The sequence below is a fragment of the Streptomyces sp. NPDC052016 genome, assembly GCF_044548445.1.
Classification (GTDB): Bacteria; Actinomycetota; Actinomycetes; order Streptomycetales; family Streptomycetaceae; genus Streptomyces.
Window position 1 is genome coordinate 57,672 of sequence record NZ_JBIUBX010000016.1, and the last position, 57,671, is coordinate 115,342.

Annotated in this window: 49 protein-coding genes, 1 tRNA gene and 1 other RNA gene (2 of these 51 cut by a window edge); 35 read left to right on the top strand and 16 right to left on the bottom strand. The window is 71.7% G+C overall.

Going from position 1 to position 57,671, the window contains the following annotated elements:
* Together prfB and ACIHAR_RS20800 are read left to right on the top strand one after the other, a co-directional pair.
* Nucleotides 1-746, top strand: partial view of a peptide chain release factor 2 gene (gene prfB / locus ACIHAR_RS20795; RefSeq protein ID WP_365462112.1) — the 3' portion only. Its footprint begins 361 nt before the window's first position; only the last 746 of its 1,107 coding nucleotides appear in the window; its start codon lies beyond the left edge, outside the window; the stop codon is at nt 744-746.
* 280 nt (nt 747-1,026) lie between these two features.
* Nucleotides 1,027-1,929 (top strand): hypothetical protein, encoded by a 903-nt coding sequence (locus ACIHAR_RS20800; protein ID WP_400020922.1) that lies wholly within the window; start codon nt 1,027-1,029, stop codon nt 1,927-1,929.
* Nucleotides 1,930-2,053: 124 nt separating this feature from the next.
* Here ACIHAR_RS20800 and ACIHAR_RS20805 read toward each other — a convergent pair whose 3' ends face one another.
* On the bottom strand, nt 2,054-2,245 hold the full coding sequence (locus ACIHAR_RS20805) for a hypothetical protein (RefSeq protein ID WP_159533375.1): 192 nt from the start codon (nt 2,243-2,245) through the stop codon (nt 2,054-2,056).
* A 237-nt stretch (nt 2,246-2,482) separates the two neighbouring features.
* Here ACIHAR_RS20805 and ftsE point away from each other — a divergent pair, with 237 nt between their 5' ends.
* The 5 genes from ftsE (at nt 2,483) to ssrA (ending at nt 6,539) form a co-directional block, all read left to right on the top strand.
* Nucleotides 2,483-3,172, top strand: a complete 690-nt coding sequence (gene ftsE, locus ACIHAR_RS20810; RefSeq protein ID WP_264930924.1) for a cell division ATP-binding protein FtsE — start codon at nt 2,483-2,485, stop codon at nt 3,170-3,172.
* Between the two features lie 37 nt (nt 3,173-3,209).
* Nucleotides 3,210-4,127 carry a permease-like cell division protein FtsX gene (ftsX, locus tag ACIHAR_RS20815; RefSeq protein ID WP_388754854.1) on the top strand — a complete coding sequence of 306 codons (918 nt, stop codon included), beginning with the start codon at nt 3,210-3,212 and terminating at the stop codon, nt 4,125-4,127.
* A gap of 68 nt (nt 4,128-4,195) precedes the next feature.
* Complete coding sequence (locus ACIHAR_RS20820) at nt 4,196-5,371, top strand: S41 family peptidase (RefSeq protein WP_400020925.1); 1,176 nt, start codon at nt 4,196-4,198, stop codon at nt 5,369-5,371.
* Nucleotides 5,372-5,451: 80 nt separating this feature from the next.
* Nucleotides 5,452-5,994 (top strand): SsrA-binding protein SmpB, encoded by a 543-nt coding sequence (gene smpB / locus ACIHAR_RS20825; protein WP_365462144.1) that lies wholly within the window; start codon nt 5,452-5,454, stop codon nt 5,992-5,994.
* A 141-nt stretch (nt 5,995-6,135) separates the two neighbouring features.
* Nucleotides 6,136-6,539: a transfer-messenger RNA gene (gene ssrA, locus ACIHAR_RS20830) on the top strand.
* A gap of 101 nt (nt 6,540-6,640) precedes the next feature.
* Here ssrA and ACIHAR_RS20835 read toward each other — a convergent pair.
* The 7 genes from ACIHAR_RS20835 to ACIHAR_RS20865 form a co-directional block, all read right to left on the bottom strand.
* A complete protein-coding gene (locus tag ACIHAR_RS20835) occupies nt 6,641-9,556 on the bottom strand; it encodes a glycoside hydrolase family 3 C-terminal domain-containing protein (RefSeq protein WP_400020927.1) in 2,916 nt (971 codons plus the stop codon).
* A 126-nt stretch (nt 9,557-9,682) separates the two neighbouring features.
* The gene (locus tag ACIHAR_RS20840) at nt 9,683-10,690 is read right to left on the bottom strand and encodes a LacI family DNA-binding transcriptional regulator (RefSeq protein WP_400020929.1); all 1,008 of its coding nucleotides are present in this window, start codon (nt 10,688-10,690) and stop codon (nt 9,683-9,685) included.
* On the bottom strand, nt 10,690-12,939 hold the full coding sequence (gene yicI / locus ACIHAR_RS20845; RefSeq protein ID WP_400020931.1) for an alpha-xylosidase: 2,250 nt from the start codon (nt 12,937-12,939) through the stop codon (nt 10,690-10,692). The genes ACIHAR_RS20840 and yicI overlap by 1 nt, the downstream gene beginning before the upstream one ends.
* A gap of 11 nt (nt 12,940-12,950) precedes the next feature.
* Nucleotides 12,951-13,772: a carbohydrate ABC transporter permease gene (locus ACIHAR_RS20850; RefSeq protein WP_365462097.1), complete on the bottom strand. Its 822-nt coding sequence runs from the start codon at nt 13,770-13,772 to the stop codon at nt 12,951-12,953.
* Nucleotides 13,769-14,734, bottom strand: coding sequence for a sugar ABC transporter permease (locus ACIHAR_RS20855; RefSeq protein ID WP_365462095.1), 966 nt, complete (start codon nt 14,732-14,734; stop codon nt 13,769-13,771). Before ACIHAR_RS20855 ends, ACIHAR_RS20850 begins: the two co-directional genes overlap by 4 nt.
* Nucleotides 14,731-16,026 (bottom strand): extracellular solute-binding protein, encoded by a 1,296-nt coding sequence (locus ACIHAR_RS20860; RefSeq protein WP_365462093.1) that lies wholly within the window; start codon nt 16,024-16,026, stop codon nt 14,731-14,733. Before ACIHAR_RS20860 ends, ACIHAR_RS20855 begins: the two co-directional genes overlap by 4 nt.
* A 128-nt stretch (nt 16,027-16,154) precedes the next feature.
* Nucleotides 16,155-17,537, bottom strand: a complete 1,383-nt coding sequence (locus ACIHAR_RS20865; protein WP_400020934.1) for an MFS transporter — start codon at nt 17,535-17,537, stop codon at nt 16,155-16,157.
* A gap of 83 nt (nt 17,538-17,620) precedes the next feature.
* Between ACIHAR_RS20865 and ACIHAR_RS20870 the strand changes: the two genes are divergently transcribed.
* The 9 genes from ACIHAR_RS20870 (at nt 17,621) to ACIHAR_RS20910 (ending at nt 29,293) form a co-directional block, all read left to right on the top strand.
* The gene (locus ACIHAR_RS20870) at nt 17,621-18,586 is read left to right on the top strand and encodes a LysR family transcriptional regulator (RefSeq protein WP_400020936.1); all 966 of its coding nucleotides are present in this window, start codon (nt 17,621-17,623) and stop codon (nt 18,584-18,586) included.
* 285 nt (nt 18,587-18,871) lie between these two features.
* On the top strand, nt 18,872-20,266 hold the full coding sequence (locus ACIHAR_RS20875) for a nitrate/nitrite transporter (protein WP_400020938.1): 1,395 nt from the start codon (nt 18,872-18,874) through the stop codon (nt 20,264-20,266).
* Nucleotides 20,267-20,386: 120 nt separating this feature from the next.
* Entirely contained in the window at nt 20,387-21,571 is a 1,185-nt protein-coding gene (locus ACIHAR_RS20880; RefSeq protein ID WP_400020940.1) for a uroporphyrinogen-III synthase, read from the top strand.
* Between the two features lie 332 nt (nt 21,572-21,903).
* The gene (locus ACIHAR_RS20885; RefSeq protein WP_400020942.1) at nt 21,904-22,497 is read left to right on the top strand and encodes a CGNR zinc finger domain-containing protein; all 594 of its coding nucleotides are present in this window, start codon (nt 21,904-21,906) and stop codon (nt 22,495-22,497) included.
* 538 nt (nt 22,498-23,035) lie between these two features.
* Complete coding sequence (locus ACIHAR_RS20890; protein ID WP_010039908.1) at nt 23,036-23,557, top strand: sigma-70 family RNA polymerase sigma factor; 522 nt, start codon at nt 23,036-23,038, stop codon at nt 23,555-23,557.
* 50 nt (nt 23,558-23,607) lie between these two features.
* Nucleotides 23,608-24,381: a zf-HC2 domain-containing protein gene (locus tag ACIHAR_RS20895; protein ID WP_365462081.1), complete on the top strand. Its 774-nt coding sequence runs from the start codon at nt 23,608-23,610 to the stop codon at nt 24,379-24,381.
* Between the two features lie 151 nt (nt 24,382-24,532).
* Entirely contained in the window at nt 24,533-26,941 is a 2,409-nt protein-coding gene (locus ACIHAR_RS20900; RefSeq protein ID WP_400020944.1) for a HelD family protein, read from the top strand.
* A 339-nt stretch (nt 26,942-27,280) separates the two neighbouring features.
* The gene (locus ACIHAR_RS20905) at nt 27,281-28,696 is read left to right on the top strand and encodes an NAD-dependent malic enzyme (RefSeq protein WP_365462077.1); all 1,416 of its coding nucleotides are present in this window, start codon (nt 27,281-27,283) and stop codon (nt 28,694-28,696) included.
* Nucleotides 28,697-29,011: 315 nt separating this feature from the next.
* Entirely contained in the window at nt 29,012-29,293 is a 282-nt protein-coding gene (locus tag ACIHAR_RS20910) for an HU family DNA-binding protein (protein WP_004000874.1), read from the top strand.
* 191 nt (nt 29,294-29,484) lie between these two features.
* Here ACIHAR_RS20910 and murA read toward each other — a convergent pair whose 3' ends face one another.
* Nucleotides 29,485-30,831, bottom strand: coding sequence for a UDP-N-acetylglucosamine 1-carboxyvinyltransferase (gene murA / locus ACIHAR_RS20915; protein ID WP_365462075.1), 1,347 nt, complete (start codon nt 30,829-30,831; stop codon nt 29,485-29,487).
* Nucleotides 30,832-31,101: 270 nt separating this feature from the next.
* On the opposite strand from murA, the gene ACIHAR_RS20920 reads away from it, so the two are divergent.
* The 12 genes from ACIHAR_RS20920 (at nt 31,102) to ACIHAR_RS20975 (ending at nt 44,701) form a co-directional block, all read left to right on the top strand.
* A complete protein-coding gene (locus ACIHAR_RS20920; RefSeq protein ID WP_384657344.1) occupies nt 31,102-31,674 on the top strand; it encodes a YqgE/AlgH family protein in 573 nt (190 codons plus the stop codon).
* A 29-nt stretch (nt 31,675-31,703) separates the two neighbouring features.
* The gene (locus ACIHAR_RS20925) at nt 31,704-31,994 is read left to right on the top strand and encodes a DUF3039 domain-containing protein (protein ID WP_365462072.1); all 291 of its coding nucleotides are present in this window, start codon (nt 31,704-31,706) and stop codon (nt 31,992-31,994) included.
* A 316-nt stretch (nt 31,995-32,310) separates the two neighbouring features.
* A complete protein-coding gene (locus ACIHAR_RS20930) occupies nt 32,311-33,603 on the top strand; it encodes an extracellular solute-binding protein (protein ID WP_400020948.1) in 1,293 nt (430 codons plus the stop codon).
* A 4-nt stretch (nt 33,604-33,607) separates the two neighbouring features.
* Nucleotides 33,608-34,558, top strand: a complete 951-nt coding sequence (locus tag ACIHAR_RS20935) for a sugar ABC transporter permease (protein WP_365462068.1) — start codon at nt 33,608-33,610, stop codon at nt 34,556-34,558.
* Nucleotides 34,555-35,412 carry a carbohydrate ABC transporter permease gene (locus tag ACIHAR_RS20940; protein WP_365462066.1) on the top strand — a complete coding sequence of 286 codons (858 nt, stop codon included), beginning with the start codon at nt 34,555-34,557 and terminating at the stop codon, nt 35,410-35,412. Before ACIHAR_RS20935 ends, ACIHAR_RS20940 begins: the two co-directional genes overlap by 4 nt.
* A 1-nt stretch (nt 35,413) precedes the next feature.
* A complete protein-coding gene (locus ACIHAR_RS20945) occupies nt 35,414-37,060 on the top strand; it encodes a beta-N-acetylhexosaminidase (protein WP_400020951.1) in 1,647 nt (548 codons plus the stop codon).
* 251 nt (nt 37,061-37,311) lie between these two features.
* Nucleotides 37,312-38,205, top strand: coding sequence for an FAD binding domain-containing protein (locus tag ACIHAR_RS20950; RefSeq protein ID WP_365462062.1), 894 nt, complete (start codon nt 37,312-37,314; stop codon nt 38,203-38,205).
* On the top strand, nt 38,202-39,854 hold the full coding sequence (locus ACIHAR_RS20955) for a 2Fe-2S iron-sulfur cluster-binding protein (protein ID WP_400020953.1): 1,653 nt from the start codon (nt 38,202-38,204) through the stop codon (nt 39,852-39,854). The genes ACIHAR_RS20950 and ACIHAR_RS20955 overlap by 4 nt, the downstream gene beginning before the upstream one ends.
* Nucleotides 39,851-42,160 (top strand): xanthine dehydrogenase family protein molybdopterin-binding subunit, encoded by a 2,310-nt coding sequence (locus ACIHAR_RS20960; protein WP_400020955.1) that lies wholly within the window; start codon nt 39,851-39,853, stop codon nt 42,158-42,160. Before ACIHAR_RS20955 ends, ACIHAR_RS20960 begins: the two co-directional genes overlap by 4 nt.
* Nucleotides 42,161-42,182: 22 nt before the next feature.
* The gene (locus ACIHAR_RS20965; protein ID WP_365462056.1) at nt 42,183-42,713 is read left to right on the top strand and encodes an AAA family ATPase; all 531 of its coding nucleotides are present in this window, start codon (nt 42,183-42,185) and stop codon (nt 42,711-42,713) included.
* Nucleotides 42,714-42,823: 110 nt separating this feature from the next.
* Nucleotides 42,824-44,005, top strand: a complete 1,182-nt coding sequence (locus ACIHAR_RS20970; protein ID WP_400020958.1) for an SUKH-4 family immunity protein — start codon at nt 42,824-42,826, stop codon at nt 44,003-44,005.
* 150 nt (nt 44,006-44,155) lie between these two features.
* Nucleotides 44,156-44,701, top strand: a complete 546-nt coding sequence (locus ACIHAR_RS20975) for a hypothetical protein (RefSeq protein ID WP_400020960.1) — start codon at nt 44,156-44,158, stop codon at nt 44,699-44,701.
* A gap of 129 nt (nt 44,702-44,830) precedes the next feature.
* Here ACIHAR_RS20975 and ACIHAR_RS20980 read toward each other — a convergent pair.
* Nucleotides 44,831-44,902, bottom strand: a tRNA-Cys gene (locus ACIHAR_RS20980).
* 222 nt (nt 44,903-45,124) lie between these two features.
* On the opposite strand from ACIHAR_RS20980, the gene ACIHAR_RS20985 reads away from it, so the two are divergent.
* The 6 genes from ACIHAR_RS20985 (at nt 45,125) to ACIHAR_RS21010 (ending at nt 51,085) form a co-directional block, all read left to right on the top strand.
* Nucleotides 45,125-46,570, top strand: a complete 1,446-nt coding sequence (locus ACIHAR_RS20985; protein WP_400020962.1) for an MFS transporter — start codon at nt 45,125-45,127, stop codon at nt 46,568-46,570.
* A 40-nt stretch (nt 46,571-46,610) separates the two neighbouring features.
* Nucleotides 46,611-46,811: a hypothetical protein gene (locus tag ACIHAR_RS20990; RefSeq protein WP_400020964.1), complete on the top strand. Its 201-nt coding sequence runs from the start codon at nt 46,611-46,613 to the stop codon at nt 46,809-46,811.
* Nucleotides 46,808-47,182 (top strand): type II toxin-antitoxin system death-on-curing family toxin, encoded by a 375-nt coding sequence (locus ACIHAR_RS20995; RefSeq protein ID WP_365462048.1) that lies wholly within the window; start codon nt 46,808-46,810, stop codon nt 47,180-47,182. The genes ACIHAR_RS20990 and ACIHAR_RS20995 overlap by 4 nt, the downstream gene beginning before the upstream one ends.
* A gap of 120 nt (nt 47,183-47,302) precedes the next feature.
* Entirely contained in the window at nt 47,303-49,099 is a 1,797-nt protein-coding gene (locus tag ACIHAR_RS21000) for a DEAD/DEAH box helicase (protein ID WP_365462046.1), read from the top strand.
* A gap of 384 nt (nt 49,100-49,483) precedes the next feature.
* Nucleotides 49,484-50,125: a helix-turn-helix domain-containing protein gene (locus ACIHAR_RS21005; protein WP_365462044.1), complete on the top strand. Its 642-nt coding sequence runs from the start codon at nt 49,484-49,486 to the stop codon at nt 50,123-50,125.
* A 168-nt stretch (nt 50,126-50,293) separates the two neighbouring features.
* The gene (locus tag ACIHAR_RS21010; RefSeq protein ID WP_365462042.1) at nt 50,294-51,085 is read left to right on the top strand and encodes a S16 family serine protease; all 792 of its coding nucleotides are present in this window, start codon (nt 50,294-50,296) and stop codon (nt 51,083-51,085) included.
* Nucleotides 51,086-51,230: 145 nt separating this feature from the next.
* On the opposite strand, the gene ACIHAR_RS21015 is transcribed toward ACIHAR_RS21010, so the two are convergent.
* The 5 genes from ACIHAR_RS21015 to ACIHAR_RS21035 are packed head-to-tail and all read right to left on the bottom strand — an operon-like array spanning nt 51,231 to nt 55,366.
* The gene (locus tag ACIHAR_RS21015) at nt 51,231-52,184 is read right to left on the bottom strand and encodes a glycine betaine ABC transporter substrate-binding protein (RefSeq protein WP_400020968.1); all 954 of its coding nucleotides are present in this window, start codon (nt 52,182-52,184) and stop codon (nt 51,231-51,233) included.
* Nucleotides 52,181-52,996, bottom strand: a complete 816-nt coding sequence (locus ACIHAR_RS21020; protein WP_365462038.1) for an ABC transporter permease — start codon at nt 52,994-52,996, stop codon at nt 52,181-52,183. Before ACIHAR_RS21020 ends, ACIHAR_RS21015 begins: the two co-directional genes overlap by 4 nt.
* Complete coding sequence (locus ACIHAR_RS21025; RefSeq protein ID WP_365462036.1) at nt 52,993-54,225, bottom strand: betaine/proline/choline family ABC transporter ATP-binding protein; 1,233 nt, start codon at nt 54,223-54,225, stop codon at nt 52,993-52,995. Before ACIHAR_RS21025 ends, ACIHAR_RS21020 begins: the two co-directional genes overlap by 4 nt.
* On the bottom strand, nt 54,218-54,865 hold the full coding sequence (locus tag ACIHAR_RS21030) for an ABC transporter permease (RefSeq protein ID WP_365462034.1): 648 nt from the start codon (nt 54,863-54,865) through the stop codon (nt 54,218-54,220). The genes ACIHAR_RS21025 and ACIHAR_RS21030 overlap by 8 nt, the downstream gene beginning before the upstream one ends.
* Before the next feature lie 6 nt (nt 54,866-54,871).
* Nucleotides 54,872-55,366, bottom strand: coding sequence for an Lrp/AsnC family transcriptional regulator (locus ACIHAR_RS21035; protein ID WP_365462032.1), 495 nt, complete (start codon nt 55,364-55,366; stop codon nt 54,872-54,874).
* Between the two features lie 197 nt (nt 55,367-55,563).
* On the opposite strand from ACIHAR_RS21035, the gene hppD reads away from it, so the two are divergent.
* The gene (gene hppD / locus ACIHAR_RS21040; protein WP_388754760.1) at nt 55,564-56,709 is read left to right on the top strand and encodes a 4-hydroxyphenylpyruvate dioxygenase; all 1,146 of its coding nucleotides are present in this window, start codon (nt 55,564-55,566) and stop codon (nt 56,707-56,709) included.
* A 40-nt stretch (nt 56,710-56,749) separates the two neighbouring features.
* Here hppD and ACIHAR_RS21045 read toward each other — a convergent pair whose 3' ends face one another.
* Nucleotides 56,750-57,671, bottom strand: partial view of a tetratricopeptide repeat protein gene (locus ACIHAR_RS21045; RefSeq protein WP_400020972.1) — the 3' portion only. It continues 770 nt past the right edge of the window; 922 of the gene's 1,692 nt are visible here — the last part of the coding sequence; its start codon lies off the right edge, out of view; its stop codon occupies nt 56,750-56,752.

Sequence of the window (57,671 nt, forward strand, 5' to 3'; positions counted from 1 at the left end):
AGTACGACGCCCGTGAGGCGCTCGTGAACATCCGCGCCGAGGCCGGTGGCGTCGACGCCGCCGACTTCGCCGAGAAGCTCCAGCGCATGTACCTGCGCTGGGCGGAGCAGAAGGGCTACAAGACCGAGGTCTACGAAACCTCGTACGCGGAAGAGGCCGGCATCAAGTCGACCACCTTCGCCGTGCAGGTGCCGTACGCCTACGGCACCCTCTCCGTCGAGCAGGGCACGCACCGGCTGGTCCGCATCTCGCCCTTCGACAACCAGGGGCGCCGGCAGACCTCCTTCGCGGGCGTCGAGGTCCTCCCCGTCGTCGAGCAGTCCGACCACGTCGACATCGACGAGAGCGAGCTGCGCATCGACGTCTACCGGTCCTCCGGGCCCGGTGGTCAGGGTGTGAACACCACCGACTCCGCCGTGCGCATCACGCACCTCCCCACCGGCATCGTGGTCTCCTGCCAGAACGAGCGGTCGCAGATCCAGAACAAGGCCACGGCCATGAACGTTCTGCAGGCCAAGCTGCTCGAGCGGCGCCGGCAGGAGGAGCAGGCCAAGATGGACGCCCTCAAGGGCGACGGCGGCAACTCCTGGGGCAACCAGATGCGTTCGTACGTCCTGCACCCGTACCAGATGGTCAAGGACCTGCGCACCGAGTTCGAAGTCGGCAATCCCGAGGCCGTGTTCAACGGTGAGCTCGACGGCTTCCTGGAAGCCGGAATTCGCTGGCGCAAGCAGCAGGAGAAGTAGGTTTGTCGATAAGGCAACCGCCCCCGATCCGGGGGCGGTTGCCTTTTTTCCGGGTTCTACATCACACTCACATATTCAACGCCCGGCAAAGCGCGGCGATTTGGACATTGCGCACGCAATGACCTTGACGTTGCTTTGAAAAATCGGAAGGGTGAAGTGTGGCATGCGTATCTCTGGGGCGCATGTGAACCGGGGGCCTTGCTGGATCTGAGCTACCTCCGTCGATCACGGCCCCGAGCGCGGCCTCATCGACGATTCGGCTACTGGGGGTAGCAACCATATGACCAAGAAGACGCGCGTTCGGATCGCGCGCATAGCCGCGGGCGCCGTGATCGCCGCGGGCGCCTCGCTGACGGTGGCGGGCGTGGCTTCGGCCGACACGAACGACGGGGGCCTCAGCGGGCTCGTCGAGACGCTCGACGGTGAGGACGGTGGAACCTCGGGCGGTAACGACGACTGCTCCATCGTCGTCTGCACCGACGGCGGCAACGAGAACGGCGGCAACGCGGCGGCGGGCAACGAGAGCAGCGGCAACGTGGCCGCCGGCAACGAGAGCAGCGGCAACGTGGCCGCCGGCAACGAGGCTGGCGGCAACGCGGCGGCCGGCAACGAGAGCAGCGGCAACGTGGCCGCCGGCAACGAGGCCGGCGGCAACGTTGCGGCGGGCAACGAGAGCAGCGGCAACGCGGCGGCGGGCAACGAGAGCAGCGGCTCGGGCAACAACGGCGGTTCCGGCAACAACGGCGGTTCCGGTAACAACGGTGGCTCGGGCAACAGCGGCGGCTCCGGTAACAATGGTGGCTCGGGCAACAGCGGTGGCTCGGGCAACAACGGCGGTTCCGGCAACAGCGGCGGTTCCTCCAGCACCGGTGGCAGCTCCACGACCGGCGGCGACTCCACCGGCGGCAGCACCAGCTCCACCGGCGGCAGCACCAGCTCCACCGGCGGTTCCGGTCCCGACACCGACGGCACCTCCACCCAGGAGGTCGGCAGCTCCGCGCTGACCGATACCTCGGACTCCACCTCCGACGCGGCCGCCCAGGGCGGTGGCAAGGAGCTGGCCGAGACCGGTGCCGGTCAGACCACGTTCCTGATCATCGGCGCTGCCACGATGATCGCCGGCGGCATCGGCTTCCGTGTGCTGCCGCGCCTCGTCGAGGGCCGCGGCGCGGCCGCTGCCTGAGGGTAGCGGTACCCGTACGCCCGTACGTGAGCATGCACAAGGGCCCGGAGCTCCCCGCTCCGGGCCCTTCGGCGTCGTCAGCCCGTACCGTCCCGCGTCCGTCGTACGACTGCGCGGTGTACGGCTATGCGGTCTGGTGCGCGAGCAGCGCCACCGCCGCCACCAGCACCGCCAGCAGCGCGATCAGTGCCGTCGGGTTGAGTCCCGCGAAGAAGTTCTCCTGCTGCAGCCGCTCGCGGTTCGCGCGGCACACGGGGCACCGGCCCTCGCTCACGGGCGCCGCGCAGTTAGCGCACACCAGCCGGTCGTACGTCATGCGCTCGCCCTCCTTGCACCGGTTCCACGTACACAACGCTCGCGGAGGCGCGAACGTTCCCCCTCCCACTGTGCCAGGTTCACCCGGAGCTTGCGCGGGCGCTTTCCGCAGCCCCCTTCACAGCCCGCTCGGTACAAATGGGCACAACCTCCGCGCAACCGCAACCGGTGACTGCGGATGCGTGCCCGGTTCGCGTATGGTCACGCTCATCTACCCCCGGCTACCCGTGGTGCATCCGTGATCCGATTCGACAACGTCTCCAAGGTCTACCCCAAGCAGAGCCGCCCCGCACTCAGGGATGTGTCCCTCGAGGTGGAGAAGGGCGAGTTCGTCTTCCTCGTGGGGTCCTCCGGCTCCGGAAAGTCCACCTTCCTGCGGCTGATCCTCCGCGAGGAGCGGTGCAGCCACGGTCAGGTGCACGTCCTGGGCAAGGACCTCGCACGCCTCTCCAACTGGAAGGTGCCTCAGATGCGCCGCCAGCTGGGGACCGTCTTCCAGGACTTCCGGCTCCTGCCGAACAAGACGGTCGCCGAGAACGTGGCCTTCGCGCAGGAGGTCATCGGCAAGTCGCGCGGCGAGATCCGCAAGTCCGTGCCGCAGGTGCTCGATCTCGTCGGGCTCGGCGGGAAGGAGGACCGGATGCCCGGTGAGCTGTCCGGCGGTGAGCAGCAGCGCGTGGCCATCGCGCGGGCCTTCGTGAACCGGCCCAAGCTGCTGATCGCCGACGAGCCCACCGGCAACCTCGACCCGCAGACCTCCGTCGGCATCATGAAGCTGCTCGACCGGATCAACCGGACCGGTACGACCGTGGTGATGGCGACGCACGACCAGAACATCGTGGACCAGATGCGCAAGCGCGTCATCGAGCTGGAGAAGGGCCGCCTCGTCCGCGACCAGGCGCGCGGCGTCTACGGCTACCAGCACTGACCGCACCGAGATCCACGGAAAGGCACAACAAGCCGCCATGCGCGCCCAGTTCGTTCTGTCGGAGATCGGTGTCGGTCTCCGCCGCAACCTGACGATGACGTTCGCGGTCATCGTCTCCGTCGCCCTGTCGCTGGCCTTGTTCGGCGGTTCGCTGCTGATGAGCGACCAGGTCAGCAACATGAAGGGCTACTGGTACGACAAGGTCAACGTCTCGATCTTCCTCTGCAACAAGAGTGACGCCGAGTCGGACCCCAACTGCGCCAAGGGCGCGGTCACCACGGACCAGAAGAAGGACATCCTCACCGACCTCAAGAAGATGTCGGTCGTCGACACGGTCACGCACGAGTCGCAGGACGAGGCGTACAAGCACTACAAGGAGCAGTTCGGGGACTCCCCGCTGGCCAGCTCGCTGACGCCGGACCAGATGCAGGAGTCGTACCGCATCAAGCTGAAGGACCCGGAGAAGTACCAGGTCATCGCGACCGCCTTCGACGGGCGTGACGGTGTGCAGTCGGTGCAGGACCAGAAGGGCATCCTGGACAACCTCTTCGGGCTGCTGAACCTGATGAACCGCGCCGCGCTCGGCGTGATGGCGCTCATGCTGATCGTCGCGCTGCTGCTGATCGTCAACACGGTGCGGGTCTCCGCGTTCAGCCGTCGGCGGGAGACCGGGATCATGCGTCTGGTGGGCGCCTCCGGCTTCTACATCCAGGCGCCGTTCATCGCGGAGGCCGCGGTCGCAGGGCTGATCGGAGGTGCGCTGGCGTGCACGTTCCTGGTCATCGGGCGATACTTCACCATCGACCACGGCATGGCGCTGTCCGAGAAGCTGAACCTCATCAACTTCGTGGGCTGGGACGCCGTGTTCACGAAGCTGCCGCTCATCCTGGCCGCGAGCGTTCTGATGCCCGCGTTGGCCGCGTTCTTCGCGTTGCGCAAGTACTTGAAGGTGTGACGCATGCCAAGGGGGGCGTACGGTCAAGCGGCCGTGCGCCCCCTTCGCATTCCCCTAGACTCACCGCCATGTCAGGCAGTGACCCGTTCTGTCCGTCCCGCCGCTTCGGCCGCGGGGCCGCCCTGACCTTGGTGTTCGCGAGCGTGCTCGTCGCGGGCGCGGCGACCGGAGCGCTGCCGGGGGACGGCGGCGGCCGCAGGGCGACGTCCGAGCGGGCCCGCGCGACCGCCCCCACCAGCAACCCCGAGGCGGTGAGGAAGGCGGCCGAGGAGGCGATGGCCGCCGGGAAGTCACCCCTGGAGGCCGCCGAGCGCGCCGTCAGCCGCAGCGGGGACCGCTGGGCCGCGGTGTACTCCGAGGGCGAGTACGAGGAGTTCGCGGAGTCCCTCGACGGGCAGTACACCGGCGTCGGCCTTCAGGCGCGGCGCGAGCGGGACGGCCGGATCGAGGTCACCGAGGTACGGTCCGGGTCGCCGGCCGCCGCCGCCGGGATCCGCGCGGGCGACCGGCTGCGCAGCGTCGACGGGCGGGCGGTCGACGGCCGCCCGGTCACCGAGGTGGTCTCCTTACTGCGCGGTGACGCCACGGACGCGCCCGCCGGCACCACCGTCCGGCTCGGCCTGGAGCGCGGCACGCGCGCGTGGAGCGAGACCCTGCGCAGGGCGCGCCTGTCCACCGACTCGGTGACCGTGCGCACCCTCGCCCCGGACGTCACCGTCGTTGCCGTCGCCGCCTTCACCAAGGGCGTCGGCGACAGCGTCCGCACCGCCGTGCGCGACGCCCCGGCCGGCGCCGGGATCGTCCTCGACCTGCGCGGCAACTCCGGCGGCCTGGTCACCGAGGCCGTCTCCACCGCCTCCGTCTTCCTCGACGGCGGCCTCGTCGCCACCTACGACGTCGACGGCGAGCAGCGTGCCCTGCACGCGGAGCCGGGCGGCGACACCGACAGACCCCTGGTCACGCTCGTCGACGGGGGCACCATGAGCGCGGCCGAGCTGCTCACCGGCGCCCTGCAGGACCGCAGCCGCGCGGTCGTGGTGGGGTCCCGCACCTTCGGCAAGGGCTCCGTCCAGATGCCGAGCCGGCTGCCCGACGGTTCCGTCGCGGAGCTGACCGTCGGGCACTACCGCACCCCGTCCGGCCGCGCCGTCGACGGCACCGGCATCACCCCGGACGTGGAAGCCGGCGACAGCGCGCTCCAGCAGGCCGAGACCGTGCTGAGCGGGCTCGGCGACGCCTCCTGAGCGCCCTCCCGGTCACGGCGTAATCGGCTTTCCCTCCGGCCCCCTCCAGGTGCGAAAATGGCGGGACTATGAGCAAGGGAATGTACGTACCGAAGGAGTCCCAGCCCAAGAAGGGCGGGACGGCCGCCAAAGCCAAGGACGGCGAGAAGGGCGGCAAGCGCAGGATGATCGCGCAGAACAAGAAGGCGCGGCACGACTACGCGATCATCGACACCTACGAGGCCGGTCTCGTGCTCACCGGCACCGAGGTGAAGTCGCTGCGGCAGGGCCGTGCCTCGCTGGTCGACGGCTTCGTCCAGGTCGACCGGGGCGAGGCCTGGCTGCACAACGCCCACATCCCCGAGTACAGCCAGGGCAGCTGGACCAACCACTCGGCGCGGCGCAAGCGCAAGCTGCTGCTGCACCGGGAGGAGATCGACAAGCTGGCCGTGAAGTCGGAGGAGACGGGTCACACGATCGTGCCCCTCGCCCTGTACTTCAAGGACGGCCGCGCGAAGGCCGAGATCGCGCTGGCACGCGGCAAGAAGGAGTACGACAAGCGCCAGACCCTGCGGGAGAAGCAGGACCGCCGGGACACCGATCGGGCGATCGCGGCGGCGAAGCGCCGGCAGCGGGGCGCGTAGCCGGCCGTTCACCGGCGGCTCGCCGGCCGCTCACCGCCCGGCGGGAATAGGCTGGCACCGATGTGCGTTGGTCACGTACGATGGCAGCCGTGCCCCACAGCGGGCACAGGCCCCTCTCCGGAGGGATTGAAAAATCAACATGGGGATGATCGGTTTCGACAGCGGCTGTCGAAGCAGGGGAAGCGTGTCGAGGAAGCGGCCATGATCTCGTAAACCACAGGCCGAAAAAAATAATCGCCACTGTTAAGAGCGATTCTCCCAAGGCGACGCAGTTCGCCCTCGCTGCCTGATCAGGTAGCTAGGCAACTGCCCCTTACTTAAGGGAGTGTCAGCCCGGGCTCGTTCCCGACCCGGATCCTGGCATCAGCTAGGGAACTAAACCTTGATCCCGGTCACGGGGTGAAGAGGGAAACCACACAGTGACTGGGCCCGTCGGCGACTTGTTCGCGTGATCGCCGGGGCCGAGAAAAGCACAGCGAACTGCACACGGAGAAGCCCTGGTTCCGCACCGTTGGACGCGGGTTCGATTCCCGCCATCTCCACCAGATGGAGGTACTTCTGGGGGTATGCCCCCAGGCCCCCTCATCCCATGTGGGCGAAGCCCCGCTGCTTGCGAGCAGCGGGGCTTCTGTCGTGACGGGGCCTCTCACCCCAGGGTGAACGTCGACAGGCGCAGGCCCTTGCTCACCACCAGGTACACGTCCGTGCGGCCCTTCGCCGCCGGTGACAGGTTCGCGGTGACCGTGTCGTAGGTGTACGGCGATCCCGTCCCCTCCGTGCGGGCCGTGCCGGCGAGCGGGCCGGTGGGGGAGCCGAGGCGGACTTCGAGCGTGCCGGGGACCGTGCCGGCGACACGGGCGGTGAGACGGCCGGCGCCCGGCGACAGACGGGCGTCCTTGAAGCGGAGCCAGGCCCCGTCGGCCGTCGACTCCACCGCCGTGCCGCGCGCCTTGGACTCGTCGACGAGGCGGATTGCCTCGTAGTCGTCGAAGTTCTCGGCGCGGGTCGGTTTCGACAGGTCGCGGGGCGGGATGGTCTCGCCCCTGACCTGCCGGGTCGTGGCGGCGCGGACGTCCGAGGAGGAGGCGCCGACCATGATGTCGTACGTGCCCGTCTCCACCACCCACTTCGAACGGGTGACGTCCCAGTGGGCGAGGTCGGACGTGGACAGCTTCAGGCGGACCGGCTTCGTCTCGCCCGGCCTCAGCGACACCCGCTGGAACGCCTTCAGCTGCTTCAGCGGCTGCTCGTCGCGGGAGACGCGCTGGTGGACGTAGAGCTGGACCACCTCGTCGCCGGCCCGGCTGCCCGTGTTGGTGACCTGCACCTCGTAGCCGTCGGTCACGCGCCGCAGCTCGCCGTAGCGGAAGGTCGTGTACGACAGGCCGTGGCCGAAGGGGTAGAGGGGACGGCCCCGGAAGTACTGGTAGGTGCGGTCCGACTTGATGATGTCGTAGTCGAGGATGGACGGGAGGTCCGCCTCCGAGCGGTACCAGGTCTGGGTGAGGCGGCCGGCGGGGTTGGCGTCGCCGTAGAGGAGGTCGGCCAGGGCGTTGCCCGTCTCCTGGCCGGCGTGGGAGGTCCACAGGAGGGCCGGGACCCGCTGCTGCAGCTTCCCCAGGGTGGTCGGATAGCTGTTCTCGACGATCACCACGGTGTTCGGGTTGGCCTTGCGGACCGCTTCGACGAGGGCTTCCTGAGCGGGGGCCAGGGACATGTCGGTGCGGTCGTGGGCCTCACGGCCGTTGATGGAGGGGTTGGAGCCGACCACGACGACCGCCGTGTCCCTGCCCTTCACCGCGGCGACGGCCTCCTGAAGGCCGCTGCGCACCACGTCCTTCGCGTAGTGCGCGGCCTGCTCCCTCGGTACGAGGCCGAGGGTGCCGTCCGCGCCGGTCGGGCCGAGGTAGACGGGGTTCGACCACCAGGGCTCCTCCGTCTCGTAGCCCGCGTACCGCAGGAGGTGCGTGCCGTCCGGCTGCTCCTCCAGCCGGAAGAGCTGCTGGACGAACCAGCCGCCCGGCTGCACCTGGTCGTTGACGAAGTTCGACCAGTTGTAGCCGACGAAGCGGCCGTTGGCCGCCGAGCGCAGCGTGAGCAAGCCCTGTCCCCAGTCGAACACGTCGAACTGGGCCTCCGTGGTCGGCGCTTGGGCGCTCTCCTTCAGTGCCGCGCCCGCCGTGCCGGTGCCCGCCGTGACGTACCTGCCCGTCGCCGTGTCCTTCAGCGTGACGCGGTCCACGCCCTCGCTGGTGGTGACGTCGGTGCCGAGCTTGGCGGCGATGCCGTCGGCCGGGGTGACGGCGTAGGGGAGGGTGCCCGAGTACCAGTCGGTGTAGAGGGTGTCGGCGAGGGGGCCGACGACGGCGACGTCCTTGTGCGAGGCGTTCAGCGGGAGGGCGTTCCGGTGGTTCTTGAGGAGGACCGCGCCCTCGGTCGCGGCCTCGCGGGCCAGCCTGCGGTGCTCGGGACTGTCGATCACCGACTTGTCGATCGCCCCGTACCTGCCGCCGCCCGGGTCGAACTCGCCGAGGCGGACCCGCACGGAGAGGATGTGGGAGACGGCCGTGTCGATGTCCGACTCGGCCAGCAGACCCTGCTCCAGGGCGGAGGTGATCGCGCCGACGGTCGGGCCGGGGTCCGCGCCGTTGTCCGTGAAGCTGTCGATGCCGGCCTTCAACGCGGCCGCGTCGCCCTCGGCGAGGGTGGGGTGGTAGCGCTGGTCGCCGGGGAGGTTGCCGGGGGCGAAGGCGTCGGTGACGTTCAGCAGATCACGGTCGGTCCAGCTCCGCACGACGTCGTTCAGGTCCGGGTTCACCGTCGCGGGCCGGCCGTTGACCAGGTTGTACGAGGACATCACCCCCGTGGCCGCGTCCGCCGCGATCGCCGGTCTGAAGGCCGCCTCGTCGTACTCCTTGGCCACGCGCGGGCGCAGCTCGGAGGAGGTGGTCGTGCGGTGCCACTCGTTGTTGTTGGCGAGGTAGTGCTTGAGGGTGGGCGCGGTCTTGAGGTGGTCGGGGTCGCCGCCCGTCAGGCCCTTCCCGTACGCCGTCGACAGGGCGCCCGTCAGTGTCGGGTCCTCGCTGTAGCCCTCCTCGTTGCGGCCCCAGCGCGGGTCGCGCAGGAGGTTCACCACCGGGGCCCAGAGGTTGAGGCCCCAGCCGTCGGGGCGTTCCTGCTGGAAGCCGCGGGCCTCGTCGCCGACCGCCGAGCCGACCCGCTCCATCAGCTCCGGGTCCCAGGTCGAGGCGAGACCGACGGCCTGCGGGAAGACGGTGGTCTCGCCGAGCCAGGCGACGCCGTGCAGGGCCTCGGTGCCGGTGCGGAAGGACTGGATGCCCAGGCGGGGGATGGCGGGCTGGTGCTGGTGGAGGAGGGAGATCTTCTCGCTGAGGGTGAGCCGGGAGAGGAGGTCGTCGACGCGGCGGTCGACGGAGAGGGCGGGGTTACGGAAGGGGGGCGGGGCCGGGTCGGCCGCCGCGGGGACGGCGGCTCCCAGACCGGCGATGAGGGCGAACGCCAGGACGAGCGGGGTTCTGCGGCTTCTTCGTCTGCCTTTCACGTCACGGCTCCTTCGACGTCTCGTTGCGACAGGGCCTTGCACACAGGGCGGATCACACAGGGCGGTGCGGGACGGGGAGGTGCGGGTCAGGGCGGTGCAGGCAAGGGCGGTTCACCGCCGGATGGTTCAGGAGGGGCGCGGGGCCGTGCTCGCCCGCTGCGTCAGCCGGGGCGGCAACAAGGTCGCCTCGGGCACCTCGTCACCGGCCAGCTTGGCCATCAGCAGCTCGACCGCACGCGTGCCCACCTCCGCGGCCGGCAGCGCGATCGAGGTGACGGGCACGCGCAAACTCTCGGCGAGCTCGTCGGGGCAGATCGCCGTGACCGACAGATCGCCGGGCACCCGGAGCCCCAGCTGTTCGAAGGCGTCGATCAGCGGCTCCAGCACCGCCTCGTTGTGGACGACGACACCGGTCAGCGCCGGCTGCTCGCGCAGCAGCCGCTCCGCCACCCGGCGGGCGGCGGCGGGCGTGGCCTCGCAGGGGTGGACGGCGGTGGCGAGACCGGCGCGGTCGGCGGCCTCGGTGAACCCCTGCACCACTTGCTGCGCGAACGCCGTCCCCCGCACGTACACCTCCGGCGGCGAGCCGACCAGGGCCACCACCCGGTGCCCGAACCGTGCCAGGTGCTCCACGCAGGCCTCGCCCGCCGCCCGGAAGTCGAGGTCGATGCAGGTCAGGCCGGCGGCCTCGTGCGGGAAGCCGATCATCACGGACGGTCGGTCGAGGGAGCGCAGCAGCGTCAGCCGGGGGTCGCGGAGCTGGACGTCCATCAGGATCAGGGCGTCCACCAGCGCGGTGTCGGCGACCCTGCGCAGGCCTTCCTCGCCCTCCTCCTGCGTGAGCAGGAGGACGTCGTGGTCGTGGCGGCGGGCGGCCACCGCCACCGACACCGCGAACTGCATCACGACCGGGACGTGGATGCCGGCCCGCAGCGGCACCACCAGCGCCAGCACGTTGGAGCGGCTGCTGGCGAGGGCGCGGGCGCCCGCGTGCGGACGGTAGCCCAGCTCGCGGATGGCGTCCTCGACGCGGCGCCGGGTCTCCTCGGAGATCGGGCGCTTGCCGCTGAGCGCGTAGGACACGGTGCTGGGGGAGACCCCGGCGCGCCGGGCCACGTCGGTGATCTTCACCATCAGTCCAGCTCCAGGGTCAGGAATCCGGTGCCGGCCCGGGCCCGCGCCACCCGGTCCCCGGCCGCCAGTGCCCACGGAGCCGAGGGATCGCCCGCGGAGGCCCGCAGGGTGTCGCCCTCCCGGACGACCGTGAAGACGGCCTCCCCGACCCGCACGGTCACCCGTCCGCCGCGCCGGAGGCCGTAGGCGCGCAGGGTGACCCCGTCGGCGTGCGCGTAGTCGGGCCGGTCGGCGTGCGCGCCCACCGGGAGGACCGTGCCGGGCCGGACCAGCAGCGGCACGCTGAGGAAGTCGTGCCGTTCGCGCACCCAGCGCGGGCCGGTGACCGTGCGCCCGGTGAGGTAGTGGGTCCAGGTGCCCTCGGGGACGTAGTAGGTGACGTCTCCCTCGTCGTCGAAGACGGGCGCGACCAGCAGATCCGGTCCGAGCATGTACTGCCGCTCCAGGTGGGCGCAGCCGGGGTCGTCGGGGAACTCCAGGACCATCGCCCGCATGAGCGGCGTCCCCTCCTCGTGGGCGACGCGCGCGGCCTCGTACAGGTAGGGCATGAGCCGCAGCTTCAGCCGGGTGAAGTGGCGCAGCACGTCCACCGACTCCTCGTCGAACAGCCACGGCACCCGGTACGAGGAGGAGCCGTGCAGCCGGCTGTGCGACGACAGCAGCCCGAAGGCCAGCCACCGCTTGAACAGCGCGGGCGTCGGCGTGCCCTCGAAGCCGCCGATGTCGTGGCTCCAGAAGCCGAACCCGGACAGGCCCAGCGAGAGCCCGCCGCGCAGCGACTCGGCCATCGACTCGTACGTCGCCTCGCAGTCGCCGCCCCAGTGCACCGGGAACTTCTGGCTCCCGGCCGTCGCCGACCGCCCGAAGACGACCGCCTCGCCCTCACCGCGCTGCTTGCGCAGCACGTCGAAGACCGTGCGGTTGTAGAGGTAGGTGTAGTAGTTGTGCATCCGCTCCGGGTCGGAGCCGTCGGACCAGACCACGTCGACCGGGACCCGTTCGCCGAAGTCGGTCTTGAAGCAGTCGACGCCCTGCGCGAGCAGCGCCTCCAGCTTCGCCGCGTACCAGTCGCGGGCGGCCGGGCTGGTGAAGTCGACGAGCGCCATGCCGGGCTGCCACATGTCCCACTGCCAGACGCTGCCGTCGGGCCGTTTCAGCAGGTGCCCGAGCGCCTTGCCCTCCGCGAACAGCGGCGACCGCTGGGCGATGTACGGGTTGATCCACACGCACACGTGCAGCCCCTTGGCCTTCAGCCGGGCCAGCATCCCCTCCGGATCGGGGAACACCCGGGGGTCCCACCGGAAGTCGCACCACTGGAACTCCCGCATCCAGAAGCAGTCGAAGTGGAAGACGGACAGCGGGAGTTCGCGCTCCCGCATGCCCTCGATGAAGGAGGTCACCGTCTCCTCGTCGTACGACGTCGTGAAGGACGTCGACAGCCACAGGCCGAACGACCAGACCGGCGGGAGCGCCGGGCGGCCGGTGAGGGCCGTGTACCTGCGCAGGATGTCCTTCGGGGTCGGGCCGTGAATGACGTAGTACGTCAACTCCTGCGTCTCGGCGCTGAACTGCACCCGCGACACGGTCTCCGAGCCGACCTCGAAGGAGACCTTGCCCGGATGGTCGACGAAGACGCCGTAGCCCGCGTCCGTCAGGTAGAAGGGGACGTTCTTGTAGGCCTGTTCGGTGGCGGTGCCGCCGTCGGCGTTCCAGATGTCGACGACCTGGCCGTTCTTCACCAGCGGGCCGAAGCGTTCGCCGAGGCCGTAGACGCTGGTGCCGACGCCGAGGTTGAGCTGTTCGCGCAGGTGGTGGGCGCCGGTCGCGTCCCGCATGATGCCCATGCTCCGGTGACCGCTGGAGGTGAGGGTACGGCCGTGCGCGAGGAACTCGACGTGCCAGGGGCCTCCTCGGGTCACCCGTACCGACAGCGCGCCGGAGGTGAGGGTCGCGTGCCCGTCGTCGTAGGAGATCTGGGGAGCGGCATCACCCGCGGTGAGGTCGAAGGAGGGCTCGCGCGGCTGCTCGCCGGTGAGGTGGGTCAGGGTGAGGCCGATGACGTCGGGCATCGGGGTGTGGGCGGTGATCGTCATGACCGGTCCCGTCATCAGGTCGCCGCGCGAGCGGATGGGCCGGGTGGGCGCGTGGATCTCCAGTACGCCGTCCGACTCGCTCACGTCGAGCACCTCGGCCGGGTAGGAGGCCGTGACGCCCTCGCGCAGCAGCCAGTAACCGTCGGTGAACTTCATGTGGGGGGTCCTTACTTCACGGCTCCCACCGCGATGCCGCGGGTGAGCGTCCGCTGGAAGACGAGGAAGAAGACGAGGGCCGGGAGCACGCCGAGCAGCGCGGCCGCGTTGGTCATCGTGGCGTCCATCAGGCGTTGTCCCTGCAGGACGCCGAGGGCCACCGACACCGTCTGGTTGTCGTTGGAGATCAGCATGACCAGCGGGAGCAGGAACTCGTTCCAGGTCCAGACGAAGAAGAAGACCAGGAGGACGCCGAGGGTGGGGCGGCTGACCGGGACGACGATCCGCCACAGGACCTGCCACGTGCTCGCGCCGTCGATCCGCGCGGCCTCGATGATCTCCCGGGGGAACTGCCCCAGCACCGAGGAGAGCAGGTACGTGCCGAAGGCGGCCTGGATCACCGTGAAGACGATGATCACACTGAGCCGGGTGTCGTACAGGCCGGCCTGCTTGCTCAGGTAGTAGACGGGGTAGACCAGCGCCTCCTGCGGCAGCATGTTCGCCAGGACGAAGAAGGCCAGCACCCAGGCGCGTCCCCTGATCCTCCCGATGCCGATCGCGTACGCGTTCAGCACCGACAGGACGACCGCGAGGAGGGCCACGGAGCCGCTGATCAGGACCGAGTTGACGAGCTTCTGGCTGTAGTCGACGCGCTCCCAGAAGTCCTTCAGGCCGTCCAGGTAGAGGCCGTCGGGGAGGCTGAGCGGGCCGTTCTGGGCGTACTCGGCCGGGGACTTGACCGCGTTCACCGCCACGATCAGGAACGGGACGACCATGAAGAGGGCGGCGAGACAGAGGGCCACGAGGACCGGGTAGCGACGGACGGCGGTCATGTGCGCGCCCCTTCCTCCGCGTCCTCCGCGCGGGTCTGCAGCTTCAGCCCGAGCAGCGACAGGGCGAGGATGATCACGGTCAGCACGGTGGAGATCGCGGCGCCGTAGCCGGCCTGGGTCTTCTCGAAGAACGTGGTGAAGGAGAAGTAGGACGGCACGTTCGTCGCCCCGCCGGGACCCCCCTTGGTCAGGACGTACACCGCGCCGAACACCTTGAGCGCGGCGATCGTGCACCAGGTCAGCACGACGTAGATCTCCGGACGGATCTGCGGCAGCGTGATGTGCAGGAAGCGGCGCCACCAGCCGGCGCCGTCCAGCTCCGCCGCCTCGTGGAGCTGCGGGTCGACGCGTTGCAGGCCCGCCATGAAGACGACCAGCGGGAAGCCGATCTGCACCCACACCATCACGCCCATGACGCTGTACAGCGCGAGGTCGGGGTCGCCGAGCCAGTCCTGCTGCCAGGAGCCCAGGCCGATCGCCTCGAGGACCTCGTTGAGGGAGCCGTTCTCCGGGGCGAGGATCCAGCTCCAGACGATGCCGGCGACCGCGATCGGCAGGACCTGGGGGAGGTAGAAGCAGGCGCGCAGGACGGCGGTGATCGTGGTGCCGAAGTGCCGGCCCACGTAGTCGAACAGGGCGGCCGCCAGCACCAGCCCGATCGCCGTGGGGACCACCGCCATCGCGACGACCATGAAGAGGCTGTGCCGGAAGGACGCCCAGAACTCGGAGTCGTCCATCAGCTCGCGGTAGTTGGCGAGCCCGGACCAGTCCGGGCTGCCCACGCCCTGCCAGTCGGTGAAGCTCACGCCCGTGTTCATCAGGAACGGGACGACGACGACCGCGAGGAAGGCGAGGGCGCCCGGGAGCAGGAACAGCGCGTAGGAGTCACGGGGGCGGCGCGGGGGAACGGCCCGGTCCTGCTTTCCGGTCACCCGCCCGCCCCGCTCGAGGGTCGTCGTCACCGCTTCGGGGCGCCCTTGTCGTACGCCTCCTGCAACGCGTCCAGGTAGGCGTCCGGTTGCGCGCTGCCGGTGATCAGCTTCTGCGTCTCGGAGACGAGGACGTCGTAGAAGCCGGGGACCGGCCAGTCGGGGTAGAAGGCCAGGCCGTCGCGGTCGGAGAGGGTGTTGAAGTGGGTGATGAGCTCCTTGGCCCTGGGGTCGGTGATGGCGGTGGCGTCCGCCGCGACCGGGACGCCGCCCTTGTTGCCGAGCAGGTTCTGGATCTTCTTCGACATGGTGATGTCGATGAAGTCGTACGCGAGGTCCTTGTTCCCGGCGCTCTTGGGGACGACCCACAGGTTGCCGCCGGAGCCCAGGGTGAGGTTCGAGCCGGGCCACAGGGTGGTGCCCCAGTCGAACGTCGCCTCGTCCTGGAAGCGGCCGTACCACCAGCTCCCGGAGAACAGGATCGGCGCCTCGCCCTGGATGAAGGAGACGCCGGCCTGCTCGGCCTTGGTGCCGCTGGAGGTCTTGGCGATGTAGCCCTTCTTCACCCAGTCGGCGAAGGTCTCCGCCGCGTGCGTCCAGGCCGCGTCGTGGAAGTCGGTCTTTCCCTTGTACAGCTCGAAGGAGTCGACCCAGGAGCGGTCGGCCTTGGAGAGGGCGAGCTGGTAGACGTACTGCTGGGCGAGGTACTCGGCGCCGGAGTTGGCGAGCGGGGTGACGTCGTTGTCGACGAAGGTGTCCATCGCCGAGATCAGGTCGTCGAACGTCTTCGGCTCGGGGATCCCGTACTTCGCGAACAGGTCCCTGTTGAAGTAGATCATCGTGTACTCGGCGTAGTTGGGCACGCCGTACCACTTGCCGGAGCCCATCACGCCGTCGGTGTCGTACTGGCTGGTGGTGCGCACGCCCGCGCTGAGCAGCTTGTCCCAGCCGCGCTTCGTCGCCTCCGCCGAAAGATCGGTCAGCAGGCCCTGCTTGGAGAGCAGGCCCGCCGTCGCGTTGCCCTTGTTGTACTCCATGAGGTCGGGGGCGTCGGAGGAGTTCAGGACCATCGGGGCGGTCTTCTGGATCTGCTCGAAGCTCTTCTCCTCGAACTTCACCTTCACCCCCGGGTGCGTGGCCTCGAACTCCTTGATCGCCTCCGCCCAGGCGACACCCATCGCGCTGTTCGGAGCCTCGTAGTGCCACAGTCGCAGGGTCTTGGCGTCGGAGGAGCCGCCGCCGTCCGAGTCACCGCAGGAGGCCAGGAACAGGGCCCCCGCGAGGGCCGCCGCCGCACTCGCCACCACACGCCTTCGTGCCGTCAACCTTGCCTCCACGGGAGCCGGATGGTTCTTCGGGCAGGAACGGTCGTCACGCGGTGTCGATCGAATCGATTCGATGCGTGACGTCGAAGCGCTTCGACGGGCGAAGGTAGGTGGCCGGCGTGCGGCCGTCAATGGGGCGTGCGTGAATCGGCCCGCGGCCGGGAGCGGAGGTGGTGGTCGTGTCCGGTGGGATGCGGGTGGCCGTCGCCCGGTCGGTCGGAGGTGGCGAGGGAGAGCAGCAGCGCGAGCGCGGCCGCTGTGACGGGTACGGCGTATCCGGCCGTCGGGGAGACGTGCTCGGCCGTCCAGCCGCCGGCCGCGCTGCCGCAGGCGATGCCGCCGAGGAGGCCCGTCACGGCCAGGGTCATGCCCTCGTTGAGGCGGCCCTCGGGGGTGCGTTCCTGGACGAGGGCCATGGTGGTGACCATGGTCGGGGCGGTGGCCATCCCGGCGACGAGCAGTGCGGCCGCCAGCAGCGGGAGCGAGCCGGCGGTGGTGGCCGCCAGCAGCGGGAGGGTGAGCAGCGCGGTCATCGCCGCCACGGTCCACGGATGGCGCCGCGCGGTCGGCCCGGACGGCCGCACCGCCCCGTACACCAGGCCGGCCGCGAACGAACCGGCCGCCTGGAGCGCCAGCACGACCCCGGCCGCGGCGGCGTGCCCGCGCCCGTCCGCGAACGCGATCGTGACGACCTCCGTCGCCCCGAACACCGCCCCCAGCGCGAGACAGACGACGAGCAGGGCGGGTATGCCCGGGGAGCGGAGGGGCGACGCGGCCCTCGTGCGGGGGTGCGGGGGCGGCTCGGTCGAGCGCTGGGCGGCGAACAGCAGGATGCCCACCACCAGCAGCACCGCGCCCACCAGCGTGCCCGCCTCGGGGAAGAACGCGCCGCACAGGAAGGCCGCGAGGACCGGCCCCAGCATGAAGCACAGCTCGTCCACGGCCTGCTCGAAGGAGTTCGCGGTGTGCAGGGCGGCCGCGCCCGAGGGGTCGTCCCTGAGCAGGTGGGCCCAGCGGGCGCGGGACATGCCGCCGGTGTTGGGCGTCGTCGCGGTGGCCGCGTAGGCGGCGAACAGGGTCCAGTCCGGGGCGCCGTACCGCACGCACAGCACCAGGGCGAGGCTCGCGAGGGCCGCGAACAGCGTGGCCGGGACGGCGACCCGGGCCTGTCCGTACCGGTCGACGAGCCGCGCGGTCCACGGGGCGACCAGCGCGGTCGCGGCGAGTCCGACGGCGGTGACGGCGCCGGCGAGGGCGTACGAGCCGCGCGTACCGGCGATCATCACGACCGCGCTCACGCTGAACATGCCCATGGGCAGGCGGGCGAGGAGGTTCCCCGCGGTGAAGGCGCGGGCTCCGGGGATGGCGAGCAGTCGCCGGTACGGGCCGGGGGACCGGGTGCGGGTTCGGGTCCGGGGATCGGTGCGTGTTCTGGGGGTGAAGTCGACGGCCACGAGGGTGTCGGCGGTGAGCGTGAGCAGCGGGGCCCGGTCGGGCGGTGACGGCGGCATGTCCCTACGGTCACCCGCCGGTGATCAAGGGGTCCAACACCTTCTCCGCGCCGATTCACGCACCTGTGATGTAAGTTCGCCGGATGTCCGCTCACCTCGATCCCCGGCTCCTGCGCGCCTTCCTCGCCGTCGCCGAGGAACTGCACTTCACCCGCGCCGCCGCCCGCCTCTACGTGGCCCAGCAGGCGCTCAGCCGGGACGTACGGCGGCTGGAGCGCGAGCTGGGCGCCGAGCTGTTCGTGCGGACCACCCGGCAGGTGACGCTCACCCCGGACGGCGACCGGCTGGTGCCCCACGCGCGCAGGGTGCTCCAGGCGCAGGACGACCTGCTCGCCGCGTTCCGCCAGGCCCGCCCGCTGCTGGTCGACCTGAACTCCCCGGGCCTGGAGACCGGCCGCCGCGTGCTGTACCGGGCCCGTGAACTCGCTCCAGAGCTGGAGCTGATGGCCCGCTACGAGAGCGGTCTGACGGGCGCCGCCGGGGAGATCGTCGCGGGCCGGCTGGACGCGTCGTTCGGCCGGTACGCGGGCCTGGACCCCGCCCTGCGGGCCGGGTTGGACCACCAGCTCGTGCGCTGCGAGCCGATGGCGGTCCTGCTGCCCGAGGGGCACCGGCTGGCGGCGTCGGCGCAGGTGCCGCTGGGCGCGCTGGTGGGGGAGAGCGTGTACGCGGGCGCCGGCAATCCACGGACGCCGGAGTGGACCGACCTGGGCCGTCTGCTGTTCGAGGGGCGCGGCATCGAGGTCGCCCCGCCCGCGCCGCTGGCCGTCGGGATCGAGGAGTTCCAGCGCATCATGGCCAAGGAGCCCCATCCGATCCTCGTGGTGGTGGGTTTTCCGGCCATGCCCGGGACGGTGCTGCGGCCGCTCGTCGACCCGGTCCCCCTCTCCCCGGTCTCGCTGGTGTGGCGCAAGGGGCTGGTCCATCCGGCCCTCGACGCGCTGCGCCGGGCGGCGGCCGAACTCGCTTCGGCCGAGTCGTGGCTCGAGCGGCCTGCCGGGGCATGGATACCCGCCATAGACATGAACCTGACCTCCACGGATACGTAGGACATCGTCCACGTGGGGGAGCGTCTACGCTGGAGCCGACCTGCGGGGCGTCGCCCGCTGCCGTGCGGCGCCCGCGGATTCCCACCGGGTCCCGGACCCCCGCGACGGCCCGCCCGGGCCGCCGGCCCCACCCGGAACCTCTCACCCCGCCCCCGCCCGACGTGAGAGCAACGTTCCCTTCCGGTCACTCACAGGCACAGTCCGGAAACGCGCCCTCCCTACCTTCGGGACTCATCACCGCTCATCACCGCGAACCACCCGAGCCCCGGAGCACGTGGAGGCGTCATGACAGCCCCTGGTACAGCCGCCGCACCCCCGACCGCCCCGAAGCGGGGGAGCCGCTGGATCGAGGAGTGGGATCCGGAGAACGAGACCTTCTGGAACGAGAAGGGCGAGAAGATCGCCCGCCGCAACCTCCTCTTCTCCGTCCTCTCCGAGCACATCGGCTTCTCGATCTGGACGATGTGGTCCGTGCTGGTGCTCTTCATGGGCCCGGAGTACGGCCTCACGCCGGCCGACAAGTTCCTGCTCACGTCGATCGTGACGCTGGTCGGGGCCGTCGTCCGGGTGCCGTACACCTTCGCCGTCGCGATCTTCGGCGGCCGGAACTGGACGATCGTCTCCGCCGGTCTGCTGCTGATCCCGACGGTCGCCGCGTTCACGGTGATGGAGCCGGGCACCTCCTTCAACACCTTCCTCCTGATCGGCCTGCTGGCGGGCATCGGCGGCGGCAACTTCGCCTCCTCCATGACCAACATCAACGCCTTCTTCCCGCTCCGCAAGAAGGGCTGGGCGCTCGGCCTGAACGCGGGCGGCGGCAACATCGGCGTACCGGTCCTCCAGCTCGCCGGCCTCGCCGTCATCGGCGCCGGCGGCGGCCCGCGCGTGCTGCTCGGGATCTACATCCCGCTGATCCTGATCGCCGCGACCCTCGCCGCGCTGTACATGGACAACCTGTCCTCCGTGAAGAACGACACCGGCGCCGCGATCGACTCCGCGAAGGACGCCCACACCTGGATCATGTCCTTCCTCTACATCGGCACCTTCGGCTCGTTCATCGGCTACAGCTTCGCCTTCGGCCAGGTGCTGACCACCCAGTTCGGCCGTACGCCCCTCCAGGCGGCCTACCTCACCTTCATCGGCCCGCTCCTCGGCTCCCTGATCCGCCCCCTCGGCGGCTGGCTGGCCGACCGCTACGGCGGCGCCCGCATCAGCCTCTACAACTACGTCGGCATGGCCGTCGCCACCGGCATCCTGATCTTCGCCAGCATGCAGAAGTCGCTGCCGCTCTTCGTCGCCGTCTTCGTGGTGCTGTTCGTGCTCAGCGGCCTCGGCAACGGGTCGACGTTCAAGATGATCCCCGGCATCTTCCACGCGAAGGCCCTCGCCAAGGGGCTGGAGGGCGAGGCGGCCGCCGCCCACGGCCGGCGGTTGTCCGGCGCCTCCATGGGACTCATCGGCGCGGTGGGCGCGCTCGGCGGGGTCGGCATCAACATGGCCTTCCGCCAGTCCTTCCTCTCCTACGGCTCCGGCACCGGCGCGTTCGTCGCCTTCCTCGCCTTCTACGCGGCCTGCTTCGCGGTCACCTGGGCCGTATACCTTCGCCGCCCGGCGGGCCGGATCACCGCCTCCGGCGCCACCTCCGAGGCGAAGCCGCAGCTCAGCTACGCCGAGGTGTGACGTAACACTGGTGACATGAAGCCGAACCGAGCCTGTCACGCACCGTTGACAGGCTCGATCGGCATGCAGGTGAAACACCACCTCATGTAGGTGTCACGACTCGAGTGCGGGACGAGAGTTATGCAAGAGGAACAGCAGGTACCGGACCAGAGCACGGCCGCGGTCCAGGACGCCGAGCGACACGGGCCCCTCGCCGGGTTCACCGTGGGCGTGACCGCCGCGCGCCGGGCCGACGAGCTCGGCGCGCTGCTCCAGCGGCGTGGGGCGGCGGTGCTGCACGCGCCCGCCCTGCGGATCGTGCCGCTCGCGGACGACAGCGAACTGCTCGCCGCCACCAAGGACCTCCTCGACCAGGCGCCGGACGTCGTCGTGGCCACCACGGCCATCGGCTTCCGCGGCTGGGTGGAGGCGGCCGACGGCTGGGGGCTCGGCGAGCAACTGCTCGCCCGCCTGCGGAACGTGGAGCTCCTCGCGCGCGGGCCCAAGGTGAAGGGCGCCATCCGCGCGGCGGGCCTGACGGAGGACTGGTCACCGTCGAGCGAGTCCATGGCGGAGGTGCTCGACCGGCTGCTGGAGGAGGGCGTCGACGGCCGTCGTGTCGCCGTCCAGCTGCACGGGGAGCCGCTGCCCGGCTTCGTCGAGGCGCTGCGGGCCGGGGGAGCGGAGGTCGTGGGCGTGCCCGTGTACCGGTGGATGCCACCGGAGGACGTCTCGCCCCTCGACCGGCTCCTCGACGCCGCCGTCTCGCGCGGGGTGGACGCCGTCACCTTCACCAGCGCGCCGGCCGCCGCCTCGCTGCTGTCGCGGGCGGAGCAGCGGGGGCTGCTGCCCGACCTGCTCTCCGCCTTCCACCACGACGTGCTGCCGGCCTGCGTCGGCCCGGTGACCGCGCTGCCGCTCCAGGCGCGGGGCGTGGAGACCGTCCAGCCCGAGCGGTTCCGGCTGGGGCCGCTCGTGCAGCTGCTGTGCAAGGAGCTGCCCGCACGGGCCCGTTCGCTGCCGATCGCCGGGCACACGGTGGAGATCCGGGGGCACGCGGTCCTGGTCGACGGCTGCCTGAAGCCCGTACCGCCGGCCGGGATGTCCCTGCTGCGGGCTCTGTCCCGGCGGCCGGGGTGGGTGGTGCCGCGGGCCGACCTGCTGCGGGCGCTGCCGGGGGCGGGGCGCGACGAGCACGCCGTCGAGACGGCGATGGCGCGGCTGCGGACGGCACTGGGGGCGCCGAAGCTGATCCAGACGGTGGTGAAGCGGGGGTACCGGCTGGCGCTGGATCCGGCGGCCGACGCGAAGTACGCGGACGCGTAGGGCGCGGACGGGCAGGGCGCGGACGGGCAGGGCGCGGACGCGTAGCGGGTTGGCCAGGGGTTGCCCGGCGCTGCCGCCTGGACGGGTGCCTCACCGGGGGTCTGCTGCCGGGATGGGCCGCGAGTCCGGTGCCGCTGCCGGGGGGTGGGCCGCGCAGCCCGGCGTTCGCGGGGTGCCGCCCGCGCCCACCCGTGCCGCCCTTGGCGGCACGATTGCCCGCGGTTGGACGGCTGGACGGCTGGGCGAGGCTTGGGGGGTTCCGCCCCCGGGCCGCACCCGGCACTGTGAAGGGAACGCTTCCCGAGGAGCCTTCCCTAGGTGGTGACAGGCACATGGCACTGGGTACGCCCCCGTCCACCTACGACCTGCGGTTCGATGCCGGACGGATCTGCCTGGACCTCCTCGCCACCACCCACCCCCTGGAACGGCTGGACGCGCTTCCGCCGCTGTGCGCGTGGATCGCCGGCTCGGGCCTCGTCCCGCCGGGCACCCCGTTGTCCCACGCCGATCCGTCCTGGCCGATCGCCTTCAGGGAACTGCGGGGCAGCGTCGGCCGGCTGGTGCACGCGTGGCTGTCCGGCGACGTGCGCCCGCACGATCTCGCCCTCGCCCACGTCAACGACGTCGCCCGCGCCGCACCCCCGGCCCCCCGTGCCGTACGAGGCGAAGACGGCACGCTCGTGCGGAGGTTGGACGGGCCCCCGCAGTGCGCCGCGCTGCTCGCCGCGGTCGCCCGGGACGCGGTGGAACTGCTCACCGACCCCGCCGCGCGGGCGGGGCTGCGGCAGTGCGCGGGGGACAACTGCCCCATCGTGTACGTCGACACGTCCCGCGGGCGCCGACGGCGCTGGTGCTCCAGCGAGGTCTGCGGCAACCGGGAGCGGGTCGCCCGGCACCGCAAAAGGGCCGCCCTCACCCGCGCTTGACACACCCTCCGCTCGTCTCGACGAGCCCTCGGCTCTTCCCGGCGGAGTCCGTCCGCCTTGCCGGCGGGACCTGTTCGTCTTCCCGCGGGGGTCTGTGAGCCTTCCCCACGGGTGGTTCGTCCACCGCCCGACTGGGCGTCAGTTCGACTCTCCGACACGTGGTCGAAGGCCATCAACGCGCGTCCACCCGCGGTTCCTTCTCCCGTCGGCGCCCAACTCGCCGTCCGGTATGCCGTGTTCGTGACGGCGGTGTCGAAGTGATTTCGATTACACGCCGTTTACCTTCCCGGCTCGCCGGGCAGCGCGCGCGCCTTGACTATGTGGCGGATATGTAAAGGAAGAGGGGCGGGAATGTGCTCTCTTGTCCCCCTCGTCACGACACCCGGAAGAAATCTGTCGGCTCGGTTTGAACACTCAACGGGCCGCTTCCGTACCGGTGGTGGAGCGACCGACTCGGGGGAACCCCCGGACACCGGAGGTGGGCGTGCGCAAGGATGCGGCCGTGGCCAATGAACGTGGATCGAGGGCCCGACATCGCATGTCCCAGCCCTCGGAGCCTGATGAGGAGCTGATGCGTGCTCTGTATCGGGAGCATGCCGGACCCCTCCTTGCGTATGTCCTGCGTCTGGTTGCCGGAGACCGGCAGCGCGCCGAGGACGTCGTGCAGGAGACACTCATCCGTGCCTGGAAGAACGCCGGACAGCTCAATCGAGCGACCGGATCGGTACGCCCCTGGCTGGTGACGGTCGCACGCCGCATCGTCATCGACGGCCACCGCAGCCGGCAGGCCCGGCCGCAGGAGGTCGACCCGTCGCCGCTGGAGGTCATCCCCGCGGAGGACGAGATCGACAAGGCGCTGTGGCTGATGACGCTGTCGGACGCGCTCGACGACCTGACCCCGGCGCACCGGGAGGTGCTCGTCGAGACGTACTTCAAGGGGCGTACCGTCAATGAGGCGGCCGAGACGCTGGGTATACCCAGCGGCACCGTTCGCTCACGGGTTTTCTATGCCCTGCGGTCGATGAAGCTGGCTCTGGAAGAGCGGGGGGTGACGGCGTGATGAGCATTTACGGGGGGTTCGGAGCAGGTGGGCCGGGTATGTCTGGCCCCATGCAGGGATCTGTGGGATCTCCGAGCCCGAGCGAACACGAGACCGTCGGCGCCTACGCCCTCGGCATCCTCGACGACGCCGAGGCGACCGCCTTCGAAGCGCACCTCGCCGGCTGCGAGTGGTGCGCGCAGCAGCTCGACGAGCTCGCCGGGATGGAGCCGATGCTGGCCGCGCTCGCGGACCTGCCGGGCTCCGGGACGCCCGCGATCGGTGAGTCCCTGTCCGCGAAGCCGGGCCCACGGCTCGTGGAGAAGCTCGTCGACGAGGTCGCGGACCGCCGCGCCCAGAAGCGCCGGCGCAGCTTCTACATGATCGCCGCCGCGGCCGCGCTGATCATCGGAGGCCCGCTCGTGGCGGTGGCCACCAGCGGCGGCGACAGCGGCGAGGCCCCCAGAGTCCTGGCGGACGGCAACCCCGCCAAGACCGCCTTCGAGACGTTCTCCGACAAGGTCACCGCCACCGACCCGGGCACCAAGGTCACGGCGACCGTCGCCACGCAGGAGAAGGCCTGGGGCACCGAGGCCGTCGTCGAGCTGAAGAACGTGGCGGGTCCCAACAAGTGCTCGCTCATCGCCGTGGGCAAGAACGGCGAGCGCGAGACCGTCTCGTCCTGGTCCGTCCCGGAGTGGGGCTACGGCCTTCCCGGCGCCAAGACCGACCAGGCCAAGAACCCGCTCTACGTCCAGGGCGGCGCGGCCCTCAGCCCGAACGACATCGACCACTTCGAGGTCATGACCTTCGACGGCAAGAAGCTCGTCGAGATCGCCAAGTAGGACGACGGATCGCGCGCGCGAAGGACGCACGACCGACGCGCGACACGCGCGACCGGGCCTGCCCCGCGGTACCCGCCGGGCAGGCCCCTCGCATCCCGGGGCCCCCTTCGCGTACGGTTGACGGCTGCCCAGCACGTCAGAAGGGGGCCCGGTGGCCGCTCAGGCTCAGCAGGAAACCGCGGTCGGCCCGGTCGAGGACTCAGCTCAGGACTCAGTCCGCGACCGGGAGATCAGCGTCGAACAGGCACACCTGGACCGGGTGTACCGGCGCCTCGAGGAGAAGATCCACGAGGCGGAGTTCCTCATGCGCGACGCGGCCCGCCGCGGCCAGGTCGGCACGCCCGGCGCCCTGGCCGAGCGGGACGCGCAGGTCTTCCGCGCGGGTGTCCACCTCAACCGGCTCAACAACGAGTTCGAGGACTTCCTCTTCGGCCGGATCGACCTGCTGCTCGGCAAGGACGGCAAGAAGGGGCCCGACGGCGCCTACACCGCCGTGGAGCCGGCGGAGGGGGCCGTGCGCGACGACAACACCGCCGACATCGCCGAGACCCTGCACATCGGCCGTATCGGCGTCCTCGACGAGGACTACGCCCCCCTGGTGATCGACTGGCGGGCCCCCGCGGCCGCCCCCTTCTACCGCTCCACCCCGGTCGACCCCGGCCGGGTCGTGCGGCGCCGGGTGATCCGCTCCAAGGGGCGCAGGGTGCTCGGCGTCGAGGACGACCTGATGCGCCCCGAGCTGAAGGCCTCCCTGGACGGCCGCGAGCTGCCCGTCATCGGCGACGGCGCCCTCATGGCCGCCCTCGGCCAGGCCCGCAGCCACACCATGCGCGACATCGTCGCCTCCATCCAGGCCGAGCAGGACCTGGTCATCCGCGCCCCCGCCGCCTCCGTCACGTACGTCGAGGGCGGCCCCGGCACCGGGAAGACGGCCGTCGCCCTGCACCGGGCCGCCTACCTCCTCTACCAGGACCGGCGCCGGTACGCGGGCGGCATCCTGATCGTCTCCCCGACCCCGCTCCTCGTCGCGTACACCGAGGGCGTCCTGCCCTCCCTCGGCGAGGAGGGCCAGGTCGCCATCCGTGCCATCGGCTCCCTCGTCGACGGCGTGGAGGCCACCCTGTACGACTCCCCGGCGGTGGCCCGGGCGAAGGGGTCGTACCGCATGCTGAAGGTGCTGCGGAAGGCGGCGCGGGGCGCTCTGGAGCTGGGCCGCCCGGGCGTCCCCGCGGCCGGTCAGCTCACCTTCGACGACACCGGCGCGACGGCGGTCGACGCCACGGCGACCGATCCGGCGGCCCGGACGCCCTCCGGCCCGCCCACCCGCCTCCGCGTGGTCGCGTTCGGCCGCCGCCTGGAGCTGGAGGCCGAGGAACTCGACCGCATCCGCCGGACCGCCCTCGGCGGCACCGCCCCCGTGAACCTGCTGCGCCCCCGTGCCCGCAAGCTCCTCCTGGACGCACTCTGGGAGCGCTCCGGCGCCGCCGGCCGGCACACCGACCCCGAGCTGGCGGCCGAACTGCGTTCCTCCTTCGACGAGGACGTCACCAGCGAGGACAGCTTCATCGGGTTCCTCGACGCCTGGTGGCCGGAACTCACCCCGAAGGCCGTCCTCGACGCCATGGCCGACGAGCGGCGGCTCGGCCGCTGGGCCCGCCGGATCCTCAACCCCGGCGAGGTCCGCAAGGTCGCCCGCTCCCTGAAGCGCGACGGCCACTCCGTGCACGACATCGCCATGCTCGACGAGCTCCAGGCGATCCTCGGCGCCCCGGCCCGCCCGAGGAAGAAGCGCGAGCTCGACCCGCTGGACCAGCTCACCGGCCTGGAGGAGCTGATGCCCGTCCGCGAGGAGTCGCAGCGCGAGCGGGCCGAGCGTCTCGCCCAGGAGCGCACCGAGTACGCGCACGTCATCGTCGACGAGGCCCAGGACCTCACCCCGCTCCAGTGGCGCATGGTCGGCCGCCGCGGCCGGCACGCCACCTGGACGGTCGTCGGCGACCCGGCCCAGTCCTCCTGGTCGGACCCCGACGAGGCCGCCGAGGCCCGCGACGAGGCCCTCGGCACCCGCCCGCGCCGCCGCTTCCGGCTCACGGTGAACTACCGCAACCCGGCCGAGATCGCCGCACTGGCCGCGAAGGTCCTGGCCCTGGCCATGCCCGGCACCGAGTCCCCGTCCGCGGTCCGCTCCACGGGCGTCGTCCCCCGCTTCACGGCGGTGACCGACACCCTCGCCGCGACCGTCCGCGCGGAGGCCGAACGCCTCCTGGAGCGGGTCGACGGCACCGTCGGCGTCGTGGTCGCCATGAACCGCCGTGAGGAGGCCCGCCGCTGGCTCGCCGGACTCGGCGACCGGGTCGTCGCCCTGGGCAGCCTCGAGGCCAAGGGCCTGGAGTACGACGCGACGGTCGTCGTCTCGCCCGCGGAGATCGCCGACGAGTCCCCGGCCGGCCTGCGGGTGCTGTACGTCGCCCTGACCCGGGCCACCCAGCAGCTGACGGTCGTCTCGGGAGAGCGGGACGAACCGGACGCCGACGGGGTTCCGGACCTGCTGCGGGACTGATCCGCAGGGGCCGTTCCTGTGAACCCCGCGGACGGGAATGGCCTTCGGGGATCTGTTTGTTAGCCTGGGTGATGGCACCGGCTCGATCCAAGCCCCCGGGCCCAACCTTCGTCGCTACGAGCGACCACTTGCCGCGAGGCGAGCATGGCGGGTCGGTGCCATCAAGCCAGTGAGAGGCCCACATCCCATGTGATGTGGGCCTCTTTCTCATGGATTCCGCCCTGGAATTCCCTGTGAACACAACGTTCGCAATCGGAGGCGGCTAACGCCTACTCGGTAGTAGGTGCGACGATCGGACGGCATACCCAGCGTCACAGGTGAAAGCAGAGGAAGTCGGCCATGGCAACGGCGCCCAGCGTCTCCTACTCGATGACGGTCCGGCTGGAGGTGCCCGCGAGCGGAACCGCGGTCTCACAGCTCACCACGGCCGTCGAGTCCCACGGAGGCTCGGTCACCGGCCTCGACGTCACCGCCTCCGGCCACGAGAAGCTGCGTATCGACGTCACCATCGCGGCCACCTCGACCGCGCACGCCGAGGAGATCGTCGAGCAGCTGCGCGGCATCGAGGGCGTCACGCTCGGCAAGGTCTCCGACCGTACGTTCCTCATGCACCTCGGCGGCAAGATCGAGATGGCGTCGAAGCATCCCATCCGCAACCGTGACGACCTGTCCATGGTCTACACGCCGGGCGTGGCCCGCGTCTGCATGGCGATCGCCGAGAACCCCGAGGACGCGCGCCGCCTCACCATCAAGCGCAACTCCGTTGCGGTCGTGACGGACGGCTCCGCCGTGCTGGGCCTGGGCAACATCGGCCCCAAGGCCGCGCTGCCCGTCATGGAGGGCAAGGCGGCCCTGTTCAAGCGGTTCGCCGGCATCGACGCCTGGCCGATCTGCCTGGACACCCAGGACACCGACGCGATCGTCGAGATCGTCAAGGCGATCGCCCCCGGGTTCGCCGGCATCAACCTCGAGGACATCTCCGCGCCCCGCTGCTTCGAGATCGAGGCCCGGCTGCGCGAGGCCCTCGACATCCCCGTCTTCCACGACGACCAGCACGGCACCGCGATCGTGGTCCTCGCCGCCCTCACCAACGCGCTGCGCGTGGCGGGCAAGGGGATCGAGAACATCCGCGTGGTCATGTCCGGCGCCGGCGCGGCCGGCACCGCCATCCTCAAACTGCTGATCGCCGCGGGCGTGAAGAACGCCGTGGTCGCCGACATCCACGGTGTCGTCCACGCCGGCCGCGAGGACCTGGTGGACGCCGCCCCGGACTCCGCCCTGCGCTGGATCGCCGACAACACCAACCCCGAAGGCCTCACCGGCACGCTGAAGGAGGCCGTGCGCGACGCCGACGTCTTCATCGGCGTCTCCGCCCCGAACGTCCTCGACGGCGACGACGTGGCCGCCATGGCGGACGACGCGATCGTGTTCGCGCTCGCGAACCCGGACCCCGAGGTGGACCCGGCAATCGCCCGTCAGACGGCGGCCGTTGTGGCCACCGGGCGCTCCGACTTCCCGAACCAGATCAACAACGTGCTGGTGTTCCCGGGCGTCTTCCGCGGCCTGCTGGACGCGCAGTCCCGCACGGTCAACACCGAGATGATGCTCGCGGCCGCGAAGGCGCTGGCGGACGTGGTGACCGAGGACGAGCTGAACCCGAACTACATCATCCCCAGCGTCTTCAACGACAAGGTCGCGGGCGCCGTGGCCGGCGCGGTGCGCGAGGCGGCGAAGGCGGCGGGGGCCACGGTCTGAGGTCCGTACCCGAAGGGGGCCCCGCGCGCGCAGCTGCGCGGGGCCTGTGAGGATGGCCACGGCGGGCCCGGCATCCGGCGCGTCGTGGAACCTGGGGCACCTGGCCGCCCTCTATGGTGGGCGGCCGGTCAGTGGCGCTCTTCGTGTGACTCCCAAGGGTGTTCTCACGACTCCTGCGGGTGCCGGATTGGCGTTCCCGCCGCAGGTAGGGGCAGGATGCGTCCCTGGGCGCGAGCGCATTGGCCTCTCAGCGCCCGACATGCGGCTCCGCCGCGTGGCACGCCTCAACGGCAAGAAGAACACGGGAGTAAGAACATGAACCGCAGTGAGCTGGTGGCCGCGCTGGCCGACCGCGCCGAGGTGACCCGCAAGGACGCCGACGCCGTGCTGGCCGCGTTCGCCGAGGTCGTCGGCGACATCGTCTCCAAGGGCGACGAGAAGGTCACCATCCCCGGCTTCCTGACCTTCGAGCGCACCCACCGTGCCGCTCGCACCGCGCGCAACCCGCAGACCGGCGACCCGATCCAGATCCCGGCCGGCTACAGCGTGAAGGTTTCCGCGGGCTCGAAGCTCAAGGAAGCGGCCAAGGGCAAGTAAGCACTCTGCAGAGAGGGCTGTGGGCAACTGCGGGCCGGCCGCGGCCGGGCGGCGCCCACGCGGCGGAGCCGCAGTGCGACACAGCCCCGCGCCCCCTTCGGGGCGCGTTTGCCGAGGGCGAGTACACGCCGATGGGGCGGCCACCCGGTTCCGGGCGGCCGCCCCATCGGCGTCCGTGCGATGCGCGCGTGCTATCCGAGCGCCTTGCCGGGCAGCTCCACCTTCGCGCCGAGCTCCACGAGCTTCTCCATGAAGTTCTCGTAGCCGCGGTTGATCAGGTCGATGCCGTGGACGCGGGACGTGCCCTGGGCCGCGAGGGCGGCGATCAGGTAGGAGAAGCCGCCGCGCAGGTCGGGGATGACCAGGTCGGCGCCCTGCAGCTTGGTGGGGCCGGACACGACCGCCGAGTGCAGGAAGTTGCGCTGGCCGAAGCGGCAGTCGGAGCCGCCGAGGCACTCGCGGTAGAGCTGGATGTGGGCGCCCATCTGGTTCAGCGCGGAGGTGAAGCCGAGGCGGGACTCGTAGACCGTCTCGTGGATGATGGACAGGCCCGTGGCCTGCGTCAGGGCCACGACGAGCGGCTGCTGCCAGTCGGTCTGGAAGCCCGGGTGGACGTCCGTCTCCAGCGCGATGGACTTCAACTGGCCGCCGGGGTGCCAGAAGCGGATGCCCTCGTCGTCGATGCGGAAGGCGCCGCCGACCTTACGGTAGGTGTTCAGGAACGTCATCATCGAGCGCTGCTGGGCGCCGCGGACGTAGATGTTGCCCTCGGTCGCCAGCGCGGCGGACGCCCAGGAGGCGGCCTCCAGGCGGTCCGGGAGGGCGCGGTGGTCGTAGCCGCCGAGGGTGTCCACACCGGTGATGCGGATGGTGCGGTCGGTGTCCATCGCGATGATGGCGCCCATCTTCTGCAGGACGCAGATCAGGTCCTCGATCTCCGGCTCGACGGCCGCGTTCGAGAGTTCCGTGACGCCCTCGGCGAGGACGGCCGTCAGCAGCACCTGCTCGGTCGCGCCGACGGACGGGTACGGCAGCCGGATCTTGGTGCCGCGCAGCCGCTGCGGAGCCTCCAGGTACTGGCCGTCCGCCCGCTTCTCGATCTTGGCGCCGAACTGGCGCAGCACGTCGAAGTGGAAGTCGATGGGCCGGCCGCCGATGTCGCAGCCGCCGAGGCCGGGGATGAAGGCGTGCCCGAGGCGGTGCAGCAGCGGTCCGCAGAACAGGATCGGGATACGGCTGGAGCCGGCGTGCGCGTCGATGTCGGCGACGTTCGCGCTCTCGACGTAGGTCGGGTCCATCACCAGCTCGCCCGGTTCCTCACCCGGACGGACCGTCACCCCGTGCAGTTGCAGCAGGCCGCGTACGACCCGCACGTCACGGATGTCCGGAACGTTGCGCAGCCGACTCGGCTCACTGCCCAGCAGGGCGGCGACCATGGCCTTGGGAACGAGGTTCTTCGCACCGCGGACACGGATCTCGCCCTCCAGCGGGGTTCCGCCGTGGACAAGCAGTACGTCGTCAGAGCCGTTGACGGTCATGTATCTCGCGTTCCATGGAGTGTGGATGGGGGCAGGGCCGGAGAGGACAGAGTAATCGCCGCGCGCCCCCCTCCTGTAAGCCCAAGTACCGCCCAGCTACGTCATAGCTGTGTCACAACACGAACCGTTTCCCACCCGGTACGAGCGGTCACCACGAGCCGTCCGTGATGTTCGTCCGGCCGGACCGTGTCCGGGGAGTCGACCTTCCTCCTTACCCCGCTCGCCGCATTGCCTCCCCATGCGGCGGGAAGATGGGGGATCATGTCTGGCATGACCGAGGTGTCCTCGCTCACAGGGCGGCTGCTCGTGGCAACGCCCGCCCTGGCGGACCCGAACTTCGACCGTGCGGTGGTGCTCCTTCTCGACCACGACGAGGAGGGCTCGCTCGGTGTCGTCCTCAACCGTCCGACGCCGGTGGGCGTGGGCGACATCCTCGAGGACTGGGCGGACCTCACCGGTGAACCAGGGGTCGTCTTCCAGGGCGGCCCGGTGTCCCTCGACTCGGCGCTGGGCGTCGCCGTGATCCCCGGCGGCTCCGCGATCGACGGCGCCCCCCTGGGCTGGCGCAGGGTGCACGGCGCGATCGGCCTCGTCGACCTGGAGGCCCCGCCGGAACTGCTCGCCTCCGCCCTCGGCTCCCTGAGGATCTTCGCCGGGTACGCCGGCTGGGGTCCCGGGCAGCTGGAGGACGAGCTGGTGGACGGCGCCTGGTACGTGGTGGAGTCCGAACCCGGTGACGTGTCCTCGCCGTCCCCGGAGAGACTCTGGCGCGAGGTGCTGCGCCGCCAGCGCAACGAGCTGGCGATGGTGGCGACGTACCCGGACGACCCTTCGCTCAACTGATGTCCGGGCGCTTCAGTACCCTTGGCGGTATGAGCACTCTCGAGCCCGAGCGCGGGACCGGTACGGGGACCCTCGTAGAGCCGACGCCGCAGGTGTCGCACGGTGACGGCGACCACGAGCGCTTCGCGCACTACGTCCAGAAGGACAAGATCATGGCGAGCGCCCTCGACGGGACGCCCGTCGTCGCGCTCTGCGGCAAGGTGTGGGTGCCCGGCCGCGACCCGAAGAAGTACCCCGTGTGCCCGATGTGCAAGGAGATCTACGAGTCCATGGGCTCCGGAGGCGACGACCAGGGCAAGGGCGGCAAGGGCGACAAGTGACCGCACGGGCGGCGAGGGCGACAGGGTGACCGCATGAGTCGGCCCGGGTCCGTCCGGACCCGCCGGCTCCGTCCCGACCCCGCCTGATTCGGTTCGACTCCGTCCGACGACGCGAAGGCCCCCAGGGAGCGTATGTGCGCTCCGTGGGGGCCTTCGCGTCGTTTTGTCGTCCCACCCGTTGCACGGAGCGCCTCGGCCGGTCACAGAGTGGTTGAGACCTCTTGTGGTCGTGTTCATGAAGTCCTTAGCCTCCCGAGTGTTGTACGTAGCGAAACTGTCATTGCGCATGTTGCAACACCTCTCGGAGGAACGCTCCATGAAGCCGTCCGTCCGCACAGCCGCCCTGCTGACCGTCCTGGTCACCGCCGCCTGCGCCCCCCAGACCTCCGCCAACTCCTCCTCGGACAAGGACGAGAAGACCGGCACGCTGCGCGTGTGGCTCTTCCGGGAAGTCGGCAACGACCCCAAGCAGAAGGTCGTCGACTCCGTCGTCGGCGCCTTCGAGAAGGCCCACGAGGGCACGGAAGTCGAGGTCGAGTACATCCCGGTCGACACCCGCGCCCAGCGCGTCAAGGCCGCCTTCAACGACCCGGAGTCCGCCCCCGACGTGATGGAGTACGGCAACACCGACACCGCGGGCTACGTGAAGGACGGCGGACTCCTCGACGTCACCAGGGAGTTCACCGCCTGGAAGGAGGCCGGCAGCACCGACCCCACCGCCCGGCAGTCCGTGACCGTCGACGGCAAGGTCTACGGCGCCCCCTTCTACGTCGGCGTCCGCGCCCTGTACTACCGCACGGACGTCTTCGACGAACTCGGCCTGAAGGTTCCGAAGACCATGGCCGAACTGGCCACAACGGCCCGCGCGATCCGCGCCGCCGAGCCCGGCCTGTACGGCCTGGTCGTCGGTGGCGCCTACACCTACGGCGCGATGCCGTTCGTCTGGGCCCACGGCGGTGAGATCGCCACCGGCAAGAACGGCTCGTACGCCTCCGCCATCGACAGCGCGGCCGCCCAGAAGGGCATCAAGGCGTACACCTCCCTCTTCGGCGACGACAACTGTCCCGCCGCCAAGTGCGCCGGCATGGGCGGCAACGACACGATCACCGCGTTCGCCGCGGGCAAGGCGGGCATGGCGATCGGCGGCGACTTCAGCCACACCGCCGTGGAGGCGGGCAAGGTGAAGGGCAGGTACGCGGTCGTCCCGCTGCCGGGCGTCACCCCCGGCTCGATCGCGCCGGCCTTCGCGGGCGGCAACAACATCGGCGTCCTGAAGAGCACCTCGCACCGCACCCTCGCCGTCGAGCTCATGGAGGCGCTGGCCTCCAAGCGGACCCAGGCACAGCTCTTCGACGCGATGGGCTTCCTGCCGACCTTCACCGACGTGCGCGAGGCGGCGGCGGCGCGGGAGCCGTTCGTGAAGCCGTTCGTCCAGACCCTGGCGGCCGGCACCAGATTCGTGCCGGCCTCGCCCGCCTGGTCGCAGATCGACTCCCGGCTGGTCCTGCCGACGATGTTCCAGGAGGTCGTCAGCGGCCGGAAGGACGTGGCCGCCGCCTCGTCCGAGGCGGCGCGCGCGATGGACGACGCGTTCGCCGACGCGGGCTGACCCCGTGGCAACGCACGACACGGTGGCCGTGGAGCGGCGCCCCGCGCCCTCCCCGGCCCCGGTCCCCCGCAAAAGGCGCGGCCGGGACGCCTGGACGCCCTGGCTCTACCTCGCCCCCGCTCTCGTCGTCCTCATCGCGCTGCTCGGCTACCCGATCTACCAGCTCGGCCTCATCTCCCTCTTCCGCTACACCCAGGCCCAGGTCAGCGGAGGCGAACCGACCGCCTTCCGGGGCCTGGGGAACTACGCCGACGTCATCGCCGACGACCGGTTCTGGCAGGTGCTGCTCGCGACCGTGGTCTTCGCGGCGGCCTGCGTGGTCTCCACGCTCGCCGTCGGCTGCGCGCTCGCCGTGCTCCTCACGCGCGCGCGTGCCCTGCCCCGGCTCGCGCTGATGCTGGCCGCGCTGGGCGCCTGGGCCACCCCGGCGGTCACCGGCTCGACGGTCTGGCTGTTCCTGTTCGACCCCGACTTCGGTCCCGTCAACCGGGTGCTCGGCCTCGGTGACCACTCCTGGACGTACGGCCGTTACAGCGCCTTCCTCCTGGTCCTGCTCGAAGTCGTCTGGTGCTCCTTCCCGTTCGTGATGGTGACCGTGTACGCGGGCATCCGCGCCGTACCGGCCGAGGTGCTGGAGGCCGCCGCGCTCGACGGCGCCTCCCCGTGGCGGATCTGGCGGTCCGTCCTCGCGCCGATGCTGCGGCCGATCCTGGTGGTCGTCACCATCCAGTCGGTCATTTGGGACTTCAAGGTGTTCACCCAGATCTACGTCATGACGAACGGCGGCGGCATCGCGGGCCAGAACCTCGTCCTGAACGTCTACGCCTACCAGGAGGCCTTCGCGTCCTCGCAGTACGGCCTCGGCGCGGCGATCGGCGTGGTGATGCTGCTGATCCTGCTCGCCGTCACCCTGGTCTACCTGCGGCTGCTGCGCCGCCAGGGGGAGGAGCTGTGAAACTTCCACGACCTCTTTCGGGCGGTCTCGTGCGGCACCCGTGGCGGACGGCCGCCGACGCGTGCGCCCTGCTGGTCGCCGCCGTCGTCGCCTTCCCCCTCTACTGGATGGTGCTCGGCGCCTTCAAACCGGCCGGGGAGATCGAGTCGAGCGAGCCGCGGCCGTGGACGCTGTCACCGTCCCTGGATTCCTTCCGGCGCGTCTTCCAACAGCAGGAATTCGGCCGGTACTTCTTCAACAGCCTGGTCGTCGCGGTGACCGTGGTGATCGCCTCGGCGGTGATCGCGTTTCTCGCCGCCACCGCCGTGACGCGATTCCGGTTCCGCTTCCGGACCACCTTGCTGATCATGTTCCTGGTGGCCCAGATGGTGCCCGTGGAAGCGCTGACGATCCCCCTGTTCTTCCTCATGCGGGACTTCGGTCAGTTGAACACCCTGGGAGCGCTGATCCTGCCCCACATCGCCTTCTCGCTGCCGTTCGCGATCTGGATGCTGAGGGGTTTCGTGAAAGCCGTCCCGGAGGCCCTGGAGGAGGCCGCGTACCTCGACGGGGCGAGCCGCGCGCGATTCCTGTGGCAGATCCTTTTCCCGCTCGTGCTGCCGGGGTTGGTGGCCACCAGCGTGTTTTCCTTCATCTCCGCCTGGAACGACTTCCTGTTCGCCAAGTCGTTCATCATCAGTGACACATCCCGGTCGACGCTGCCGATGGCCCTGCTGGTGTTCTACAAGCCCGACGACCCCGACTGGGGCGGCGTGATGGCGGGTTCCACGGTGATGACGATTCCGGTGCTGATCTTCTTCGTCCTCGTACAGCGACGGCTGGTGTCCGGGCTGGGCGGGGCGGTAAAGGACTGACGTGACTAAACTGATTCCATGGCCCCGCAGCGTTGCCGCCGGTTCGGGCGGCGAGGTGCGGCTGACGGCGCACTCGCGGCTGTACGCCGACACCGCGACGGAGGGGGTCGGTCACTGGCTGCGCACCGTCCTGCGGCAGGCCACCGGCCTGCCCCTGCACGAGGCGCGTGAACTCGACGACACCGACGGCGACGGCATCGGCCTCCAGATCGGTCCCGGGCTGGGCCCCGAGGAGTACCGCCTCGTCAGCGACGGGGACGGCGTCCTCGTCCAGGGCGGCGGCGCGGCCGGTGTCTTCTGGGGCGCCCAGACGCTGAGGCAGCTCCTCGGCCCCGACGCGTACCGCAGGGCGCCGATCGGCCGTGACCGCCGCTGGGCCGTGCCGCACGTCACGATCGAGGACGGCCCCCGCTTCCGCTGGCGCGGACTCCTGCTCGACGTCGCCCGGCACTTCATGCCCAAGGAAGGCGTCCTGCGCTACCTCGATCTGATGGCCGCGCACAAACTCAACGTCCTCCACTTCCACCTGACCGACGACCAGGGCTGGCGCGTCGAGATCCGCAGGTACCCGCGGCTGACCGGGATCGGCTCATGGCGCTCCCGGACGAAATTCGGCCACCGCGCCTCACCGCTGTGGGACGAGAAGCCGCACGGGGGCTTCTACACGCAGGACGACATCCGCGAGATCGTCGCCTACGCCGCCGAGCGGCATATCACCGTCGTCCCCGAAATCGACGTGCCCGGCCACTCGCAGGCGGCCATCGCCGCGTATCCGGAACTCGGCAACACCGACGTCATCGACACCACCGCCCTCTCCGTATGGGACACCTGGGGGATCAATCCCAACGTACTCGCCCCCACCGACAACACCCTGCGCTTCTACGAGGGGGTGTTCGAGGAAGTGCTGGATCTCTTCCCCGTGGACGCCGCCGAGTTCTCCGCGTTCGTTCACGTCGGGGGCGACGAATGTCCCAAGGACCAGTGGCGTCGGTCGCCCGCCGCGCAGGCCCGCATGAAGGAACTCGGCCTCGCCGACGAGGACGAACTCCAGGCGTGGTTCGTCTCCCACTTCGACAAGTGGCTCACCGCGCGCGGGCGTCGGCTCGTCGGCTGGGACGAAATCCTCCAGGGCGGTCTCGCCGAGGGAGCGGCCGTGTCGTCCTGGCGGGGTTACGCGGGCGGGATCGCCGCCGCGCGCGCGGGCCACGACGTCGTCATGTGTCCCGAGCAGCAGGTGTACCTGGACCACCGGCAGGACGGCGGCCCGGACGAGCCCGTGCCGATCGGCTACGTGCGCACCCTGGAGGACGTGTACCGGTTCGAGCCCGTTCCGCCGGAGTTGACGCCCGGCGAGGCCGCCCGCGTGCTGGGCACGCAGGCCAACGTGTGGACCGAGGTGATGGAGGACCAGGCACGCGTGGACTACCAGACCTTCCCCCGCCTCGCCGCCTTCGCCGAGGTGGCCTGGAGCGCCCTGCCCGCCCCGCGGGAACGGGACTTCGCCGACTTCGAACGGCGCATGGAGGCCCATTACGGCCGCCTCGACGCCCTGGGCGTCGCCTACCGGCCACCGCAGGGTCCCCGTCCGTGGCAGCAGCGGCCCGGGGTCCTCGGGCGCCCGGTCGACGGCCCGGCCCCGCGCCGGTAGCCCCGGCGGCGACGGCCGCGCACGTCGCGGCGGAATCACGGCAGGATCACCGAAGAGTGGCAATTCGCGCACACCGGTGAAGATGTGCGAAAACGGACCATCTCCCAGGTGAGGTGGGCGAATGCCTCCTAGCGGACCCCCGCGTTCGGGCCTTGCGAAGATGTGCCAGAGTTGCCACGTCCGCCCTGTCAGCACGTACCGTACGGCAACACAGGTGGGACCAGGTGGGGCAGCGGGAAGGGGCAGCCGGTTTGACCACGCACGCACCGCAGGCGGCGCAGGCCGTGACGCTGCCGACGACGCTGGACGAGGCCGTGGCGGCCCTGGCGGCCATGCCCGCCGCCGTGCCCGTGGCGGGCGGAACCGACCTCATGGCCGCCGTCAACTCCGGGCAGCTGCGGCCCGCCGCCCTGGTGGGCCTCGGCCGGATCAGCGAGATCCGCGGCTGGCAGTACCAGGACGGTCACGCCCTGCTCGGCGCCGGACTCACGCACGCGCGCATGGGCCGCCCCGACTTCGCCGCCCTCATCCCGGCGCTCGCGGCCGCCGCGCGCGCCGCCGGCCCGCCGCACATCCGCAACGCGGGCACCCTGGGCGGCAACATCGCCTCGGCGTCCCCCACGGGCGACGCGCTGCCCGTGCTGGCCGCCCTGGAGGCGACGCTGGTCATCGCGGGCCCGGGCGGGGCCCGCCGGGAGATCCCGGTGTCGCACCTGCTCGCCGGCATGGAGATGCTGCGCGGCGGCGAGCTCATCGGGTACGTGCGCGTGCCGCTGCTGCACGCCCCGCAGGTCTTCCTGAAGGCGACCGGCCGCACCGGCCCCGGACGCGCCGTCGCGTCCGTCGCACTCGTCCTCGACCCCGCCCGGCGCGGAGTCCGGTGCGCGGTCGGCGCCATAGCGCCGATGCCGCTGCGCCCCCTGGAGGCCGAGCAGTGGGTCGCCCGGCTCATCGACTGGGACAACAACCGCGCGATCGTCCCCGAGGCGCTCAACGCCTTCGGCGAGTACGTCGCCGCCGCCTGCATCCCCGACCCGGTCCCCGCCGAGGACGGATCCGTGCAACCGCTTCCGCCCGCCGTACTGCACCTGCGGCGCACCGTCGCCGCGCTGGCCCGACGAGCACTGGGGAGGGCGCTGTCGTGACCGACGACCAGCACGGACAGGGCACGCCGCCGGGCGGCGGCCGCTGGGACCCGCTGCCCCAGGGCGACTACGACGACGGCGCCACCGCCTTCGTGAAGCTCCCCGAGGGCGGCATCGACGCCCTCCTCGCCGGACGCGGCGACAGCCCCCTCGCGGCCCCCGGCCACGGGTACGTGCCGCCGCGGATAACGGCGGCGCACGAGGGAACCGACCCCGCGGCCACCGGCGAGGGCGCCTGGGGGAACCCGGCCGGCGGCGCCGAGTGGCCCGCCCCCGCGACGGGAGGGACGGCCGGCGACGACCGGTTCACGTACAACCCCGGCGCGACCGGACAGTGGACCTTCGACGAGGCCCCCGCTGAGCCCGCCCCCGCTCCCGGCCACGACGTGACCGGGCAGTGGTCGATCCCCGTCGCCGGCGGCGATCTCCCCGACGAGTCGGGCGAGTTCACCACGTCGGCCCTGGTCGAGCAGTGGGGCGGCACACCTCCGGCGACCCTGCCGGGGGGCGCGCCCGCGCCCTGGGCCACCGGTCCGGGACCGGACACGGCGGCCACGCCGGGCCACCCGTGGGACCAGGAGCCGGACGGGGCCGCCGGGCAGCCGTCCGGCGGCGCACCGGGGCAGGCGGAGGCGGACGCGTCCGCCTACGGGCAGGCCCCCGAGCCCATGACGCCGCCGGCGGGGCAGCCGTACGCCTCAGCGGCCCCCGAGCCGGGCGCACCGCAGGCCTCACAGGCCGCTCCTGAGGCCGGTGAGGCGCACGGGGACACCCAGGGCGCCCAGGAGGCCGCGGAGCCCGCCGAGGCCGCTCAGGGACCCGTGGAGCCGCCGTCCGCCGGGGCCGACCCGGCCGTGGCCGGTGAGACCCCGGAGGGCGCCGAGCCGGCCGCCCCGCACGACGACCGCGAGGACGCGCCCGCCGCCGACGCCACGGCCGCTTCCCCGCGCGCGGACGGCGCCGAGGCCGACGCCCCGCCCTTCCACGAGGAACACCCGCTCGCCTCCTACGTCCTGCGCGTCAACGGCTCCGACCGCCCGGTCACCGACGCCTGGATCGGCGAGTCGCTGCTCTACGTCCTGCGCGAGCGGCTCGGGCTCGCCGGCGCCAAGGACGGCTGCTCGCAGGGCGAGTGCGGGGCCTGCAACGTGCAGGTGGACGGGCGGCTCGTCGCCTCCTGCCTGGTGCCGGCCGTCACCACCGCCGGCAGCGAGATCCGCACCGTCGAGGGCCTCGCCGTCGACGGACAGCCCTCGGACGTGCAGCGGGCGCTCGCCCGGTGCGGAGCCGTGCAGTGCGGCTTCTGCGTACCGGGCATGGCGATGACCGTGCACGACCTGCTGGAGGGCAACCCGGCGCCCACCGAGCTGGAGACCCGCCAGGCGCTGTGCGGCAACCTGTGCCGCTGCTCCGGCTACCGGGGCGTCCTCCAGGCCGTCAAGGACGTCGTCGCCGAACGCGAGGCGCACGCCGCCGCGGAGGCCGGGACGGACGGCGACGAGCCCCGCATCCCCCATCAGGCGGGTCCGGGCGCGGGCGGGGTCAACCCGTCGGCGTTCGAGAACCCGGCGCAGCCGCATCCGCACGACCCGGCGTACGGGCAGGGCGGACATGACCCGGCGTACGGCCAGGACGGAGGCCAGGCGTGAGCAACGAAGCAGCCACCGCGACGACCCCCGCGGAGGCCGCCCCGGCCCCCGAGCCGATCCCGCACGGCCTCGGTGCCTCCCTGCCGCCCGCCGACGCCCGCGCCAAGACCGAGGGCACCTTCCCGTACGCGGCCGACCTGTGGGCCGAGGGCCTGCTGTGGGCGGCCGTGCTGCGCTCCCCGCACGCGCACGCGCGCATCGTCTCCATCGACACCTCCCACGCGCGCGAGATGCCCGGTGTACGGGCCGTCGTCACCCATGAGGACGTGCCCGGCAGCCCCGTGCACGGGCGCGGCACGGCCGACCGCCCGGTCTTCGCCTCCGAGGTCGTGCGCCACCACGGCGAGCCCATCGCGGCCGTCGCCGCCGACCACCCGGACACCGCGCGGATGGCCGCCGCGGCCGTCATCGTCGAGTACGACGTGCTCGACCCGGTGACCGACCCGGAGCAGGCCTTCGAGGCGGAGCCGCTCCACCCCGACGGCAACCTGATCCGGCACATCCCGCTCCACCACGGCGACCCGGCCGCCTCCGGCGAGGTCGTCGTCGAGGGCCAGTACCGCATCGGCCGCGCCGACCCGGCCCCCATCGGAGCCGAGGCCGGCCTCGCCGTGCCCCGCCCCGACGGCGGCGTCGAGCTCTACCTGGCCTCCACCGACCCGCACACCGACCGCGACACCGCCGCGGCCTGCTACGGCCTGGCACCCGATCGGGTGAAGATCGTCGTCACCGGCGTCCCCGGCGCCACCGCCGACCGCGAGGACCAGGGCTTCCAGCTCCCGCTCGGCCTGCTGGCGCTGAAGACCGGCTGCCCGGTGAAGCTGACGGCGACCCGCGAGGAGTCCTTCCTCGGCCACGCCCACCGGCATCCCACCCTGCTGCGCTACCGCCACCACGCGGACGCCGAGGGCAGGCTCGTCAAGGTCGAGGCGCAGATCCTGCTCGACGCGGGCGCCTACGCCGACACCTCCGCCGAGGCCCTCGCCGCCGCCGTCTCCTTCGCCTGCGGCCCCTACGTCGTCCCGAACGCCTTCATCGAGGGCTGGGCCGTACGCACCAACAACCCGCCCTCCGGCCACGTCAGGGGCGAGGGCGCCATGCAGGTGTGCGCCGCGTACGAGGCACAGATGGACAAGCTGGCGAAGAAGCTGGGCGTCGACCCGGCGGAACTGCGCCTGCGCAACGTCATGGCGACCGGTGACGTACTGCCGACCGGCCAGACGGTGACCTGTCCGGCGCCGGTCGCCGAACTCCTCCAGGCCGTGCAGGAGTTCCCGCTCCCGCCGCTCCCCAAGGACACCCCGGAGGAGGACTGGCTGCTGCCGGGCGGCCCCGAGGGCGCGGGCGAGCCGGGCGCGGTGCGCCGGGGCGTGGGATACGGCCTGGGCATGGTGCACATGCTCGGCGCGGAGGGCGCGGACGAGGTGTCCACGGCCACGGTCAAGGTCCAGGACGGCGTCGCCACCGTCCTGTGCGCGGCGGTGGAGACCGGCCAGGGCTTCACCACGCTGGCCCGCCAGATCGTCCAGGAGACCCTCGGCGTCGACGAGGTGCACGTCGCACCCGTGGACACCGACCAGCCCCCGGCCGGCGCGGGCTGCCGCGGCCGCCACACCTGGGTCTCGGGCGGCGCGGTGGAGCGCGCGGCGAAGATGGTCCGCACCCAGCTCCTGCAGCCCCTGGCCCACAAGTTCGGCATGTCCACCGAGCTGCTGCAGATCACCGACGGCAAGATCACCTCGTACGACGGCGTCCTGTCGACCACCGTCACCGAGGAACTGCACGGCAAGGAACTGTGGGCGACGGCCCAGTGCCGCCCGCACCCGACCGAGCCGCTGGACGCCTCCGGCCAGGGCGACGCCTTCGTCGGTCTCGCCTTCTGCGCGATCCGCGCGGTCGTCGACGTCGACATCGAGCTCGGCTCGGTCCGGGTGGTCGAGCTCGCGGTCGCCCAGGACGTCGGCCGCGTCCTCAACCCCGCCCAGCTCGCCGCCCGGATCGAGGCGGGCGTCACCCAGGGCGTCGGCATCGCCCTCACCGAGAACCTCCGCACCCCGCGCGGCCTGCTCCGCCACCCCGACCTGACGGGGTACGCGCTCCCGACGGCCCTGGACGCCCCCGACATCCACATCGTCAAACTGGTCGAGGAGCGGGACGTGGTCGCCCCCTTCGGTGCGAAGGCGGTCAGCGCGGTCCCGGTCGTGACCTCCCCGGCGGCCATCGCCTCCGCCGTGCGCGCCGCGACGGGCCGGCCGGTGAACCGGCTGCCGATAAGGCCGCAGGCGGCCGTGGTGACGGGCCAGTGAACGGGCCGGACGCCCACCCCCGGTGAACGGGGTCGTGCTCGTCACCGGCGTGATGGCGTCGGGCAAGTCGACGGTCGCCCAGGCCCTGGCCGAGCGGCTGCCGCGTGCGGCACACGTGCGCGGAGACGTCTTCCGCCGGATGATCGTGTCGGGGAGGCGGGAGTACGTCCCCGGCGCCGGCGGCGAGGCCGAGGCCCAGCTCCGGCTGCGGTACCGGCTGTCGGCGGCGACGGCGGACGAGTACGCGCGCGCCGGCTTCACGGCGGTCGTGCAGGACGTCGTCCTCGGCCCGTCCCTGACCGCGTACGTGGAGACGGTCCGCACCCGCCCCCTGTACGTGGTCGTCCTGGCACCGGACGCGGAGGCGGTGGCGGCGCGCGAGGCCGGCCGGGAGAAGACGGGCTACGGCGCCGCCTGGACGGTCGCGGCCCTGGACGCGGAGCTGCGCACCCGCACCCCGCGCATCGGACTGTGGCTGGACACCACGGCGTTGACGGTGCGACAGACGATCGAGGCGATCCTGGCGGGTCGGGAACGGGCGAGGGTCGCCTGACGTCTTCTCGTGAGGGGCCCGTTGTCAGTGGTGCCGCGTAGTGTTCGAGGGAGTGGAACCGGCGGGCGGGCCTGCCGCCGGAGACGGCACACTTCACGCACGGGGGACCAATGCGCACGACCGGGACCGCCGCCGGCACGGCGGTGATCACCTTCACCGAGTCCGAGCTGGCCGCGTACGTCACGCACGCGCCGACGCGCCGCTGGCTGACGGGCCCCGGACTGCCGGGCGTCGGCGGGCTGCTGACCTTCGACGCGCTGCGCACGGACGGCCTGCGCACGGTGGGGGACTCGACGGGCGACCCGGAGGGCCGTCTGGCGGCGGACCTGCGTGAACAGCTGGTCATAGGCGGACTCGCCGGCCTGGAGGGCCCGGAGACGGAGTCGGTGCTGCTCGACGGCGCCACCGGCGAGGTCACCACGACGTACTTCTTCCACGACCGCCCCGACCTGATGGACCGCCGGCCGCTCGCGCCGTCCCTGGAGACCCTCGTGCGGTTCGCGACGGCGGCGGACGAACTGGCCGCGCTGCGCGGCCAGTTCGCGGCCTACGCCGGCCGGTACGGCCCCGAGGCGGTGGCGGAGGCGTCGGCCCAGCTCCTCGCGCTGTACGAAGCCGGGGCGGACGGCGAGGTGCCGCCGTTCTGGCGGCTGGCCGCGGTGGTCCGTCCCCTCGCCCTCATCGCCGGCCCCGGCACCCGCTCGGGACTGGCGCTGGACCTTCCGCCCCGCCTTCTGGACGACGAGTTCGGCGCCCGCGCCGTCGTCCGCTTCGAGGACGTCGACTTCCCGTCCGCGCTCACCCACGAGCCGACCCGCCGCTTCCTGCGGGAGGTGGGCCTGCCCGAGGAATGCGTCTGGTTCTCCCTCGACACCGACCCCCCGCTGCCCACCCTCGCCGAACACCGGGCGGACGACCCGCACGCCGAACTCCCCGCCTCGGCCGACCGTTTGATCCGGATCGGCCACCTGCTCGAGGACACCAGCCTGGTCGTCGACGGCACGACGGGCGCGGTCCTGTCCTGGAGCGAGCCCGATGCGAGACTGCGCCCGCTGAACGCCGACGTGTCGACCCTCGCCTTCACCCTCTGGCTGATCCACCGCGCGAAGACCCTCGACGCCGACCACGACCTGACGGCGGCCTACGACCAGCTGGCCGCCACCATGACCCGCACCCTGGCCGCCCTGGACCCCCTGGCCTGCGACCCGATCCCGTCGACGCCGGGGGACGACGGATGGCGCTACTGGCCAGGGGTGTTCGAGGACGAGGCGGGCGGCGGGTTGTACGCGTAGGGCGACGATCGCGTGGGGGCGCGACGCGTAGGGCACCGGCGGGTGGGGCGCGACGCGTAGGGCACCGGCGGGTGGGGCGCGACGCGTAGGGCACCGGCGGGTGGGGCGCGACGCGTAGGGCGACGATCGGGCGAGGGAGAGGGACGGCGCATGACCGACGAGGCTACGGCGTGGCGCACCCTGGCAGCTCTCCTTCCTCCCGTCCAGGCGCAGGAAGTCACCGACCTGCGCTCCATCGGGGAACAGGAGGCCGCACTCGATCTGATCGTCTCGGGGCTCCTCGCCCTGGACATCCCCATCCGCGAGGACACCCGCGCGCTGCTGGCGGTGACCGCCGAGGAGTGGGGGGAGCGTGCATTCCTCGAGCAACGGATCAGCCAGTGCCGTTCCCTCCACCCCGACGACTCCGGCGTGCGCGTGATCGCCACCACGGACGCCGAGCCCCTGGCCGGGTCCTCGCTGACCACCGGGTCCTCGCTGGCCGACCTGCTCGTGGTCCCCTGGCTCACCTGCGTCCACTGCGGGACCGTCCTCGGCCGAGCCCACCGCCGCGAACCCTGGGGCGACCTGTCCTACCTGGCCCGCCACTACGTCCTCTTCCGCCCCGCAGAAGCCGCACAGCCCACACTCTTCGGCCCCGAGGCGGCGTGGGAGGCCTACACGGCTGTCGCTTCGTGCGGCAGGCGAAGACGGTGAGGGCGCGTCGCGCGAGGCGTACGCCTGAGAGCGATCGACCGCCGCCGGCCGCACCCACGTCCTGCCCGGCTCCCGCAGGACGAGCACGGAAGCCCGACGCGGAGCACGGCGCACAGGAGGACGCCGTAGAGGCCATGGCGGGAATCGAACCCGCGTAACTCGCTTTGCAGGCGAGCCCCTGAGCCACTCGGGCACACGGCCGTTCATCGGTTCGGTCGGGCCGCTCGCCGTTTCCGAACCGCGTGAGACGACCGTAGGGCGAGGCGGGAGCGGGGCTCAAGGGCGGCGGGTGGGGCTGCAACGGGACTGCCACACGCTGTTCATGAACGGGGCGCGGGGCGGGTGGGAGTACGACCAACGGACCAGGGCCGGCCCGTCTCCCGACAGGGGTCAATGTCAGTTGCGGGCCTTACTCTGGCGGGCATGGCCGTCCTCGAACCCCGCGACACCGGTGTCGCAGACGCATCCGGAAACTCCCGCTCACTGCCCGACGAGACCGTGCTCGGGCGGTCGTACCGCGCGCTCAGTGTCGGGATCGTCTCCGTCGTGCTGCTGATCGCCTTCGAGGCGACCGCGGTGGGGACGGCGATGCCGGTGGCGGCGCGGGAGCTGGACGGGGTGCCGCTGTACGCCTTCGCCTTCTCCGGGTACTTCACCACCAGCCTCTTCGGCATGGTGTGGGCGGGGCAGTGGTCGGACCGGCGCGGGCCGCTCGGCCCGCTGACCTGCGGGATCGGCGCCTTTGCCGCCGGGTTGCTGCTGTCCGGGACCGCCGGGGCCATGTGGCTGTTCATCCTCGGGCGGGCCGTGCAGGGGCTCGGCGGTGGCCTGGTGATCGTCGCCCTGTACGTCGTCGTGGGGCGGGCCTACCCGGAGCGGTTGCGGCCGGCGATCATGGCGGCGTTCGCGGCGAGCTGGGTCGTGCCGTCCGTCGTCGGGCCGCTCGCGGCGGGTGCGGTGACCGAGCACCTGGGATGGCGCTGGGTGTTCGTGGGCATACCGGTCCTCGTCGTGCTGCCGCTCGCGCTCGCGCTGCCGCAGATACGGCAGCGGGCGGGGGGTCCGGTCGACGGGGGAGAGGGCGGCTCGTCGGACGGGCGCCGGATCCGGCTCGCGCTCGGTATCTCCTTCGGCGCCGGCCTGCTCCAGTACGCCGCGCAGGACCTGCGGCCGCTGTCCGTCCTGCCCGCCGCCGCGGGCGTCGCGCTGCTCGTACCGGCCGTGCTCGGGCTCCTGCCGCGGGGAACCTACCGGGCCGCCCGCGGGCTGCCGTCGGTCGTGCTGTTGCGCGGTGTCGCCGCGGGATCCTTCATCGCCGCCGAGTCCTTCGTGCCGTTGATGCTGGTCACCCAGCGCGGCCTCAGCCCGACCCTGGCCGGGTTCTCGCTGGCGGCCGGCGGGGCGACCTGGGCCCTGGGCTCGTGGGTGCAGTCCCGGCCGCGGGTCGAGCCGTACCGGGAGCGGCTGATGACCGCCGGCATGGTGCTCGTGGCGGCCGCCATCGCCGCCGCGCCCAGCGTCCTGATTCACTCCGTCCCCGCCTGGACCGTCGCCGTCGCCTGGGGCTTCGGCTGCTTCGGCATGGGGCTGGTCATCTCCTCCACCAGCGTGCTGCTGCTCCAGCTCTCCGCACCCGAGGAGGCCGGCTCGAACTCCGCCGCCCTCCAGATCTCGGACGGCCTGTCCAATGTGCTGCTGCTGGCTGCGGGCGGCGCAGCGTTCGCCGCGCTCGGCGGCGGAACCCTCACCCACGCGGCCACGGAGGGCACCGGCTCCCATCCGGCCGCCTTCGCCGCGGTCTTCCTGCCGATGGCGGCCGTCGCACTGGTGGGAGCGTGGGTGACGACCCGGTTGCGGGAGCGGCGGTAAACGGGTCGCCGGCGGGCGATCACGGCCGTACTCTCACCGGATGCAAGAGCTCACCCTTCCCCTGACACCCGGCCTCCGGGACGCCCTGGACGACCTCGCGGACGCCACCGGCCGCAGTCCGGAGGACATCGCGCTGGACGCCGTGCGCAAGCGGCTGGAGGAGGAGGCGGCAGGGGTGCGCGCTGTCGCCGAGCGGCTGGCCGACGCCCACGCGGAGCTGCTGCGGAGGCTCGGCGAATGAGCAGACACCTCACCGTCGCCGAGGTCACGGAGATCGCCCGGATCGCGTTCGGCGGGCGGGCGCCGGAGGTCCGTGCGCCAGGGCTGCTCACCTCCGCCGTGCACCGGCCCCGCGCCCGCATGTTCGGCACGCCGGCCTACGACGACCTGTACGAGCAGGCTGCCGCCCTGCTGCACGGCCTCGCCGCCAACCACCCTCTCGTCGACGGCAACAAGCGCACCGCGTGGCTGGCCACCGCCGCCTTCCTCGCCCTCAACGGCGTGGACCTCACCGGCTGTGACCAGGACGTGGCGTACGGCCTCGTCGTCGATGTCGCCTCCGGGGAGGTCGGCGACGTCGGGGTGATCGCGGGGCGGCTGAGGTCTCTGTGACGTGAATCCCACCCGGGGGCGACCCGGCCTCGTCGGCGCGTCGACGGGGTCGGGCCGCCGGTAGGGTGGCCCGGTTGTCATACGTAGCCGAGCCGCCCGACCCCACCGAACCCGGAGACCGTGACTACCACCGCCGCCTCGTCCTCCCACCACCTCTCTCCCGCCTTCCCCGGCCGCGCCCCCTGGGGCACCGCCAGCAAGCTGCGTGCCTGGCAGCAGGGGGCGATGGAGAAGTACATCCAGGAGCAGCCGCGCGACTTCCTCGCCGTCGCCACCCCCGGCGCCGGCAAGACGACCTTCGCGCTGACCCTCGCCTCCTGGCTGCTGCACCACCACGTCGTGCAGCAGGTGACCGTGGTCGCGCCGACCGAGCACCTGAAGAAGCAGTGGGCGGAGGCGGCCGCGCGGATAGGCATCCGGCTGGACCCCGAGTACAGCGCGGGACCGCTCAGCAAGGACTACCACGGCGTCGCGGTGACGTACGCGGGCGTCGGCGTGCGGCCGATGCTGCACCGCAACCGGAGCGAGCAGCGCAAGACGCTCGTCATCCTCGACGAGATCCACCACGCCGGTGACTCCAAGTCGTGGGGCGAGGCCTGCCTGGAGGCGTTCGAGCCGGCCACGCGGCGGCTCGCGCTGACCGGTACGCCGTTCCGCTCCGACACCAACCCCATCCCCTTCGTGACGTACGAGGAGGGGAACGACGGGATCCGGCGGTCGGCCGCCGACTACACGTACGGGTACGGCAACGCGCTCGCCGACCACGTCGTCCGGCCCGTCATCTTCCTCTCCTACAGCGGCAACATGCGCTGGCGGACGAAGGCCGGCGACGAGATCGCCGCCCGGCTCGGTGAGCCGATGACCAAGGACGCGATCAGCCAGGCCTGGCGGACGGCCCTGGACCCGCGCGGCGAGTGGATGCCCAGCGTGCTGCGCGCCGCCGACCAGCGGCTCACCGAGGTCAGGAAGGCCATCCCGGACGCGGGGGCGCTGGTCATCGCCTCCGACCAGGACTCGGCGCGCGCCTACGCCAAGCTGATCCGGGAGATCACGGGGACCAAGGCGACCCTCGTCCTCTCCGACGACGCCGGAGCCTCCAACCGCATCGACGAGTTCAGCAACAACACCGACCGCTGGATGGTCGCGGTGCGGATGGTGTCCGAGGGCGTCGACGTTCCCCGGCTCGCGGTCGGGGTGTACGCGACGACGATCTCGACGCCGTTGTTCTTCGCGCAGGCCGTCGGGCGTTTCGTACGGTCGCGGCGGCGCGGCGAGACCGCCTCCGTGTTCCTGCCGACCGTGCCCGACCTGCTCGGCTTCGCCAACGAGATGGAGCGCGAGCGCGACCACGTCCTGGACAAGCCCAAGAAGGGCGGGGACGAGGAGGACCCGTACGCCGAGTCCGAGAAGGAGATGGACGAGGCGAACCGGGAGCAGGACGAGGACACCGGCGAGCAGGACATGCTGCCCTTCGAGGCGCTGGAGTCCGACGCCGTCTTCGACCGGGTGATGTACAACGGCGCCGAGTTCGGCATGCAGGCCCATCCGGGCAGCGAGGAGGAGCAGGACTACCTCGGCATCCCGGGGCTCCTGGAACCCGAGCAGGTCCAGCTCCTGCTGCAGAAGCGGCAGGCGAAGCAGATCGCGCACAGCCGGAAGAAGCCGGACACGGAGGCCGACCTGCTGGAGCTGCCCGCCGAGCGGCGGCCGGTCGTCTCGCACAAGGAGCTGATGGAGCTGCGCCGGCAGCTCAACACGATGGTCGGCGCGTACGTCCACCAGAGCGGCAAGCCGCACGGCGTCATCCACACCGAGCTGCGCCGGGTCTGCGGCGGACCGCCGAGCGCCGAGGCCACGGCGGGGCAGCTGCGGCAGCGGATCGCCAAGGTGCAGGAGTGGGCGACCCGGATGAAGTGACGTCCCCGCCCGGGACGCGGGTGCGGTGACGTCCTGCCCGGGGGCGCGGTGAAGTGGCGCCCCGCGCCGGCGGGTTGGGGGCGTGTCGACCCTTGGCGCCCGTGGCGCGCGCCGTACGTATCGGGGCAAACGCAGGTAGTCCATACCGGCCACTGACCGGATTCTGGACGGAGCCTTCCGCTCAGCGAACCTGCTTCGCTACTGTCCCGCTACGCACACGCCCCGTGGCAGCGCCGCCGCGGAGCGCAGCCGTGAAGCGACCGGGCCCGGACACCGCCGGGCCCACCTGCCGATCGGCGGCCTCTGAAGCGCGTCACTGACGGGACTCGGTGACGCATCCGCCGCGAGGGGGCCGCCGACCTCACCACTTAAGGAGTGGGCGTCGTGACCGCGGAGACCTCCCAGACGCTCGATCGAGGACTGAGGGTCCTCAAACTGCTGGCCGATACGGACCACGGGCTGACCGTCACCGAACTCTCCAACAAACTGGGCGTGAACCGGACCGTCGTGTACCGGTTGCTCGCCACGCTCGAGCAGCACGCACTCGTACGGCGCGATCTGGGCGGACGAGCCCGGGTCGGGCTGGGGGTGCTCCGGCTGGGACGCCAAGTGCACCCGCTGGTGCGGGAGGCGGCGTTGCCCGCCCTGCGGTCGCTGGCCGAGGACATAGGGGCGACCGCGCACCTGACCCTCGTCGACGGCGCGGAGGCGTTGGCCGTCGCCGTGGTGGAGCCGACGTGGACCGACTACCACGTGGCGTACCGGGCGGGGTTCCGGCATCCGCTGGACCGGGGTGCGGCGGGCAAGGCGATCCTCGCGGCGCGGCAGCGGTCGCTGGACGATCCCGGGTACACGCTGACGCACGGGGAGCTGGAGGCGGGGGCCAGCGGTGCGGCCGCGCCGCTGCTGGGGGTGACCGGCGTCGAGGGCAGTGTGGGTGTGGTGATGCTGGCCGACGCGGTGCCGGAGAGAGTGGGGCAGCGGGTGGTGGACGCGGCACGGGAGGTGGCGGAGGCGTTGCGCTAGCGCGGGGCCCGGCCGCGCCGGGGTGGCACGGGTGGGTGGTGAGGGTTTTCCCGCCCGAGCGAAGCCGGGAGTCGGAGACACCTGGTGGCGCCGTGTCGCCGGGCGGGACCGCGGCTCCGCGGGCGACCGGCGCACGGCCGGTCCACGCCCTCGCGTTAGATTGACCTCGTGCTCTCTCGCCTCACGCGTTCTCAGGCCCTCGCTCTCTGTGCTGCCCCGCTGGTGGCACTGATCGCCACCGCGGGGCTCGCGCCGCTGCCGTTCTCGGTGGCGCAGCCTGGGATGACGGCGGACGTGCTCGGGGAGAACAAGGGCGCCCCCGTGATCACGATCTCCGGTGCGCCCACCCGGGAGACGAGCGGGCAGCTGCGGATGACGACCATCGAGGCGACCGGCCCGGAGGCCGACGTCTCGCTCGGTGACGTGGTCGACGGCTGGTTCAGGACCGACCAGGCCGTGATGCCGCGTGACTCGGTGTACCCCAGCGGTGAGAGCCCCAAGGAGATCGAGCAGTACAACACCGAGCAGATGAAGGAGTCGCAGGACGCCGCCACGCAGGCCGCCCTGAGGTACCTCGACCGCGCCGACGACGGCATCGAGGTCACGCTGAAGCTCGCCGACGTCGGTGGCCCCAGTGCGGGTCTGCTGTTCTCCCTGGGGATCGTCGACAAGCTCGACGGCGACGGCAGCGGCGGCGACCTCACGGGCGGCCGCACCGTCGCCGGGACGGGGACCATCGACGCCGACGGCACCGTCGGCGCGGTCGGCGGGGTCGGGCTGAAGACGCAGGCCGCCCGCCGGGACGGCGCCACCGTCTTCCTCGTGCCGAAGGACGAGTGCTCCGAGGCCAAGGCCGAACTGCCCGAGGGCCTGCGGCTGATCCCGGTGACCACCCTCAAGGGTGCGGTGTCCTCCCTGGTCGCCCTGGAGAGTGGCAAGGGCTCGGTACCGGCCTGCTGAAGGTCTCCCGACGTCCCGCGTCACCGGCCTGCTGAAGGTCTCCCGACGTCCCGCGTCACCGGTCTGCTGAAGGTCTCACGGCGCCCCGCGTCATCGGCCTGTTGAAGGTCTCGCGACGTCCCTCACGCCCCCGGCGCCACGCCGCTCACCTCACGAACCCCTGCTCCTTCATCCACTCCAGCGCCACCTGGTGCGGGTCCTCCCCGTCCACGTCCACCTTCGCGTTCAGCTCCTGCGCCACCGTGTTGTCCAGCTTCTTCGTGACCGGGTTCAGCACGTCCGCGATGGCGGGCCACTTCTCCAGCGTCCGGGTGTTGATCTGGGGCGCCGCGTTGTAGTGGGGGAAGAACGTCCTGTCGTCGGCCATCACCACCAGGTCCATCGACCTGATGCGCCCGTCGGTGGTGTACACCTCCCCGTACGTGCAGCTCCCCTTGGCCGCCTGCGTGTAGATGATCCCGGTGTCCATCTGGGTGATCCGCGACGCCGGCACCTTCATCCCGTACGCCTTCTGCATGCCCGGCAGGCCGTCCGCCCGGTTGGCGAACTCGCCCTCCACGCACAGGGACACCGCACCGGGGTCCGACGTCGACAGCGCGGCCACGTCCGACAGCGTCCTCGTCCCGTACTTCTCGTGGTTCGCCCGGTTCATCGCCAGCGCGTAGGTGTTGTCGAGCCGCGAGGGCGGCAGCCAGGTCAGCCCGTTCTTCAGGTCGGCGTCGTGCACGGCCTGCCACTGCCGCCGCGGGTCCGGGATGGGCTCGCTGTTGCCCTGGTACGTGATCCAGGCGGTGCCCGTGTACTCGTACGAGGCGTCGGCGTCGCCCTTGCGGACCGCCTCGCGCGAGCCGATGGAGCCCTGGATGCCGGTGCGGTCCAGGACCTCCGCGCCGGCCGCCTGGAAGGCGATGCCGATCATCGCGCCGAGGATGAGGTTCTCGGTGAACGACTTGGACGTCACGGTGAGGTGGGCGCCCTCCAGCGGCCGGCCCTGTCCGATCGACCCGGGCGAGACGTCGTCGACCATCGGGGAGCCGCTGGTCAGACCGCATCCGGAGGCCAGCACCAGAATCGCCGCCAGGCACACCACGCGCCTCACCTCCCCGCCTCCAGACCCCGCGGCCGCAGCAGCAGCTCGGCCAGTGAGGCCAGCCAGTCCACCAGCAGGGCCAGGGCCACGGTCAGGACCGACCCCAGCACCAGCACCGGCATGCGCTGGTTGGTGATGCCGGCGGTGATCAGGACGCCGAGCCCGCCGCCCCCGCCGAAGGTCGCCAGGGTCGCCGTACCGACGTTCAGGACCAGGGCGGTACGGACGCCGGCCAGGATCAGCGGGACCGCGAGCGGCAGCTCCACCCTCGTGAGCACGCCCACCGGCGACATGCCGATGCCGCGCGCGGCCTCCAGCAGTGTCGGGTCGTTCGCCTCGAGGCCGGCGACGGTGTTGGAGAGGACGGGCAGGACGGCGTAGACGATGATGCCGATCAGGGCGGCCTTCATCCCCGTGCCCAGCCAGATCACCAGCAGCGCGAGCAGGCCGATCGCCGGCGCGGCCTGCCCCGTGTTGGCGACGGCCGTCGCGAAGGGGGTGGCCCTGCGCAGTGGTCCGCGGGTGAGCAGGACGCCCAGCGGGATCGCGATGATCAGCACGAAGAAGGTGGAGATCACGGTCAGTCCGATGTGCTGCCACAGCGCCTTCGACACCTGCCCGCCGGACAGCGCGTTCTCGGAGATCGGGTCCAGGTCCGCCTGCTGGAACCACAGCCAGGTGCCGAGCAGCAGCGCGATCAGGAAACAGGGCAGGACGGTCAGCTTCTGCCAGGTGACGCGTCGCTGCGGGACGGCGGGCGGGGGGCGCTCCGCCTCCGCGCCCTCCTCCCGCAGCCGTTCGTCCAGGTCGGGAGCGGTCATGCCGTCACCTCCCCGCCATGTCCCTCCTGTTCCGCGTGCGTCTGCGGGGCCCGCGCCTCCTCCAGATGGTGCTGTGCCTCCAGCGCCTCCAGCCGGTCGCCCTCCAGCAGCTCGTGCACGGAGTTCAGGAGCGTCTCCATGTCGACGACCCCGGTGTACTCGCCGCGCCGCCCGGTGACCGCGACCCGCCCGGTGTTGTCCGTCAGGACCGCCTCCAGCGCGTCCCGCAGGGTCGCGTCCCTGGTCACGGTGTCGGTCACCAGCGTGCCCGCGCGGGCCAGCGACCCCTTGGCGCGCATCAGGTCGCCGCGCCGCAGCCACTTGTAGGGCCGGCCGCGCCTGTCCAGCAGCAGGATCTCGTTCGTGCCGCTGGACCTGAGCCGGTTGAAGATGGACTGCAGCGGGTCGTCCACGACGGCCGTCGGGCAGTCGGTGATCGCGACGTCCCGCACGCGGGTCAGGTTCAGCCGCTTCAGCGCCGCCCCCGCGCCCACGAACCCCGACACGAAGTCGTCCGCCGGGTTGGTGAGGATCGCCTCCGGGGTGTCGAACTGCGCGATGTGCGAGCGCTCGCGCAGCACCGCGATCCGGTCGCCCAGCTTGATCGCCTCGTCGAAGTCGTGGGTGACGAACACGATCGTCTTGTGCAGTTCCTGCTGGAGCCGGATCAGCTCGTCCTGGAGGTGGTCCCGGGTGATCGGGTCGACGGCGCCGAACGGCTCGTCCATCAGCAGCACCGGCGGATCCGCCGCGAGCGCCCGCGCCACGCCGACCCGCTGCTGCTGCCCGCCGGACAGCTGGCGCGGATAGCGGCCGTGGAACTCCCCGGGGTCCAGTCCGACCAGGTCGAGCATCTCCTCCACCCGGTCCCTGATCCGCGCCTTCGGCCAGCCGGTCATCCTCGGGACGAGGGCGATGTTCTGGGCGACGGTCATGTGCGGGAAGAGACCGGAGGACTGGATGGCGTATCCGACCGTGCGGCGGAGCTTCACCGGGTCGATGCCGGTGACGTCCTCGCCGTCGATGCGGATGCGGCCGCCGCTCGGCTCGATCAGCCGGTTGATCATCTTCAGCGTCGTGGACTTGCCGCAGCCGGACGGGCCGACGAAGACGACGGTCTCGCCCGCCCTGATCTCCATCGAGACGTTGTCCACGGACGGCTGCGGACTGCCGGGGTACCGCTTGGTGAGGTTCTCCAGCTCGATGCTCGCCCCATGGGACTCAGGCACGGATCCCCCTCGAGATCGTCAGCCGTCCGAGGAGGACGTACACGGCGTCGAAGAGCAGGGCCAGCACGATGATCCCCAGGGTGCCCGCGAGGACCTGGTTGAGGGCGTTCTTGCTGCCCAGGGAGGCGATGCCACGGAAGATCTCGTTGCCGAGGCCGGGCCCGGAGGCGAAGGCCGCGATGGCCGCGATGCCCATGAGCATCTGGGTGGAGACCCGGACGCCGGTGAGGACCGGCGGCCAGGCCAGCGGCAGCTCGACCCGCAGCAGCCGCGTCAGCCGGGACATCCCGATGCCCTTGGCCGCGTCCACCAGGGAGGGGTCGACGCCCCGCAGGCCCACGATCGCGTTCCGCACCACCGGCAGCAGCCCGTACAGCGTCAGCGCGGTCACCGTCGGCGGCACGCCGAGGCCCAGCACCGGGATCAGCAGACCGATCATGGCCAGGGACGGGATGGTGAGGACCGTGGAGGTGGCGGTGGTGGCGAGGCCGCCGGCCCAGCCGCTGCGGTAGGTGACGACCCCGATCAACACTCCCAGCACGGTCGCCACGACCATGCACTGGAAGACGACGGCGGCGTGCTGGTAGGCGTCGGAGAGCAGCTGCTGGTGACGGTTGCCCAGGTACTCCCAGAAGCTCACACGTCCTCACCCCGTAGGTCGGCCAGGCCCTTCCCGGTCCTCCGCCGCCTGCTCCACCAGCGGGATGATCCGCAGCGGAACGGCGTTCTCCATGACGATCGCGGTGGAGGCCCGCACGATCCCATCAAAACCGACGACCCGGTCGATGACCCGCTGGAGATCGGCGTTGGAGCGGGCCACCAGCCGGCACAGCATGTCCCCGCTGCCGGTGGTGGTGTGCAGCTCCAGCACCTCCGGGACGGTCGCCAAGTGCGCCCGTACGTCGGCCCCTTGCCCCTGCCGGATCTCCAGCGTGGCGAACGCGGTGACCGGGTAGCCGAGGGCCGCCGGGTCCACCTCGGGCCCGAATCCCCGGATGACTCCGTTCGACTGAAGCCGGTCGAGCCGCGCCTGCACGGTCCCCCGCGCGACCCCCAGCCGCCGTGACATCTCCAGCACGCCGATGCGCGGCTCCCGCGCCAGCAGCACGATGATCCGCCCGTCCAGACGATCGATCCCCACGCCCGTCCACCCCTCTCCTGCGGTACGTCCGCCTCCGGGACGCCTCCGAAGCGCCTTCGGCCGGGTGCGCCCCGGACTCACTCATGTGATGGTCACCCTGTACAGAAGGCCCGCCGAAACCGCCGTGACGCTGAACACATTGCCCAGCGAACAAAGGAAGTGTTGCGCACCTTGCCGGGCGGGGTGAGGCTTCGGCTATGACGCAGACCACACACCACGCTCCCGACACCGCCCGGCAGGCCGACCCCTTCCCGGTCAAGGGAATGGACGCGGTCGTCTTCGCCGTGGGCAACGCCAAGCAGGCGGCCCACTACTACTCCACCGCCTTCGGCATGAAGCTGGTCGCCTACTCCGGACCGGAGAACGGCAGCCGCGAGACCGCCGCCTACGTCCTGGAGAACGGCTCCGCCCGCTTCGTGTTCACCTCGGTGATCAAGCCCACCACCCCCTGGGGCCACTTCCTCGCCCAGCACGTGGCCGAGCACGGCGACGGCGTGATCGACCTCGCCATCGAGGTGCCGGACGCGCGGGCCGCGTACGCCTACGCCCTCGAACACGGCGCGCGGTCGGTCGCCGAGCCGTACGAGCTGAAGGACGAGCACGGCACGGTCGTCCTCGCCGCGATCGCCACCTACGGCGAGACCCGCCACACCCTCGTGGAGCGCACCGGCTACGACGGCCCGTACCTGCCCGGCTACGTGGCCGCGACCCCGATCGTCGAGCCGCCCGCCCAGCGCACCTTCCAGGCCATCGACCACTGCGTCGGCAACGTCGAGCTGGGCCGCATGAACGAGTGGGTCGGCTTCTACAACAAGGTCATGGGCTTCACGAACATGAAGGAGTTCGTGGGCGACGACATCGCCACCGAGTACAGCGCGCTGATGTCGAAGGTCGTCGCGGACGGCACCCTGAAGGTCAAGTTCCCGATCAACGAGCCCGCCGTCGCGAAGAAGAAGTCGCAGATCGACGAGTACCTGGAGTTCTACGGCGGCGCGGGCGTCCAGCACATCGCCCTGAACACCAACGACATCGTGCAGACGGTGCGGACGATGCGCGCGGCCGGCGTGCAGTTCCTCGACACGCCCGACTCGTACTACGACACCCTCGGCGAGTGGGTCGGCGACACCCGCGTCCCCGTGGAGACCCTGCGCGAGCTGAAGATCCTCGCCGACCGCGACGAGGACGGCTACCTGCTGCAGATCTTCACCAAGCCGGTCCAGGACCGCCCGACCGTCTTCTTCGAACTCATCGAACGGCACGGCTCGATGGGCTTCGGCAAGGGCAACTTCAAGGCCCTGTTCGAGGCGATCGAGCGGGAGCAGGCCAAGCGCGGCAACCTGTAGGTCACCCGCGGGTCCCGCCGTGGGCGGGCCGCCGCACGGCTCACGCCTCGGGCCGGCCCGCCGAAGGCCGCGTGTCGGGCCGGTCCGTCGAGGGGCGTGCGTCGGGCCGGTCCGTCGGAAGTCGCGTGTCGGGCGGGTTCGCCGAAGGCCGTGCCTCGGGCGGGTCCGCCGAAGGCCGTGGTTCGGGCCGGTCCGTCGAGGGTCGTGCGTCGGGCCGGTCCGTCGACGGGGGCCGTGGCTCGGGCCGGTCCGTCGAGGGTCGCCTGTCGGGCCGGTCCGCCGAAGGCCGTACCTCGGGCGGAGCCGTCAGCGCCGGCTCGCCCATCTCCGCCAGAGCCGCCCGGGCCACGGGCGCGTGCAGCGGGGAGAACCGCGGGTTGATCCGCAGCGCCTCCTCGAGGTGCCGCCGGGCCGGCCCGTACCGCCCCAGCCGGCGCTCGATCATGCCCCGGTGGTAGACGTACGGCGCGCTGCGCACCGCACCGCCGCGCGCCCGGTCGGTGGCGATCATGGCGAACCGCAGCGCCTCCTGGTCCCGGCCGGCCCGGTGCAGCGCCCACCCCAGCGCGTCCGCGACCTCGATCCCCGGCTGGCGCCGCCACTCGGCGCTCAGCCGCCGCACCGCGGACGCCGGGTCCCCGTGGTCGGCCTCGAACCGGCCGAGGACCAGGTCCCCGTCCACCCCGCCGACCGCCTCCCGCCGCACTCGCTCCCGCAGCAGGTCGTACTGCGCCCGGGCCGCCCGCGGACGGCCCACCGACTCGTACAGCTCGCCCAGCTCCAGCGCGTACTGCGGCAGCGGCTGCCCGGAGAGGGCCGCCCGGTACGCGCCCAGCGCCTCCGGCGTGCGCCCGAGGGCCACCAGGGCGCGCCCCTGCCCCGCCTGCGCCGCCCGCTGGTCGGGATCGAGGCGCACCGCCTCCCGGAACTGGCCCAGCGCCACCTCCGGGTCGCCGCGCTCC

Coding starts and splice junctions, on each gene's coding strand:
- ACIHAR_RS20800 (WP_400020922.1), top strand. CDS start 1,027: ATGACCAAGAAGACGCGCGTTCGGATCGCGCGCATAGCCGCGGGCGCC.
- ACIHAR_RS20805 (WP_159533375.1), bottom strand. CDS start 2,245: ATGACGTACGACCGGCTGGTGTGCGCTAACTGCGCGGCGCCCGTGAGC.
- ftsX (WP_388754854.1), top strand. CDS start 3,210: ATGCGCGCCCAGTTCGTTCTGTCGGAGATCGGTGTCGGTCTCCGCCGC.
- ACIHAR_RS20820 (WP_400020925.1), top strand. CDS start 4,196: ATGTCAGGCAGTGACCCGTTCTGTCCGTCCCGCCGCTTCGGCCGCGGG.
- smpB (WP_365462144.1), top strand. CDS start 5,452: ATGTACGTACCGAAGGAGTCCCAGCCCAAGAAGGGCGGGACGGCCGCC.
- ACIHAR_RS20840 (WP_400020929.1), bottom strand. CDS start 10,690: ATGGTGAAGATCACCGACGTGGCCCGGCGCGCCGGGGTCTCCCCCAGC.
- yicI (WP_400020931.1), bottom strand. CDS start 12,939: ATGAAGTTCACCGACGGTTACTGGCTGCTGCGCGAGGGCGTCACGGCC.
- ACIHAR_RS20850 (WP_365462097.1), bottom strand. CDS start 13,772: ATGACCGCCGTCCGTCGCTACCCGGTCCTCGTGGCCCTCTGTCTCGCC.
- ACIHAR_RS20865 (WP_400020934.1), bottom strand. CDS start 17,537: ATGCCGCCGTCACCGCCCGACCGGGCCCCGCTGCTCACGCTCACCGCC.
- ACIHAR_RS20870 (WP_400020936.1), top strand. CDS start 17,621: ATGTCCGCTCACCTCGATCCCCGGCTCCTGCGCGCCTTCCTCGCCGTC.
- ACIHAR_RS20875 (WP_400020938.1), top strand. CDS start 18,872: ATGACAGCCCCTGGTACAGCCGCCGCACCCCCGACCGCCCCGAAGCGG.
- ACIHAR_RS20880 (WP_400020940.1), top strand. CDS start 20,387: ATGCAAGAGGAACAGCAGGTACCGGACCAGAGCACGGCCGCGGTCCAG.
- ACIHAR_RS20885 (WP_400020942.1), top strand. CDS start 21,904: ATGGCACTGGGTACGCCCCCGTCCACCTACGACCTGCGGTTCGATGCC.
- ACIHAR_RS20890 (WP_010039908.1), top strand. CDS start 23,036: ATGTCCCAGCCCTCGGAGCCTGATGAGGAGCTGATGCGTGCTCTGTAT.
- ACIHAR_RS20895 (WP_365462081.1), top strand. CDS start 23,608: ATGCAGGGATCTGTGGGATCTCCGAGCCCGAGCGAACACGAGACCGTC.
- ACIHAR_RS20905 (WP_365462077.1), top strand. CDS start 27,281: ATGGCAACGGCGCCCAGCGTCTCCTACTCGATGACGGTCCGGCTGGAG.
- ACIHAR_RS20910 (WP_004000874.1), top strand. CDS start 29,012: ATGAACCGCAGTGAGCTGGTGGCCGCGCTGGCCGACCGCGCCGAGGTG.
- murA (WP_365462075.1), bottom strand. CDS start 30,831: ATGACCGTCAACGGCTCTGACGACGTACTGCTTGTCCACGGCGGAACC.
- ACIHAR_RS20920 (WP_384657344.1), top strand. CDS start 31,102: ATGACCGAGGTGTCCTCGCTCACAGGGCGGCTGCTCGTGGCAACGCCC.
- ACIHAR_RS20925 (WP_365462072.1), top strand. CDS start 31,704: ATGAGCACTCTCGAGCCCGAGCGCGGGACCGGTACGGGGACCCTCGTA.
- ACIHAR_RS20930 (WP_400020948.1), top strand. CDS start 32,311: ATGAAGCCGTCCGTCCGCACAGCCGCCCTGCTGACCGTCCTGGTCACC.
- ACIHAR_RS20970 (WP_400020958.1), top strand. CDS start 42,824: ATGCGCACGACCGGGACCGCCGCCGGCACGGCGGTGATCACCTTCACC.
- ACIHAR_RS20975 (WP_400020960.1), top strand. CDS start 44,156: ATGACCGACGAGGCTACGGCGTGGCGCACCCTGGCAGCTCTCCTTCCT.
- ACIHAR_RS20985 (WP_400020962.1), top strand. CDS start 45,125: ATGGCCGTCCTCGAACCCCGCGACACCGGTGTCGCAGACGCATCCGGA.
- ACIHAR_RS20990 (WP_400020964.1), top strand. CDS start 46,611: ATGCAAGAGCTCACCCTTCCCCTGACACCCGGCCTCCGGGACGCCCTG.
- ACIHAR_RS20995 (WP_365462048.1), top strand. CDS start 46,808: ATGAGCAGACACCTCACCGTCGCCGAGGTCACGGAGATCGCCCGGATC.
- ACIHAR_RS21020 (WP_365462038.1), bottom strand. CDS start 52,996: ATGACCGCTCCCGACCTGGACGAACGGCTGCGGGAGGAGGGCGCGGAG.
- hppD (WP_388754760.1), top strand. CDS start 55,564: ATGACGCAGACCACACACCACGCTCCCGACACCGCCCGGCAGGCCGAC.